Here is a 54478-nt window from a genome sequence, read left to right as displayed (position 1 = left end):
TCGACGCTGCGTCTCGGCATCGAGAAGTCGCGCAACCTGATGACCGTGCGCCTCGCCAACGACCTGGGCATGAATGTGGTGGCCGAATATGCGGAGCGTTTCGGCGTCTATGACAAGATGCAGCCAGTGCTTTCGATGTCGCTGGGCTCCGGTGAAACCACGGTTCTGCGTATGGTCTCCGCCTATTCGGTGCTCGCCAATGGCGGCAAGCAGATCAAGCCGACACTGATCGACCGCATCCAGGACCGTTACGGCAAGACGATCTTCAAGCATGAGGAAAGCGTCTGCCAGGCCTGCAATGCCGACGATTGGACCGAACAGGACGAGCCCGAAGTGGTCGACAACCGCGAACAGGTGCTCGATCCGATGACGGCCTACCAGATCACCTCGATGATGCAGGGCGTCATCCTGCGCGGCACGGCGGCTGGCAAGATAAAGATCGAGAGCGATGTCGCCGGCAAGACCGGCACGACCAACGACGAAAAGGACACCTGGTTCGTCGGCTATACGCCGAATCTCGTGGCTGGCCTCTATATCGGCTTCGACGATCCCAAGCCGCTTGGCCGGGGCTCCACCGGCGGCTCGCTGGCAGCGCCTTTGTTCAACGAGTTCATGCAGGCAGCGCTGAAAGAGCAGAAGCCGGAGAAGTTCATCTTGCCGGAGGGCATGAAGCTGATCTCCGTCAATCGCCAGACAGGCATGCAGGCCCTCGATGGCGAGGGTGGCACGATCATGGAAGCCTTCAAGCCCGGCACCGGCCCGGCCGACGTCTTCTCGGTGATCGGCGGCGAGGAATTCGCCACGCCAGAGGAAATCCTCAATTCCTCGCAACAGGCCAAGGAAGCGGTCGAAGGCGGCCAGGGCGGGCTGTTCTGACGGCTTGACTTTGAAAGTGGCGATCACAACTATAAAGGTCACGCTTGTCATCGGGACGGGGTTCGAATGGAAATATTTTCCGACAGATCTGCGCTTGAGGCGATATGCAAACGCCATGGAATCGTTCGGCTGTCGCTTTTTGGTTCCGTACTGAAGGGCAAGGCGACCGAAAACAGCGACGTCGATCTTCTCGTTGAATTCAGCGAAACTGCCCGGCCGACATACCTGGATATGGCCAGGATCGAAATTGAACTCTCGGTCCTGTTGGACGGCAGAAAAGTTGATTTGCGCACTGCGAATGAGTTGAGCAGATATTTCCGGAGCGATGTCCTGGCATCCGCGGAACTCCAATATGCTGCATGAAGATCGCATTCGCCTGCGCCACATGCGTGAGTCCGCGGTAGTCGCGACACACTTTCTCAAGGGGCGCTCGCGAGGCGATCTTGAAGCTGACCTGCAGTTTCAGTTCGCGCTAGTTAGAGCAATCGAGATTGTCGGCGAAGCGGCCTCCAAGATCAGCGAAGATACGCGTCGGGCCAATCCAGAGATAGAGTGGCAACTTATAATCAGCATGCGAAACCGGCTAATACATGCCTATTTCGATGTTAGCACCGACATTCTTTGGAATACGGCAACCGAGGCACTGCCGCCTTTGATCCAACAGCTAAATGCCTTGTTGGAAGAATGATGCTTGCTGAGGTGCAAACCTTTGACATCCTCTCCATCAAACATTATTGACGGGCCGAATTTTTTCAACGGAATGAATCTATGCGCAATGAAATCGTGAATGTCGTCGACGAGATCAAGCAGGCCGTAAGCCTGCTGAGGAGGCATCTTTGACTGGGATCAGGCTGTAAGGCGGCTGGACTGGTTGAACAACAAGTCTGAAGACCCCAATCTCTGGAACGATCCGCAGGAAGCGCAGAAGCTGATGCGCGAGCGCCAGCAACTCGACGACGGCATTTCCAGCGTCCGCAAATTCGAGGCGGAACTGCAGGAGAATATCGATCTCATCGAACTCGGCGAGATGGAAAGCGACCAGGAGATCATCCAGGTGGCCGAGGAATCGCTGAAGGCGATGCTCAAGGAGGCCAACCGGCGTCAGGTCGAAGCAATGCTATCCGGCGAAGCCGACAGCAACGATACCTATGTCGAAGTCCATTCCGGCGCCGGCGGCACCGAGAGCCAGGACTGGGCCAACATGCTGCTGCGCATGTACACCCGCTGGGCCGAACGGCAGGGCTACAAGGTCGAGATCCTGGAAATGCATGACGGTGAAGAAGCCGGCATCAAATCCGCGACGATCATGGTCAAGGGCCACAATGCCTATGGCTGGATGAAGACCGAGTCGGGTGTGCACCGCCTCGTGCGCATTTCGCCCTATGATTCGAACGCGCGCCGCCACACATCCTTCTCGTCGATCTGGGTCTATCCCGTCGTCGACGACTCGATCAACATCGAGATCAACGAGAGCGATTGCCGAATCGACACCTATCGTGCCTCGGGTTCGGGTGGCCAGCACATCAACACGACCGACTCCGCCGTGCGCATCACGCATATCCCGACGGGAATCGCTGTGGCCTGCCAGCAGGAGCGCTCGCAGCACAAGAACAAGGCCAAGGCCTGGGACATGCTGCGTTCGCGTCTTTATGAGGCCGAACTCGAAAAGCGCGAGGCGGCGGCAAACGCCGAGGCGGCATCGAAAACCGATATCGGTTGGGGCCACCAGATCCGCTCCTATGTCATGCAGCCCTACCAGATGGTGAAGGATCTGCGCACGGGCGTCGAAAGCTCGGCGCCATCGGATGTGTTGGATGGCGACATCAGTCCGTTCATGGAAGCAGCGCTGGCGCACCGTATCAGCGGCAAGGCCGACGCGGTGACGGACGATCTGAGCTAGTCTTGTTTTGCCGTTGATTAGGCGGTAAATTTCTTGGGTAAGGGCGCTTGTCTTTTCCGGTCGGATTGACTAACAAGCGCCGAGAATTGTTTTTCGGGTTTGCGGATTGCAGGCCCGGAAGGCAGGCGAAGGGGTATAGCTCAGTTGGTAGAGCGGCGGTCTCCAAAACCGCAGGTCGTAAGTTCGAGCCTTACTGCCCCTGCCAGTCGTTAAAATCTGTCGATGGTCGCGCGGTTGACGTGCAGCCTTTGGCAATGGGAAAAAAGCTTCGATTTGCCCTTGTGAAAAAGGGAATCGGAGTTTATGTAGGGTTTAAATCAGACACGCGGTGCGTGGAGCTGGCGTGGTCAGCTTTACGCGCCGATATGGCGTGAGCAGTCAATGGCATCCAAAACTAATCCGTTTACGTTTCTGCAGCAGGTTCGCTCAGAGACGTCGAAAGTGACTTGGCCCACGCGGCGCGAGACTATGATTTCCACCGCTATGGTTTTCATCATGGCTGGGCTGGCTGCAATATTTTTCTTTGCTGCGGATTTGGCGATGGGCTGGGCGATCAGCTTCATCCTGAACGCCGGCAACTGATAGGCGGAGACGAACATGGCGGCGCGCTGGTACATCGTCCACGCATATTCCAATTTCGAGAAGAAGGTTGCGGAATCGATCGAAGAGAAGGCTCGCCAGAAGGGCTTGAGCCATTTGTTCGAGAAGATCGTGGTTCCGACCGAGAAGGTGGTGGAAATTCGCCGCGGCCGCAAGGTCGATAGCGAGCGGAAGTTCTTCCCAGGCTATGTCATGGTCCGCGCGACGCTGACCGACGAGGCCTATCACCTGATCAAGAATACGCCCAAGGTCACGGGTTTCCTCGGTTCCGACTCCAAGCCGGTGCCGATCCCGGACCACGAAGCCGACCGCATCCTCAACCAGGTGCAGGACGGCGTCGAGCATCCCAAGCCGTCGGTCTCTTTCGAGATCGGCGAGCAGGTCCGGGTTGCCGATGGGCCCTTCGCCTCGTTCAACGGCATCGTTCAGGATGTCGACGAGGAACGCTCCCGCCTCAAGGTGGAAGTTTCGATTTTCGGCCGCGCAACGCCGGTCGAGCTTGAATACGGTCAGGTCGAAAAGGTCTGATCAGGCTTGGCGGCGTTCTGCGCCGCCGAACCCCGCGTGGAAGGCGGAAGGTCTTTAGCCGGACCTTCGGAAAGCCGCACCACGCAACCGCAGCCGCCGGCGAATGCCGGCATTCGAGCCGGGTCGCCCCGGCTATTAACCGTTCCGGAACCCGCTATCGGGGGCTGGAGCTGCTAGAAAAGGCAGAGAAATGGCTAAGAAAGTAGCAGGCCAGCTCAAGCTGCAGGTCAAGGCAGGATCGGCAAACCCGTCCCCGCCTATCGGCCCCGCACTTGGTCAGCGTGGCATCAATATCATGGAATTCTGCAAGTCGTTCAACGCGGCTACGCAGGAAATGGAAAAGGGCATGCCGATTCCGGTCGTCATCACCTATTACCAGGACAAGTCCTTCACTTTTATGATGAAGCAGCCGCCGGTCAGCTACTTCCTCAAGAAGGAAGCCAAGATTACCTCGGGCTCCAAGACTCCGGGCAAGGGTTCTTCCGCTGGCAAGCTCACCAGGGCTCAGATCCAGTCGATCGCCGAAGCCAAGATGAAGGATCTCAACGCCGCCGATATCGAAGGCGCAATGGCCATGATCGAGGGCTCCGCCCGCGCCATGGGCCTGACGGTAGAGGGTTGATCGAGATGGCTAAGATTGCAAAGCGCATCCAGAAGATCCGCGAAGGCGTTGACCCCAACAAGTCCTACGCGCTTTCCGATGCGATCAAGATGGTCAAGGAACGTGCCGTCGCCAAGTTCGACGAAACGGTCGAGATCGCCATGAACCTCGGCGTTGACCCCCGCCATGCCGACCAGATGGTCCGCGGCGTCGTCAACCTGCCGAACGGCACGGGCCGTGACGTTCGCGTCGCCGTCTTCGCTCGTGGCGCCAAGGCTGATGAAGCCAAGGCGGCCGGTGCAGACATCGTCGGTGCGGAAGACCTGCTCGACATCGTCATGGGCGGCAAGATCGATTTCGATCGCTGCATCGCGACCCCCGACATGATGCCGCTCGTCGGCCGTCTCGGCAAGGTTCTCGGCCCGCGCGGCATGATGCCGAACCCGAAGGTCGGCACCGTGACCGTCGACGTTGCCGGAGCCGTCAAGGCTTCCAAGGGCGGCGCCGTCGAGTTCCGCGTTGAAAAGGCTGGTATCGTGCATGCCGGCATCGGCAAGGCATCGTTTGCCCCGGACGCACTTGAAGCCAACATCAAGGCATTCGCAGACGCCGTCGTGCGTGCGAAGCCGGCTGGCGCCAAGGGCAACTACCTCAAGAAGATCGCGATCTCCTCGACCCAGGGTCCTGGCGTCAAGATCGATCCGGCCACGATTTCGGCCTGATGTGAAGTTTATCGGGGGCCTCCTGACGGAGGCTTCCGTTCATGGTTTCCCGGAGTAACGCCCGGGAAAAGGCGGGGCAACCCGTCATTCCTGTCCGAGATTGCAGGTGGTTATACCTTAATCACTTAGCCTGCATGAGACGGGTAAGTTCCGGTTTCCGCGGATGAATATCCGCAAAGAACGGTTCGAACCTTGGATGCCTTGTGTTTTCACCTCGGTGAGGCGCGAGGGGGCAGGATCCTCAAGCGTCGCTTGGGATCATATCCCGTGCGGCAAAAGGCAACCCGGCAGGGTCCGCGCAGTTATTGCGGTCCTGCTAACTGGAGTGAGACAGTGGATAGAGCGGAAAAACGCGAATTCGTCTCCGAACTGAACGAGGTCTTCAAGGCTTCCGGCTCAGTCGTCGTGGCGAGCTATTCCGGCGTCACGGTCGCGCAGATGAACGATCTTCGTTCAAAGATGCGCGCATCCGGCGGCACCGTTAAAGTCGCGAAGAACCGCCTGGCCAAGATCGCTCTTCAGGGCACGGAGTCCGAAAAGATCAACAATCTTTTCAAGGGTCAGACGCTTATTTGCTATAGCAATGACCCGATTGTGGCTCCCAAGATCGCCTCTGAATTCGCCAAGACCAACGACAAGTTGGTCATCATTGGCGGAGCCATGGGCTCAACAGGTCTTGATGCCGAAGGCGTAAAAGCGCTTGCGACCCTTCCGTCGCTTGATGAACTGCGCGCGAAGCTGGTGGGTATGATTCAGACCCCCGCGACCCGCATCGCAGGTATTCTTCAGGCACCGGCAGGTCAGCTTGCTCGCGTGTTCGCAGCATATGCCGAGAAGAGCGAAGAAGCCGCATAAGGCGGTACTTCGCTGTCAGACTAACAAAACTCAAGTTCGAACCTATATAAGGAAGTAAGAAAATGGCTGATCTCGCAAAGATCGTTGAAGACCTCTCCAAGCTGACCGTCCTGGAAGCCGCTGAGCTTTCCAAGATGCTCGAAGAAGCATGGGGCGTTTCCGCCGCTGCTCCGGTCGCTGCTGCTGCCGTTGGCGGTGGTGCTGCTCCGGCTGCCGCTGTTGAAGAAAAGACCGAGTTCGACGTCATCCTGATGGAAGCCGGCGCGAACAAGATCAACGTGATCAAGGAAGTTCGTGCGATCACCGCCCTCGGCCTCAAGGAAGCCAAGGACCTGGTCGACGGCGCTCCGAAGCCGGTCAAGGAAGCTGTGTCGAAGGCTGAAGCCGAAGACATCAAGAAGAAGCTTGAAGCTGCTGGCGCCAAGGTCGAGCTCAAGTAATTCTCTACGATTACGGGCGGCGGGAGATCGCGTTTTCGCGGTCTCCCACTGTCTGTTTCTGACGTACCGGTTACCCAAAAGCCTGGTGAGCAGGCTTTTGGGTAATGGGTTCTTCAAGAGGATGGTTCCGAACCAGACGAGAAGGCAATCCGGCCTGTCGCCTGCAGAGGAACGAGATTGAACGATCCATTGATAGACGGAGCCGCCTGGCCAGCGCGCTGCGTCCGTTGCAGGCCCGGATGCATTTGATAAGGAGCGACGATGGCTCAGACCATTTCCTTTAACGGTCGTAGGCGCGTACGCAAGTTTTTTGGTAAAATCCCCGAAGTCGCAGAGATGCCGAACCTCATCGAGGTTCAGAAGGCGTCCTACGATCAGTTCCTCATGGTCCTGGAGCCTGAAGGCGGCCGCCCGGACGAGGGACTGAACGCGGTCTTCAAGTCCGTTTTCCCGATCACCGATTTTTCGGGTGCGGCGATGCTCGAATTCGTGTCCTACGAATTCGAACCGCCGAAGTTCGACGTCGACGAGTGCCGTCAGCGCGACCTGACCTATGCAGCGCCGCTCAAGGTGACGCTGCGCCTCATCGTGTTCGATATCGACGAGGATACCGGCTCCAAGTCCATCAAGGACATCAAGGAGCAGAGCGTTTACATGGGCGACATGCCGCTCATGACCAACAATGGTACGTTCATCGTCAACGGTACCGAGCGCGTCATCGTCTCCCAGATGCACCGTTCGCCGGGCGTGTTCTTCGACCATGACAAGGGCAAGAGCCATTCCTCGGGCAAGCTGCTGTTTGCTGCCCGCGTGATCCCGTATCGCGGTTCCTGGCTCGACATCGAGTTCGACGCCAAGGACATCGTCTATGCGCGTATCGACCGTCGCCGCAAAATCCCCGTGTCGTCGCTTCTGATGGCGCTCGGCATGGACGGCGAAGACATTCTGTCGACCTTCTACACCAAGTCCTACTATCAGCGGGACGGCAAGGGATGGCGCGTGCCGTTCCAGCCCGAGACGCTCAAGGGCCAGAAGGTTCTCTCCGATCTGATCGACGCCGATAGCGGCGAAGTGGTCGTCGAGTCCGGCAAGAAGCTGACCCCGCGCCTGCTCAAGACGCTCTCCGAAAAGGGTCTCAAGGCGCTCCGCGCGTCCGACGACGACCTCTATGGCAACTATCTGGCGGAAGACATCGTCAATCCCTCGACCGGCGAGATCTATCTCGAAGCCGGCGACGAGATCGACGAGAAGACGCTGCCCGTGATCATGGATGCCGGTTTCGACGAGATCCCGGTGCTCGATATCGACCATATCAATGTCGGTGCCTATATCCGCAACACGATCAACGTGGACAAGAACGAGAACCGTCAGGACGCTCTGTTCGACATCTACCGCGTGATGCGTCCAGGTGAGCCGCCGACAATGGAATCGGCTGAGGCGATGTTCAATTCGCTGTTCTTCGACGCCGAGCGCTACGACCTTTCGGCCGTGGGTCGCGTCAAGATGAACATGCGTCTCGACCTCGACGTTGCCGACACCGTGCGTGTTCTGCGCAAGGACGACATCCTGGCCGTGGTCCGGATGCTGGTCGACCTGCGCGACGGCAAGGGCGAAATCGACGACATCGACAACCTCGGCAACCGCCGTGTGCGTTCGGTCGGCGAACTGATGGAAAACCAGTATCGCCTCGGCCTGCTCCGCATGGAGCGTGCCATCAAGGAACGCATGTCGTCGATCGAAATCGACACCGTGATGCCGCAGGACCTGATCAACGCGAAGCCGGCTGCTGCTGCGGTTCGCGAATTCTTCGGTTCCTCGCAGCTGTCGCAGTTCATGGACCAGGTCAACCCGCTCTCGGAAATCACCCACAAGCGTCGTCTTTCGGCTCTTGGACCGGGTGGTCTGACCCGCGAGCGCGCCGGCTTCGAAGTTCGCGACGTGCATCCGACCCACTATGGCCGTATCTGCCCGATCGAAACTCCGGAAGGCCCGAATATCGGCCTGATCAACTCGCTGGCTACCTTCGCACGCGTCAACAAGTACGGCTTCATCGAAAGCCCGTACCGCAAGATCGTCGACGGCAAGCTCACGAGCGAAGTGATCTACCTCTCGGCAATGGAAGAGGCGAAGTACTACATCGCCCAGGCCAACTCGGTCATGAACGACGATGCGTCGTTTGCGGAAGAGTTCGTCGTCTGCCGTCATGCCGGCGACGTCATGCTTGCCCCGCGCGACAACGTGAACCTCATGGACGTCTCGCCGAAGCAGGTTGTTTCGGTGGCGGCGGCGCTCATTCCGTTCCTTGAGAACGACGACGCCAACCGCGCGCTCATGGGTTCGAACATGCAGCGTCAGGCCGTGCCGCTTCTCCGCGCCGAGGCACCGTTCGTCGGTACCGGCATGGAACCGGTCGTGGCTCGCGACTCCGGTGCTGCCATCGGCGCCCGTCGCGGCGGCGTGGTCGACCAGGTCGATGCGACGCGTATCGTTATCCGTGCGACGGAAGACCTCGATCCGGGCAAGTCCGGCGTCGATATCTACCGCCTCCAGAAGTACCAGCGTTCCAACCAGAACACCTGCATCAACCAGCGTCCGCTGGTCACCGTCGGTGACATCCTGAACAAGGGCGACATCATTGCCGACGGCCCGTCGACCGATCTTGGCGATCTGGCGCTCGGCCGCAACGCGCTCGTCGCGTTCATGCCCTGGAACGGCTACAACTACGAAGACTCGATCCTGCTCTCCGAGCGCATCGTGTCGGACGACGTGTTCACCTCCATCCACATCGAGGAATTCGAAGTGATGGCGCGCGACACGAAGCTTGGTCCGGAAGAAATCACCCGCGACATTCCGAACGTTTCGGAAGAAGCGCTGAAGAACCTCGACGAAGCCGGTATCGTCTATATCGGTGCCGAAGTTCAGCCGGGCGATATCCTGGTCGGCAAGATCACGCCGAAGGGCGAAAGCCCGATGACGCCGGAGGAAAAGCTCCTCCGCGCCATCTTCGGCGAGAAGGCTTCCGACGTTCGCGACACGTCCATGCGGATGCCCCCGGGCACTTATGGCACGGTCGTCGAAGTGCGCGTCTTCAATCGCCACGGCGTTGAGAAGGACGAGCGCGCGATGGCTATCGAGCGCGAGGAAATCGAGCGTCTCGCCAAGGACCGTGACGACGAACAGGCGATCCTCGACCGTAACGTCTACGGCCGCCTGATCGACATGCTCAAGGGCCATGTGGCGATTGCCGGTCCGAAGGGCTTCAAGAAGGGCACCGAGCTCAGCCAGTCCGTCATCAGCGAATACCCCCGCTCGCAGTGGTGGATGTTTGCCGTCGAGGACGAGAAGGTTCAGGGCGAGCTTGAATCGCTCCGCGGCCAGTACGACGAGTCCAAGTCGCTGCTTGAACAGCGCTTCATGGACAAGGTCGAGAAGGTCCAGCGCGGCGATGAAATGCCCCCGGGCGTCATGAAGATGGTCAAGGTCTTCGTTGCTGTGAAGCGCAAGATCCAGCCGGGCGACAAGATGGCCGGCCGTCATGGCAACAAGGGTGTGGTTTCGCGCATCGTTCCAGTCGAAGACATGCCGTTCCTCGCGGACGGTACTTCGGTCGACGTCGTGCTCAATCCGCTCGGTGTGCCGTCGCGCATGAATGTCGGCCAGATCCTGGAAACCCATCTGGGTTGGGCTTGCGCCGGCATGGGCCGCAAGATCGGTGAGATGATCGAGGCCTACAAGGCTTCGGGCGATATCAAGCCGCTCAAGATGACCATGACCGACCTGATGGGCTCCGGCCCGAAGGCCGAACGGGTCTCCGAGTTCGACGACGAGTCGGTGGTTCGCCTTGCCGAACAGTCCAAGCGTGGCGTTTCGATCGCGACGCCGGTCTTCGATGGTGCGCATGAGGCAGACATCAACACGATGCTGACCCAGGCGGGCCTCTCCGAAACCGGTCAGTCGACGCTCTATGATGGTCGTACCGGCGAGGAGTTCGACCGCAAGGTGACCGTGGGCTATATCTACATGCTCAAGCTCAACCACCTTGTCGATGACAAGATCCACGCCCGTTCGATCGGTCCGTACTCGCTCGTTACCCAGCAGCCGCTGGGCGGCAAGGCACAGTTCGGCGGACAGCGCTTCGGCGAAATGGAAGTCTGGGCACTCGAAGCATATGGCGCGGCGTACACGCTCCAGGAAATGCTGACGGTGAAGTCGGACGACGTCGCCGGCCGTACCAAGGTCTACGAGGCGATTGTCCGTGGCGACGATACGTTCGAAGCCGGTATTCCGGAAAGCTTCAACGTTCTGGTCAAGGAAATGCGCTCGCTGGGCCTGTCGGTCGAACTCGAGAACACTGTCATCGACGAAGTGCCGGCCGAACTGCCGGACGCTGCCGAGTAAAAGCACCACATAGCCCGCGCGTTGCCAAAGCGCGCGGGTACCCCACCGGTTCCTTAGGCTGACCGGGCGACGGGAATGAGCCGCGATCGCGGCAAGATGATTTTCAGGCGGCCGGTCAGCCCAAGTGACCGACATCCGCCGAATTTAGGGTATGGCGCCCCAAGGAGACAGGCATGAACCAAGAGGTCATGAATCTTTTCAACCCCCAGGCCCCGGCACAGGTCTTTGATTCCATCCGGATCTCGATCGCTTCGCCAGAGAAGATTCTTTCCTGGTCGTACGGCGAGATCAAGAAGCCGGAGACCATCAACTACCGCACGTTCAAGCCCGAGCGTGACGGTCTTTTCTGCGCGCGCATTTTCGGACCGATCAAGGACTACGAGTGCCTGTGCGGCAAGTACAAGCGCATGAAGTACAAGGGCATCATCTGCGAAAAGTGCGGCGTCGAAGTCACGCTGTCGCGCGTTCGCCGCGAGCGCATGGGCCATATCGAGCTCGCCGCTCCCGTTGCCCATATCTGGTTCCTGAAGTCGCTGCCGAGCCGCATCTCCACGCTGCTCGACATGACGCTGAAGGATATCGAACGCGTCCTCTATTTCGAAAACTACATCGTCACCGAGCCGGGCCTTACCGCGCTCAAGGAAAACCAGCTGCTCTCGGAAGAAGAGTACATGCTGGCCGTTGACGAGTATGGCGAAGACCAGTTCACCGCGATGATCGGCGCCGAAGCCGTGTTCGAGATGCTGGCTGCGCTCGAACTCGAGAAGATCGCGGGCGAACTGCGCACCGAGCTTGCCGACACCACGTCGGATCTCAAGCAGAAGAAGCTGATGAAGCGCCTCAAGATCGTCGAGAGCTTCATCGAGTCCGGCAACAAGCCGGAATGGATGATCATGAAGGTCGTTCCGGTGATTCCGCCGGACCTGCGTCCGCTCGTGCCGCTCGATGGCGGCCGTTTCGCGACGTCGGATCTCAACGATCTCTATCGCCGCGTGATCAACCGTAACAACCGCCTGAAGCGCCTGATCGAACTGCGCGCCCCGGGCATCATCATCCGCAACGAAAAGCGCATGCTGCAGGAGGCTGTGGACGCGCTGTTCGACAACGGCCGTCGTGGCCGCGTCATCACCGGCGCCAACAAGCGTCCGCTGAAGTCGCTCTCCGACATGCTCAAGGGCAAGCAGGGCCGGTTCCGTCAGAACCTGCTCGGCAAGCGCGTCGACTATTCCGGCCGTTCGGTCATCGTGACCGGTCCGGAACTCAAGCTGCACCAGTGCGGCCTGCCGAAGAAGATGGCGCTCGAACTGTTCAAGCCCTTCATCTATGCCCGTCTTGACGCCAAGGGTTTCTCCTCGACCGTCAAGCAGGCCAAGAAGCTGGTCGAAAAGGAAAAGCCTGAAGTCTGGGATATCCTCGACGAGGTCATCCGCGAGCACCCGGTTCTGCTCAACCGCGCGCCGACGCTGCACCGCCTGGGCATTCAGGCCTTCGAACCGATCCTGGTCGAAGGCAAGGCCATCCAGCTGCATCCGCTCGTCTGCACCGCCTTCAACGCCGACTTCGACGGCGACCAGATGGCCGTTCACGTGCCGCTGTCGCTCGAAGCCCAGCTTGAAGCCCGCGTGCTGATGATGTCGACCAACAACATCCTGCATCCGGCGAACGGCGCACCGATCATCGTGCCGTCGCAGGACATGGTGCTGGGTCTCTACTATCTCTCGATCGTGGCCGAGAACGAGCCGGGCCAGGGCATGGTCTTCTCCGACATGGGCGAGCTGCAGCATGCACTCGAAACCAAGTCGGTGACGCTCCACACCAAGATCAAGGGCCGTTACAAGAGCGTCGATGCCGAAGGCAAGCCGACCTCGAAGATCTATGAGACCACACCAGGTCGCATGATCGTCGGCGAACTTCTGCCGAAGAACCCGATGGTGCCCTTCGACGTCTGCAACCAGGAACTGACCAAGAAGAACATCTCCAAGATGATCGACACGGTCTACCGCCATTGCGGCCAGAAGGACACGGTCATTTTCTGCGACCGCATCATGCAGCTCGGCTTTGCCCATGCCTGCCGCGCCGGCATTTCGTTCGGCAAGGACGACATGGTCATTCCGGATGCCAAGTACACGATCGTCGACGAGACCGAAAATCTGGTCAAGGAATACGAGCAGCAGTACAATGACGGCCTGATCACTCAGGGCGAAAAGTACAACAAGGTCGTTGACGCATGGGGCAAGGCTACCGAAAAGGTCGCCGACCACATGATGCAGCGTCTGAAGGCTGTCGAATTCACCGCTGACGGTCGCCAGAAGCAGATGAACTCGATCTATATGATGAGCCATTCGGGCGCCCGTGGTTCACCGAAGCAGATGTCCCAGCTCGGCGGCATGCGCGGCCTGATGGCCAAGCCTGACGGCTCGATCATCGAGACGCCGATCACGTCGAACTTCAAGGAAGGCCTGACCGTCAACGAGTACTTCAACTCGACCCACGGTGCCCGCAAGGGCCTCGCGGACACTGCCTTGAAGACCGCCAACTCCGGTTACCTGACACGTCGTCTCGTTGACGTCGCGCAGGATTGCATCGTCACGCATGTCGATTGCGGCACCGAGACCGGCCTCACCATGACGGCGATCATCGACGCCGGCCAGGTCGTGGCTTCGATCGGTACCCGTATCCTCGGCCGCACGGCGCTCGACGATATCGACAACCCGGTCACCGGCGAGCGTATCGTCAATGCCGGCATCATGATCGACGAAGCCAATGTCGTGGATATCGAAAAGGCTGGCATCCAGTCGGTTCGCATCCGTTCGGCGCTGACCTGCGAAATCCGCACCGGTGTCTGCGGCGTCTGCTACGGTCGTGACCTTGCACGCGGAACGCCCGTCAACATGGGCGAAGCCGTCGGCGTCATCGCGGCTCAGTCGATCGGCGAGCCGGGCACGCAGCTCACCATGCGCACGTTCCACCTTGGTGGTACGGCAACGGTGGTCGACCAGTCGTTCCTGGAAGCATCGTATGAAGGCACGGTCACCATCAAGAACCGCAACATGCTGCGGAACTCGGATGGCAACCTTGTCGCGATGGGCCGCAACATGGCGATCCAGCTTCTCGACGAGCGTGGCGTGGAGCGTTCCTCGCAGCGCGTCGCTTACGGTTCGAAGATCCTGGTCGATGACGGCGACAAGGTTCGTCGCGGTCAGCGTCTGGCTGAGTGGGATCCGTACACCCGTCCGGTCCTGACGGAAGTCTCCGGCCGCGTCGAGTTCGAAGATGTCGTCGATGGTATTTCGGTCACGGAAACCACCGACGAGTCCACCGGCATCACCAAGCGCCAGGTCATCGACTGGCGTTCGACCCCGCGCGGTACGGACCTGAAGCCTGCCATCGTCATCAAGGACGATGCCGGCAACATCCTCAAGCTCGCTCGTGGCGGTGATGCTCGCTACTTCCTGTCGGTCGAGGCCATTCTTTCGGTCGAGCCGGGCACGAAGGCTTCCCAGGGTGACGTGCTTGCACGTTCGCCGATGGAAAGCGCGAAGACGAAGGACATCACCGGCGGTCTGCCGCGCGTTGCCGAACTCTTCGAAGCCCGTCGTCCGAAGGACCATGCGATCATTGCCGAAATCGACGGCACGATCCGCCTGGGCCGCGACTACAAGAACAAGCGCCGCGTCATCATCGAGCCGGCGGAAGACGGCATCGATCCAGTCGAATACCTGATCCCGAAGGGCAAGCCCTTCCACCTTCAGGAAGGCGACTATATCGAAAAGGGTGACTACATCCTCGACGGCAACCCGGCACCGCACGACATCCTGGCGATCAAGGGCGTGGAGGCACTCGCTTCCTACCTCGTCAACGAAATCCAGGAAGTCTACCGTCTGCAGGGTGTGTTGATCAACGACAAGCACATCGAGGTGATCGTTCGCCAGATGCTGCAGAAGGTCGAGATCACCGAACAGGGCGATACCGGCTATATCACGGGCGACAATGTCGACCGGATCGAGCTGGAAGAAGTGAACGAACGCCTGATCGAGGAAGGCAAGAAGCCTGCCTATGGCGAGCCGGTTCTGCTCGGCATCACCAAGGCATCGCTGCAGACGCCGTCGTTCATCTCGGCCGCTTCGTTCCAGGAGACCACCAAGGTTCTCACGGAAGCTGCGATCGCCGGCAAGCGCGACACCCTGCAAGGCCTGAAGGAGAACGTCATCGTCGGTCGTCTGATCCCGGCTGGTACCGGTGGTACCATGACCCAGATCCGCCGTATCGCTTCGGCGCGCGACGAGATGATCCTCGAAGAGCGCAAGCGCGGTTCGGGTGCCAGCGACGCGACGCCGATGCTGCAGGACCTTGCCTCGGGCGAACAGGTTCCGGCCGGCGAGTAATCGCAAGCACTTGATAAATAACGAAGCCGCCGGGGCGACCCGGCGGCTTTTTTTGTTTACAAGAGCGTATTAATTTTTGCCTTCTTCTCGATCATTCGTGATCTCCGAAGTTGTCTGCCGTGCTCTATATTAGTTTTGCTTGACGTTCTCCAAGGATAGGTACACCTTGGCGCCCGTTGATACTTCATATTGGGAGAATGAAGTCATGGCAGTGTTTACATATGGGGCCGATCTGCCCTCCTTTGCGGTCGTGCACGAACTGTATGATCTCGATAGTCTGGAACTCGTTGACGGGGACGGCACTCAAGCGACCTTCGAAGACGAGAACGGCTATCAGATCGTCCTGACCGGCACGCTGTTTACATACGGTTCCGGCATTATGACGGGAGGCACGGTCACCGGGCTCAACTTGCTCGACGATGTCGGCGGCGATTTGCTCAGCGTGACCGGCACCAACCTCGACGTTCTGGATTTGATCGCAGAGTTTGCTGGAGAGCCGGACCTGTGGCAGTTCCTGAAACTGCTCTCGAGCGGCGACGATGTGCATCATGGCAACGACAACGGAACGGTGATCATGATCGCCGATGACCATGGAGACGACGAGGTCTTCTGCGGCGACGGCGGCTCCTATGTTACCGGCACAGAGGGCAATGACACGCTGCACGGTGGCGCGGACTGGGATACGCTCAGCTACGAAGAGACATACTGGTGGCAAGATGCGCGCTTCGGCATCGTTCTGAATGCGGCGAAAGGAACCGTGACCGACAGTTGGCGGGACAAGGACACCTTTTCGGGCTTTGAAGAGTATGGCGGATCCATTTTCAATGACCGCATGACGGGCAGCAAGCGTGACGAGGCCTTCAAGGGCCTTGATGGCCGCGACACGATCGACGGCGGCAAGGGGCAGGACCAGGTTCGCTATCACGACGACCACAGGTACGATGGCGAGGACGGGATCAACGCCAATCTCACCAAAGGCTTCGTCATCGATGGTTTCGGCAAGAGGGATAATGTTTCCAATATCGAAGGTGTTCTCGGAACCAACCAGGACGACAAGTTTGTCGGTTCGGCGGCTAGGAACTTCTTCACGGGCCTCGACGGCGTCGACAGCTATGACGGCGGCAAGGGTTTTGGAGACATCGCGCGGTTCTTTTACTGGAATGACATCGGCCAAGGCGGCATCATCGTCGATATGACCCTTGCGACGGGTCAGGTCATCAATGACGGCTTCGGCAATACCGAAACCATGAAGCGTATCGAGGGGATTGACGGGTCGCAGTTCGACGACGAGATCAAACTCGGCAAGGCCAATGGTTGGATCTATGCTGACGAGGGTGACGATCGCCTGGAGGCGGGCACAGGCCAACAGTGGTTCTCGGGCGGTGACGGCGAAGATATTTTCGTATTCGCGGCGCTGAATACCCTCGGCAACAAGGACACCCGTGACGAGATCGACGACTTCGATCAGGGCCAAGGGGATCAGATCGACCTTTCTGGCATCGACGGACTCTTCTTCGGCGGCGAGGGAGCGTTCAGCGGTGAAGAAGGCGAGATTCGCTATACCATCGCTGACGAGAAGACGATCATCGCCATCGACACCGATGGAAACGGCAAGGCCAACTACCAGATTCAGGTCAACAGGGCAGTAGAATTCGAGGAGGGGGACTTTATCCTCTCGCTCTGAGGTCTTGCACGGATGGCGCCATGATCCGGCGCCGTCCCTCGATATTCATGACGATGCCGGACTGTCTTCCGGGTATTGTTCTCTGTTGGGAAGCGCGGGAAGCCAGATCTCCCGGCGCTTACCCCAGATTTCGTAAGTCGGCACAAGGTCAGTCGGGGCCATGTCGAGGCTGCCGATCCGCAGTTCCGCTTCCCCGTCGGTCAGGTTGAACAGCCGTGATCCGCAGGCGAAGCAAAAGCTGCGGCCTTCATAGGTCGAGAAGTCGCCGGTGGATGAAAATGCCCCGCGCGGCCATGCGGCAAAGCTGACGAAGGCCGAACCGCTCTCGCGACGGCAATCGCTGCAATGACATAGTCCCACGCGCAATGGTTCGCCGCGTACTTCATAATGCACGCGGCCGCAAAGGCATTGTCCGGTGCGGATTGTCATGCTGCGCCTCCATCGATCGAGCGTTAACGCTCGGGGAGGGCATTCGATCCCCGGATAAGCAGGATCACCCGAAGCGGATGATCGCGACTTCGCCCTCGAGCGCGCCCTGATAGGCCGAGGCATGCGGTTCTTCGTCGGGAGCGCCCATCAGCGTGCCGATCTGGTCGAGGTCGGCTTCGGCGAAGCCTTCCTCGGTCAGCGCGTTGAGCGCCTCGCGCACCGCAGTGTCGTCATCCGGAGCGCGGAGCATGACATGGATATCCACGCCCTCGTTATCGTCCTCGGCATAGGCCTTGCCGATGATGATGAAGACGAATCCGCCTTTCGGCATGTTGTCGTTGACGGGATCTTCCATGATGGCGACCTTCTGCGAGACGCTGGCGATTCTGGTGATGAATGCCACAAAGGGCACATTGTTCGATTCGGTGACGGGAATCACCTGTGCCGGGGTCGCGAAAATGCAGGTCTGTCTTGCAGCCATGGTATTCCGGGCGGCGATGGCGTATAGAATATGGCATATTTTCCTTCGCAGATGCAATAAGAGAGAGACTGGGTTGCGCTGAAGGGCTATTGGGCAGCGCCGGATCGGCCATTTGCAGGCACTTGGCGGAAAAAACTCCTTGAAGGTCTTGACGAGGGTAGGTGAAACCTTTAGTACCCGCGCCATCAGAGCCGATGTGGGGCTGGCTGTTTCGGGATGACTCGTCCTGAACTTCGTCCCAAACAAGGTTCAACAAAGCACGTTGATACGAGATTGCTGCACGCATGATGCTCCCGCAAGCGGGAGAATCCTCTGCTTTTTCGGGTCATCTGCCTTTTGGCGGATCGATCCGGTTTTTGCGCATGAATGCTGAGTGCTTTGCCGGTGACGGCAGCAAGTGTGCCCCGAAAGGGTATGGAAAACAGAATTAAAGGGATGGTTACATGCCTACCGTAAACCAGCTGATCCGCAAGCCACGTCAGGCACAGGTCAAGCGCAACAAGGTTCCCGCACTGCAGGAAAACCCGCAGAAGCGTGGCGTATGCACCCGCGTTTATACGACGACCCCGAAGAAGCCGAACTCGGCGCTTCGTAAGGTTGCCAAGATCCGCCTGGTCAATGGCTTCGAAGTCATCGGCTACATTCCGGGTGAAGGTCATAACCTCCAGGAACACTCCGTGGTCATGATCCGCGGCGGCCGCGTCAAGGACTTGCCGGGCGTTCGCTACCACATCATCCGCGGCGTTCTCGATACCCAGGGTGTCAAGAACCGCAAGCAGCGCCGTTCCAAGTACGGTGCGAAGCGTCCGAAGTAATTCGGTTCACTGAATTCGGGTGCTGCGCGAGGTTCTCCGCGTGGTGAGCATCCTTAGAGATCAAGAGACGAGATAAAATGTCCAGACGTCATAAAGCAGAAAAGCGCGAGATCAATCCGGACCCGAAGTTCGGCGATCTGATCGTCACCAAGTTCATGAACGCCATCATGTATGACGGCAAGAAGTCGGTTGCCGAAACCATCGTCTACGGTGCGTTCGATGCCGCCCAGGCGAAGGCGAAGGCAGAGCCGATCGGCCTCTTCCACACCGCGCTCGACAACATCGCGCCGCATGTCGAAGTCCGCTCGCGCCGCGTTGGTGGTGCGACCTACCAGGTTCCCGTCGATGTTCGTCCGGAGCGCCGTCAGGCTCTCGCGATCCGCTGGCTCATCATTGCTGCCCGCAAGCGCAACGAAACCACCATGGTTGAGCGTCTCTGCGGAGAAATCCTCGACGCTTCCAACAACCGTGGTTCGGCTGTCAAGAAGCGCGAAGATACGCACAAGATGGCTGAAGCCAACCGCGCGTTCTCGCATTATCGCTGGTAATCTCGAAAGAAAGGCAAGCTCCGATGGCTCGCGAATATAAGATCGAAGACTACCGCAATTTCGGTATCATGGCGCATATCGACGCCGGCAAGACCACGACGACCGAGCGCGTACTCTATTACACCGGCAAGTCCCACAAGATCGGCGAAGTCCATGACGGCGCCGCTACGATGGACTGGATGGAGCAGGAGCAGGAACGCGGCATCACGATCACGTCTGCTGCGACCACGACCTACTGGAAGGGCCGTGACGGCAAGACCCGCCGCTTCAACATCATCGACACCCCAGGACACGTCGACTTCACCATCGAAGTCGAGCGTTCGCTGCGCGTTCTCGACGGCGCCATCGCGCTCCTCGACGCCAATGCCGGTGTTGAGCCGCAGACGGAAACCGTCTGGCGCCAGGCCGACAAGTACAATGTCCCGCGGATGATCTTCTGCAACAAGATGGACAAGACCGGCGCCGATTTCTATCGCTCGGTCGAGATGATCAAGTCCCGCCTCGGCGCCACCGCCGTCGTTTGCCAGCTGCCGATCGGCGCTGAAACGGAATTCAAGGGCGTCGTCGACCTGATCGAAATGAACGCTCTCGTCTGGCGCGATGAGCAGCTCGGCGCGCAGTGGGATGTCGTCGAAATTCCTGACGACCTCAAGGATGCCGCCGTCGAATGGCGCGAAAAGATGATCGAGCAGATCGTCGAAATCGATGAAGCTGCCACCGAAGCCTATCTCGAAGGCAACATGCCCGACAACGACCAGATCCGCGCGCTCATCCGTCGCGGCACGATCGACGTCAAGTTCTTCCCGATGTTCTGCGGCTCCGCCTTCAAGAACAAGGGCGTTCAGCCGCTGCTCGACGCCGTCGTCGACTTCCTGCCGTCGCCGATGGATATCCCGGCGATCAAGGGCATCGACTTCAAGACCGAGCTGGAAATCGAGCGTCATGCCGATGACAGCGAGCCGCTCTCGATGCTGGCCTTCAAGATCATGAACGACCCGTTCGTCGGTTCGCTCACTTTCTGCCGCATCTATTCGGGCAAGCTCGAAAAGGGCACCTCGGTTCTCAACACGGTCAAGGACAAGCGCGAGCGCGTCGGCCGCATGCTGCAGATGCACTCGAATTCGCGTGAAGACATCGAAGAAGCCTTCTCGGGCGACATCGTCGCTCTCGCCGGTCTCAAGGATGCCACCACCGGTGACACGCTCTGCGATCCGCTGAAGCCCGTTATTCTCGAGCGCATGGAATTCCCCGAGCCGGTCATCCAGATCGCGATCGAGCCGAAGTCCAAGGGCGACCAGGAAAAGATGGGCCTCGCGCTCAACCGCCTGGCTGCCGAAGATCCTTCGTTCCGCGTCAAGACCGACGAGGAATCCGGCCAGACGATCATCGCAGGCATGGGTGAACTTCACCTCGACATCCTCGTCGACCGCATGCGTCGCGAGTTCAAGGTCGAAGCCACCGTCGGCGAACCTCAGGTTGCCTATCGCGAAACGATCACGCGAGAGCATACCGAAGACTACACCCACAAGAAGCAGTCCGGCGGTACGGGCCAGTTCGCCCGCGTCAAGCTTGTATTCAAGCCGAATCCCGATGGCGACGACTTCAAGTTCGAGTCCAAGATTGTCGGTGGTGCGGTGCCGAAGGAATATATCCCGGGCGTTGAAAAGGGTATCGCAAGCGTTCTGACCTCCGGTCCGCTCGCAGGCTTCCCGATGCTCGGTGTCATGGCGACACTGATCGACGGCGCCTACCATGATGTCGACTCGTCGGTTCTGGCATTCGAAATCGCGTCTCGCGCCTGCTTCCGTGAAGCAGCCAAGAAGGCCGGTGCCCAGCTGCTCGAGCCGATCATGAAGGTCGAAGTCGTGACGCCTGAGGATTATGTCGGTGACTGCATCGGCGACCTCAATGCCCGTCGCGGCCAGATCCAGGGCCAGGAAGCCCGTGGCGTTTCGGTCGTTCTCAATGCGTTTGTGCCGCTGGCCAACATGTTCAAGTATGTGGACAAGTTGCGCTCGATGTCGCAGGGCCGTGCACAGTACACGATGTCCTTCGATCACTACGCGCCGGTCCCGTCGAACGTCGCCCAGGAAATCCAGGCAAAGTATTCCGGTCAGCGTTGATCGGAATACAAACCGTCAGATTGAGTTTACGGCCGACAGGCCAAGGAATGGAGAGCCGAAATGGCAAAGAGCAAATTCGAGCGGAACAAGCCGCATGTGAACATTGGCACGATTGGTCACGTTGACCATGGCAAGACGTCTCTGACGGCTGCGATCACCAAGTATTTCGGTGAATACAAGGCTTACGACCAGATCGACGCCGCGCCGGAGGAGAAGGCCCGTGGCATCACGATCTCGACCGCTCACGTCGAATACGAGACGCCGGCCCGCCACTATGCCCATGTCGACTGCCCCGGCCACGCCGACTATGTCAAGAACATGATCACCGGTGCGGCGCAGATGGACGGCGCGATCCTGGTTTGCTCGGCCGCCGACGGCCCGATGCCGCAGACCCGCGAGCACATCCTGCTCGCCCGTCAGGTCGGCGTTCCGGCGATCGTCGTGTTCCTCAACAAGGTCGACCAGGTCGATGACGCCGAGCTTCTCGAACTCGTCGAACTGGAAGTGCGCGAACTTCTGTCGTCCTACGACTTCCCGGGCGACGAAATCCCGATCGTCAAGGGCTCGGCTCTGGCCGCTCTTGAAGATTCCGACAAGAAGATCGGCGAAGATTCGATCCGCGAACTGATGGCCGCCGTCGACGCCTACATCCCGACGCCTGAGCGTCCGATCAACCTGCCGTTCCTGCTGCCGATCGAAGACGTGTTCTCGATCTCGGGCCGTGGTACGGTTGTGACCGGCCGCGTCGAGCGTGGCATCGTCAAGGTTGGCGAGGAAGTCGAGATCGTCGGCATCCGTCCGACCACCAAGACCACGGTGACCGGCGTTGAAATGTTCCGCAAGCTGCTCGACCAGGGCCAGGCCGGCGACAACATCGGCGCGCTGATCCGCGGCGTCACCCGTGACGGCGTCGAGCGTGGCCAGATTCTGTGCAAGCCGGGTTCGGTCAAGCCGCACAAGAAGTTCATGGCTGAAGCCTACATCCTGACCAAGGAAGAAGGCGGCCGTCATACGCCGTTCTTCACCAACTACCGTCCGCAGTTCTATTTCCGCACGACGGACGTGACGGGTATCGTCACGCTGCCGGAAGGCACCGAGATGGTCATGCCCGGCGACAATGTGACGGTTTCGGTCGAGCTGATCGTTCCGATCGCGATGGAAGAAAAGCTCCGCTTCGCGATCCGCGAAGGCGGCCGCACCGTCGGCGCCGGTATCGTCGCATCCATCGTCGAGTAATCGGTGGGTTGAACATCAAGGGCAGGGGCCTCGTGCCCCGCCCGGTTGTTTGAAAACAAGAACAAAGAAATGTCCGCAAGGACATGACCAGCAAGGACTAGTCGAATGAACGGCCAGAATATCCGCATCCGCCTGAAGGCGTTTGATCACCGGATCCTCGATGCCTCGACGCGCGAAATCGTTTCGACGGCCAAGCGCACCGGTGCGCAGGTCCGCGGCCCGATACCGCTGCCGACCCGTATCGAGCGTTTCACCGTCAACCGCTCGCCGCATGTGGACAAGAAGAGCCGCGAACAGTTCGAGATGCGCACCCATAAGCGCTTGCTCGACATCGTCGATCCGACCCCGCAGACGGTCGATGCTCTGATGAAGCTCGATCTTGCCGCCGGCGTCGACGTCGAAATCAAGCTCTGAGACTTCAGGGTCTGGATCTGGCGCAAGCCAAATAACAAGGAAGGTACGTGGCTCCAAGGTCGTCAAGACCCAAGCCAACGGCTTCTAAAACGGGAAACCGGAAGACCGTGATGGTCCAACGGAATCCTTAAACAAGAGGCATGAGGGAGCTTTGCTCCATCAGGAACTCTCAAGAGGACGAACCAATGCGTTCAGGTGTAATTGCACAGAAAGTGGGAATGACCCGCATCTATACAGATGCAGGCGAGCATGTTCCCGTGACGGTTTTGCGCATGGAAAGCTGCCAGGTGGTAGCTCAGCGCACTGAAGAGAAGAACGGCTACACTGCTGTTCAGCTCGGCGCCGGCGTTGCCAAGGTCAAGAATGTCTCGAAGGCTTCGCGCGGTACCTTCGCGCTTGCCCAGGTCGAGCCCAAGGCCAAGCTTGCCGAATTCCGTGTTTCCGCCGACAACATGCTCGATGTCGGAACCGAGATTGCCGCCAGCCACTTCATCGCGGGCCAGCTGGTCGATGTGACCGGCACCTCGATCGGTAAGGGTTTTGCTGGTGCCATGAAGCGCCACAACTTCGCTGGTCTTCGTGCAACGCACGGCGTGTCGGTGTCGCACCGTTCGCATGGTTCCACGGGTAACCGTCAGGATCCGGGCAAGGTCTTCAAGAACAAGAAGATGGCCGGCCATATGGGCCAGACGCGCGTGACCACGCAGAACCTCGAAATCGTCTCCACCGACGACGATCGCGGTCTGATCCTGGTTCGCGGCGCGGTCCCGGGCTCGAAGGGCTCCTGGATCATCGTTCGTGACGCCATCAAGGCGGGTATCCCGGCTGACGCTCCGCGTCCGGCTGGCGTCCGCGCAGCCAAGTAAGGGAGACCGCCAAGATGGATCTCAATGTAAGAACACTTGATGGCAAGGATGCCGGCAAGGTCTCCGTCTCGGACCAGATCTTCGGTCTCGATCCGCGCGAAGACATCATCGCCCGCATGATCCGCTATCAGCTCGCCAAGAAGCAGCAGGGTTCGCACCAGACCAAGACCCGCGCCGAAATCTCGCGCACCGGCAAGAAGATGTACAAGCAGAAGGGTACGGGCCGCGCTCGTCACCATTCCGCTCGCGCACCTCAGTTCCGCGGCGGTGGTCGTGCCCATGGTCCGGTTGTCCGCAGCCACGCCCATGACCTGCCGAAGAAGATCCGCGCTCTCGCACTTCGCCATGCCCTCTCGGCAAAGCTGAAGTCGGAAGATGTGATCATCATCGACAACCTGGTGGCGACCGAAGCCAAGACCAAGATCCTGGTCGGCGCTTTCGAAGGCCTCGGCCTGACCAACGCGCTCTTCATCGGCGGTGCCGAACTGGACGCGAACTTCAAGCTCGCTGCCCAGAACATCCCCAACATCGACGTACTGCCGGTTCAGGGCATCAACGTCTACGACATCCTGCGCCGCAAGAAGCTCGTGCTTTCCAAGGCTGCCGTTGAAGCTCTGGAGGAGCGGTTCAAATGACTGATCTTCGCCACTATGATGTGATCCGCACCCCGGCTATCACCGAAAAGTCCACCTTCGTTTCTGAATTCAACCAGGTTGTTTTCAACGTTGCCAAGGACGCTTCGAAGCCGGAAATCAAGGCAGCTGTCGAAGCCCTCTTCGGCGTCAAGGTCAAGGCCGTGAACACGCTCGTCCGCAAGGGCAAGACCAAGCGCTTCAAGGCCACGATCGGCAAGCAGCAGGACGTCAAGAAGGCCGTCGTCACCCTGGTCGAAGGCCAGACGCTCGACGTGACCACCGGTCTCTGAGGATAGAACAATGGCATTGAAAACATTCAACCCGGTTACGCCGAGCCTGCGCCAGCTGGTCATCGTCGACCGCTCCGGCCTGCACAAGGGCAAGCCCGTCAAGTCCTTGACGGAAGGTCTGTCCTCCAAGGGCGGACGCAACAATCAGGGCCGCGTCACCGCCCGCTACCAGGGCGGTGGTCACAAGAAGTCCTACCGCATGGTGGACTTCAAGCGCCGCAAGTTCGACATCGAAGCGACTGTTGTGCATCTGGAATACGATCCGAACCGGACCGCATTCATCGCGCTCATCAAGTACGACGACGGCGAGCTCAGCTACATCCTGGCTCCGCAGCGCCTTGCTGCCGGCGACAAGGTGATCGCTTCCGACAAGGGCACCGACGTGAAGCCCGGCAACACCATGCCGCTTCAGTTCATCCCGGTCGGCTCGATCATCCACAATGTCGAGATGAAGCCGGGCAAGGGTGGTCAGATGGCCCGTTCGGCCGGCACCTATGTCCAGCTGGTCGGTCGTGACCAGGGCATGGCGATCCTGCGCCTCACCTCCGGTGAACAGCGCCTCGTGCCGGGCTCCTGCCTTGCAACGATCGGTGCGGTTTCGAATGCCGACCACATCAACACCAATGATGGCAAGGCCGGTCGTTCGATCTGGAAGGGCAAGCGTCCGCATGTTCGCGGTGTCGCGATGAACCCGGTCGACCATCCGCACGGCGGTGGTGAAGGCCGCACCTCCGGTGGTCGCCATCCGGTGACCCCATGGGGCAAGCCCACCAAGGGCAAGCGCACCCGGTCTAACAAGCAGACCAACAAGTTCATCATGCGCTCGCGGCATCAGCGTTAATTGAGAGGAAGTCAAAATGGCTCGTTCAGTATGGAAAGGACCGTTTGTCGACGGATATCTTCTCAAGAAGGCTGAGAAGGTACGCGCAGGCGGCCGCAATGAAGTGATCAAGATGTGGAGCCGTCGCTCCACCATTCTTCCGCAGTTCGTCGGTCTCACGTTCGGCGTCTACAACGGCAACAAGCATGTTCCCGTGTCGGTCTCGGAAGAAATGGTCGGACACAAGTTCGGCGAATTCTCCCCGACCCGGACCTATTACGGTCACGGCGCGGACAAGAAGGCAAAGAGGAAGTAATCATGGGCAAGGCTAAGACAGAACGCCGGCTCAAGGACAACGAGGCGCAGGCAATTGCGCGCACGATCCGCGTGAGCCCCCAGAAGCTCAACCTGGTTGCAGCGATGATCCGCGGCAAGAAGGTCGAGCGCGCGCTCGCCGAGCTGGAATTCTCCCGCAAGCGTATCGCCGGTACCGTCCGCAAGACGCTCGAATCGGCAATCGCGAACGCCGAGAACAACCATGACCTCGACGTCGACGCACTCGTCGTCGCCGAGGCCTATGTCGGCAAGTCGATCGTCATGAAGCGTTTCCACGCTCGCGGTCGTGGCCGTGCATCGCGTGTTGAAAAGCCGTTCTCGCACCTTACGATCGTCGTTCGTGAAGTTGCCGAAAAAGGGGAGGCCGCATAATGGGTCAGAAAATCAATCCAATCGGTTTTCGCCTCGGCATCAACCGTACATGGGACAGCCGCTGGTTCGCCGACAACGCCGAATACGGCCAGCTCCTGCATGAAGACATCGCCATCCGCAAGATGCTGATGGACGAGCTCAAGCAGGCCGGCATCGCCAAGGTGGTCATCGAGCGTCCGCACAAGAAGTGCCGCGTCACGATCCACTCGGCTCGTCCGGGTCTGATCATCGGCAAGAAGGGCGCCGACATCGAGAAGCTTCGCAAGAAGGTTTCGGAGATGACGAAGTCCGAGACGCATCTCAACATCGTTGAAGTGCGCAAGCCGGAAATCGACTCGACGCTCGTTGCCCAGGGCATTGCCCAGCAGCTCGAACGCCGCGTTGCCTTCCGTCGCGCCATGAAGCGCGCCGTTCAGTCCGCCATGCGTCTGGGTGCCGAAGGCATCAAGATCACCTGTGGCGGCCGTCTCGGCGGTGCTGAAATCGCACGTACGGAATGGTATCGCGAAGGCCGCGTTCCGCTTCATACATTGCGCGCCGACATCGACTTCGGCGTGGCTGAAGCACACACCGCTTTCGGCGTGTGCGGCATCAAGGTCTGGATCTTCAAGGGCGAAATCCTCGAACACGATCCGATGGCCTCCGAGCGCCGTGCGATCGAAGGTGACAACCAGGGCGGCAACACCAACCGTCGCCGTGAAAACGCCTGATAGCGCGACACGCAGACTTCGGAGAATTAAGAAATGTTGCAGCCAAAGAAAACGAAGTTCCGCAAGCAGTTCAAGGGCCGCATCCATGGTGTTGCCAAGGGTGGTTTTGACCTGACTTTCGGTGAATATGGGCTCAAGGCCCAGGAACCCAACCGGGTTAACGCCCGCGAGATCGAAGCGGCTCGCCGCGCGATCACCCGTCACATGAAGCGCGCCGGCCGCGTCTGGATCCGCGTGTTCCCGGACGTTCCGGTCACCAAGAAGCCGACCGAAGTCCGCATGGGCAAGGGTAAGGGTTCGGTGGAATACTGGGCATGCAAGGTCAAGCCCGGCCGCGTCATGTTCGAGATCGACGGTGTGAGCGAAGAACTCGCGCGTGAAGCCCTTCGTCTCGGCTCGGCCAAGCTTTCGGTCAAGACGCGCTTCATCCAGCGCATTGCCGAATAAGGAGTGATTGACATGAAAGCCGCCGACGTTCGCGCATTGAGCGAAGACCAGATGAAGGACGAGCTCGCCAAGCTCAAGAAGGAGCAGTTCAACCTGCGCTTCCAGAAGGCGACCGGCCAGCTGGAGAAGACCGCACGTTTCGACGAGATTCGTAAGGACATTGCCCGCATTAAAACCGTCGCCCGCCAGAAGGCGGCCGGCACCAAGGCTTGAAGGATATAAGAAATGCCGAAACGCATTCTGCAGGGCACTGTCGTCAGCGACAAGAATGACAAGACCGTCGTGGTCCGCGTCGAACGTCGCTTCGCCCATCCCTTGCTTCAGAAGACGGTCCGCCGTTCCAAGAAGTACAAGGCACATGACGAACTGAATGCCGTGAAGACCGGCGATGTCGTTTCCATCGAGGAATGCGCGCCGATCTCCAAGGACAAGCGTTGGAAGGTTGTGAGCACTCACAGCTAAGATCTGGCGCTATCCCTGGCAAGAGCTGCTCGCCCGGAAAATTATCCGGGCGTGAACTCTTTTTTGGGGGTAGGGCTTGATTTTGGGCGAGTTTTGTATAAGACGCGCCCATTCCTTTGAAAATTGGACTGACAAGCCGGACCAGGGGTCAGGGCGTTCAGACGCTCTGTCCAACCAGCCGGTGATAACAAGAAGGCGACCTGACATGATTCAGATGCAAACAAACCTCGACGTTGCCGATAATTCCGGCGCGCGTCGTGTCATGTGCATCAAGGTGCTGGGCGGCTCCAAGCGTAAATACGCGTCGATCGGCGATGTCATCGTCGTTTCGATCAAGGAAGCCATCCCGCGCGGCCGTGTGAAGAAGGGCGACGTGATGAAGGCCGTGGTGGTTCGCACCGCCAAGGACATCCGCCGGCCGGACGGAAGCGTCATCCGCTTCGACAGCAACGCAGCCGTTCTCATCGACAACAAGAAAGAGCCGATCGGCACCCGTATCTTCGGACCGGTTCCGCGCGAACTTCGCGCCAAGAACCACATGAAGATCATCTCGCTGGCTCCAGAAGTTTTGTAATCGAGAGGAACGACTGAGATGCAAAAGATTCGCAAAGGCGACAAGGTCGTCATTCTTACTGGCAAGGACAAGGGCCGTTCGGGCGAAGTCCTCCAGGTCATACCCAAGGAAGACCGTGCGGTCGTCCGTGGCATCAATCTGGTGAAGCGCCATCAGCGCCAGTCCGCTTCGCAGGAAGCCGGCATCATCACCAAGGAAGCCCCGATCCACCTGTCCAATCTGGCGATCGCCGACCCCAAGGACGGCAAGCCGACCCGCGTCGGTTTCAAGATCGACGGCGACAAGAAGGTTCGCGTGGCAAAGCGTTCGGGAGCGACGATCGATGGCTAAGGATAGTTACGAGCCGCGGCTCAAGAAGGAATACAACGAGCGCATCCGTCAGGCGATGCAGGAGGCTTTCTCCTACTCAAACGTCATGATGATCCCGCGCGTCGACAAGATCGTGATCAACATGGGCGTGGGCGAGGCGACTGCCGACTCCAAGAAGCCTACCGTTGCCGCAGCCGACCTTGCTGCGATTGCCGGCCAGAAGCCTGTTATCACCAAGGCACGCAATTCCATCGCTGGCTTCAAGGTCCGCGAGTTTATGCCGATCGGCGCGAAGGTTACCCTGCGCGGCATCCGCATGTATGAATTCATGGACCGTCTGATCAACATCGCGCTTCCGCGCGTTCGAGACTTCCGCGGCCTGAATCCGAAGAGCTTTGACGGCCGTGGCAATTTCGCCATGGGTGTCAAGGAGCACATCGTGTTCCCGGAAATCAACTACGACAAGGTTGATCAGATGTGGGGCATGGACATTATCGTTTGCACGACGGCCAAGACCGACGACGAAGCGCGGACTCTTCTGAAAGAGTTCAACTTCCCGTTCCGTGCCTGACCGTAACGACGAGCGTAGAAAAGGAACTATCAAATGGCGAAAACGAGCGCAGTTGAGAAAAACAAGCGCCGCCGTGCATTGGTTGCCCAGCAGGCTAACAAGCGTGCCAAGCTCAAGGCAATCATCCAGAGCCGCGATCTTCCGATCGAAGACCGGTTCAAGGCTACTCTGAAACTGGCTGAAATGCCGCGCAATGGCTCAAAGACCCGCATTCGCAATCGTTGCGAAATCACCGGCCGTCCGCGTGCATATTACCGGAAGCTCAAAATGTCGCGTATCGCTCTGCGCCAACTCGGCAATTTTGGACAGATCCCCGGCATTGTGAAGTCAAGCTGGTAAGGAGAGCAACTCATGTCCATGACTGATCCATTGGGTGATATGCTCACCCGCATCCGCAACGGTGTCGCCCGCCGCAAGTCGTCTGTTTCGACTCCGGCTTCGAACCTGCGTGCCCGCGTCCTCGACGTGCTGCAGTCCGAAGGCTACATCCGCGGTTATTCGAAGGTCGATTTCGAGAACGGCAAGTCCGAGCTCAACATCGAGCTGAAATACTACGAAGGCGCTCCGGTGATCCGCAAGATCGACCGCGTGTCCAAGCCGGGCCGCCGGGTCTATGTCTCGGTCAAGTCCATTCCGCAGGTCGCGAACGGTCTCGGCATCACTATCCTTTCGACTCCGAAGGGTGTGATGGCCGATCACCAGGCTCGCGAACAGAACGTTGGTGGCGAACTGCTTTGCTCGATCTTCTGATCTAGCAAAGTCGGTTTCGCATAGCGAACAGACAGGAAGAAATATGTCTCGTATCGGTAAAAAGCCCGTTCAGGTTCCTGCCGGCGTGACGGCGTCCATCACTGGACAGACCGTGACCATGAAGGGTCCCAAGGGCGAACTCAAGTATGTCGTCAACGACGAAGTGCTCATCAAGCTCGAAGACAACACCGTCGCCGTAACTCCGGCGAACGACTCCAAGGACGCCCGCGCAAAGTGGGGCATGTCCCGCACCATGATCGAGAATCTCGCGAAGGGTGTGAAGGATGGTTTCGAGAAGAAGCTGGAAATCAACGGCGTCGGTTATCGCGCCGCGATGAACGGCAAGAACCTGCAGCTCCAGCTCGGCTTCTCGCACGATGTGGTCTACCAGCCGCCGGAAGGCATCAGCATTGTCTGCCCGAAGCCGACCGAAATCACGGTTACCGGCATCGACAAGCAGGTCGTCGGCCAGGTGGCAGCGGAAATCCGCGAATATCGCGGCCCCGAGCCCTACAAGGGCAAGGGTGTGAAATACGCCGGTGAGCGTATTATCCGCAAGGAAGGCAAGAAGAAGTAAGGAAGCGGAAAAATGGCTAGCACAAAAGAATCCCAGGTGCGCCGCGCGAGCCGCGTCCGCCGTCAGATCAAGTCGGTCGCCAATGGCCGTCCGCGTCTGAGCGTTCATCGTTCTTCCAAGAACATCTACGCCCAGATCATCGATGACGTTGCGGGCAAGACCCTTGCTTCGGCTTCCACCCTCGATGGTGACCTCAAGAGCCTGAAGACCGGCGCCGACACCGCAGCAGCTGCCGCCGTTGGCAAGCTGGTTGCAGAACGTGCCGTCAAGGCCGGCGTGAAGGAAGTGGTCTTCGACCGCGGCGCCTTCATCTATCACGGCCGCGTCAAGGCGCTCGCCGATGCAGCCCGCGAAGGCGGTCTGAGCTTCTGATTTGTCGGCCCGGAGCGATCCGGGCCTTCACTCCCCCGAGGCGGGAAGCCTCACTCACCGGACCCTGATGCCCCTGAGCGGAGCGTCCCGGGTCTATTTTGTATGCCGATTGCACCCGGAAAAGAAAAAGGAAAAGGACAATGGCACAAGAAAAGAGGCGGGATGACCGCCAGAACCGCGAAGAGCGCGACAGCGAGTTTGTCGACAAGCTCGTCGCGATCAACCGCGTCGCGAAGGTCGTCAAGGGCGGCCGTCGTTTCGGCTTCGCAGCGCTCGTCGTCGTCGGCGACCAGAAGGGCCGCGTCGGCTTCGGCCATGGCAAGGCTCGTGAAGTGCCGGAAGCGATCCGCAAGGCGACTGAAGCCGCCAAGCGCGACCTGATCTTCGTACCGCTGCGCGATGGCCGTACGCTGCATCATGACGTCAATGGTCGTCATGGCGCCGGCAAGGTTCTGCTTCGCTCGGCCCAGGCCGGTACCGGTATCATCGCCGGTGGCCCGATGCGCGCCGTCTTCGAAACACTCGGCGTCCATGACGTCGTTGCCAAGTCGACCGGTTCGTCCAATCCGTACAACATGGTTCGCGCGACGTTCGACGCTCTCAAGAACCAGGTTCACCCGAAGGACATCGCAGCTCAGCGCGGCATCAAGTATGCAACGCTTCAGACGCGCCGCTCCCAGGCGACCGGCGGCGCAGTTGCCGCTGTCGAAGAATAAGGAGACGGACCATGGCCAAGAAGGCAGAAACCAAGAAGACCACCGTCACCGTTGAGCAGATCGGTTCGCCGATTCGCCGTCCGGCCCGCCAGGAACAGACCCTGATCGGCCTCGGCCTCAACAAGATGCACCGCGTCCGTACGCTCGAAGACACGCCGTCCGTGCGTGGCATGATCGCCAAGGTCAGCCACCTGGTTCGCGTCGTCGACGACAAGTGAGCCGGGAGAGACGATCATGAAACTGAATGAAATCACCGACAACGAAGGCGCGCTCAAGCGCCGCAAGCGCGTGGGCCGCGGTATCGGCTCGGGCACCGGCAAGACCGGCGGTCGCGGCGTGAAGGGTCAGAAGGCCCGTTCCGGCGTTGCCATCAACGGTTTTGAAGGCGGCCAGATGCCAATCTACCGCCGCCTGCCGAAGCGTGGCTTCAATAACATCTTCAAGTCCGACTTCGTCGTCGTATCGCTCGGCCGTATTCAGGCCGCGATCGATGCCAAGAAGCTCGACGGCAAGAAGACTGTTGACGCGGCTGCCCTCAAGGCTGCCGGCGTGATCCGTCGCGAAAAGGACGGCATCCGCATCATGTCCGATGGCGAGATCAAGGCCAAGGTCGCGATCGAAGCCATGGGCGCTTCGAAGGCTGCTGTCGAGAAAATCGAGAAGGCCGGCGGCTCCGTAAAGCTGCTGGCACCGGTTGCCGAAGCCGCTTCCGAATAAGCTGACAAATTGACGCCCGGTGCTTCACACCGGGCGTTTTCTCTCCTATATGAGAGCCTCACATCCGGCAGCCCGCGCACTTCTGCGGCGGCTGGCGGAGAATGCGAAACCTGATTGTGAGGCCGGCGAATTTTCCTTGCTGCCCGCTTTTGGTTTTCTTGACAATTCAGACCTGCCACTCCGGATGACGCCGATCTCCGTCCCGGTTTCGGTTTTGCGGAGAAATTCATGGCTTCTGCAGCGGAACAACTAGCTTCCAACCTGAGCTTTTCGACCTTTTCAAAGGCTGAGGACCTCAAGAAGCGTCTTCTGTTCACCCTTGGCGCGCTTCTCGTCTATCGCCTCGGTACCTATATTCCGCTTCCCGGCATCGATCCGGCCGCATTCGCCAACGCGTTCAAGACGCAGTCCAGCGGCATTCTCGGCATCTTCAACATGTTCTCCGGCGGTGCCGTCGAGCGCATGGCGATCTTCGCGCTCGGAATCATGCCTTATATCTCCGCTTCGATCATCGTCCAGCTGATGACCTCGGTCGTTCCGGCGCTCGAGCAGCTCAAGAAAGAGGGCGAGCAGGGCCGCAAGATGATCAACCAGTACACCCGCTACGGCACGGTGATCCTGGGTGCGCTGCAGGCCTATGGCATAGCGGTTTCGATGGAATCGGGGCAGGGGATCGTCATGGATCCCGGCTGGTTCTTCCGCATTTCGACCGTGGTGACGCTTTTGGGCGGCACGATGTTCCTGATGTGGCTCGGCGAGCAGATCACCTCGCGCGGCATCGGCAACGGCATTTCGCTGATCATCTTCGCAGGCATCGTCGCGGCACTTCCGAGCGCTCTTGCCGGCACTCTCGAACTGGGCCGCACCGGTGCGCTTTCGACGGCCATCATCGTCGTGGTGATCCTCGTTGCCATTGCGGCAATTGCAATGATCGTGTTCTTCGAGCGTGCCCAACGACGGCTCCTGATCCAGTATCCGAAACGGCAGGTCGGTAACCGGATGTTCCAGGGCGATACGTCGCATCTGCCGCTGAAGCTCAACACTTCAGGCGTCATCCCGGCCATCTTCGCATCGTCGCTGCTGCTTCTGCCCGCTACCTTGGCTGGCTTCTCCGGCAGCCAGGGGACGCTGCCGGATTGGGCGACCGCGATCGTGGCGGCCCTCGGCCATGGCCAGCCGCTCTACATGCTGGCCTATGCGGGCCTGATCGGCTTCTTCGCCTTCTTCTACACGGCGATCGTCTTCAATCCGAAGGACACCGCCGATAACCTCAAGAAGCAGGGCGGCTTCATCCCTGGCATCCGTCCGGGCGAGCGGACTGCGGAATATATCGACTACGTGCTGACCCGCATCACGGTGGTCGGCGCTCTCTACCTGATTTTCGTCTGCATCCTGCCGGAGATCCTGATTGCCCAGACCGGTGTGCCGTTCTACCTTGGTGGCACGTCGCTTTTGATTGTTGTCAGCGTCACCCTTGATACTGTAGCACAGATCCAGGGACATCTGATCGCCACGCAATATGAGGGGCTCATCAAGAAGTCGAAACTCCGGGGAGGTAAGAGGGGATAATGCGGTTAATCTTGTTGGGGCCGCCGGGCGCGGGGAAGGGCACCCAGGCCCAGCGGATCGTGGAGAAGCATGGCATTCCGCAACTTTCGACTGGTGACATGCTGCGTGCAGCGGTGACCGCCGGCACTGATGTCGGCAAGCGTGCCAAGGCGGTGATGGATGCCGGCAATCTCGTATCCGACGAGATCGTCAATGCCATCGTCTCCGAGCGAATCGACCAGCCAGATTGCAAGGACGGCTTTATCCTCGACGGTTACCCGCGTACCCTCGTCCAGGCCGATGCCGTCGAAGCGATGCTCGCCACCAAAGGCACCAAGCTCGACGTCGTGATCGAGCTCGAAGTTGATGACCGCATTCTCGTGGATCGCATTTCCGGCCGCTATACCTGCGCCAATTGCGGCGCCGGCTATCATGACCGGTCGCACAAGCCGAAGGTCGATGGTGTCTGCGACAAATGCGGCTCGACCAGCTTCAAGCGCCGCGCCGACGACAATGCCGAGACGGTGGCGACGCGGCTGCAGGACTATTATAAGAAGACTTCGCCCTTGATCGGCTACTATCACGCCAAGGGTCTCCTGAAATCGGTTGACGGCATGGCCGATATGGATGAAGTAACCGCATCGATCGAGGCGATTCTCGCCAAGGTCTGAAACCGAAGAATCTTTTAGCGGCGTGTTGCTTTTTCCAGGCGATTCCGCTATTGACGCGCCAACTCGCGAAATACTCGTCGATCGGCGCGGCTTTCCCTTTGAGAATCGGGAAGTCCGGTACGGTCGTTTTTGACGTGAAAGCGAACCGCTGTTTTAAAACTTGTGACTGGCAAAACCAGTCGCGCAACGAAGAAAAGCCGATTGCCGGATGGCAACCGGATTGTGAAGGAGAACAGGCGTGGCCCGTATAGCTGGCGTCAACATCCCGACTCAGAAGCGTGTTGTCATCGCTCTGACTTATATCCACGGGATCGGTCCGAAATTCGCTCAGGAAATCGTCGAGAAGGTCGGCATCCCGGCTGAACGCCGCGTGCATCAGCTCACCGATGCCGAAGTTCTTGCTGTCCGCGAAGCCATCGACCGCGACTATCAGGTGGAAGGCGATCTTCGCCGCGAAACCTCGATGAATATCAAGCGTCTGATGGACCTCGGTTGCTACCGCGGCCTGCGTCATCGCCGCTCGCTGCCCGTTCGCGGCCAGCGCACGCACACCAATGCCCGCACCCGCAAGGGTCCGGCAAAGGCGATTGCCGGCAAGAAGAAGTAATTTCGTCAATAGACGGAAGACGAAAGAGGCTGGTGCTTCCGCACGAGCCTCTTTTGCCAGTTTCAGAGGCCTCGGCCTCTGATCGCATGCGGTCCCTCCCGAGGGACCGGGACGACAGGGCAGGGACGTCAATCCTTTCCCGGTGTAGCCGCTGGCATTACGGCGGTGAAGAGATCAATGAAAGGAAAGCATATGGCCAAGGAAGCCGCACGCGTCCGCCGTCGCGAACGCAAGAATATTTCGTCGGGTGTCGCTCACGTCAACTCGACCTTCAACAACACGATGATCACCATCACGGATGCGCAGGGCAATGCGATTGCCTGGTCGTCGGCTGGCGCCAAGGGCTTCAAGGGCTCGCGCAAGTCGACTCCGTTCGCTGCGCAGATGGCAGCTGAAGACTGCGCCAAGAAGGCTCAGGAACACGGCATGAAGTCGCTGGAAGTGGAAGTCTGCGGTCCGGGCTCGGGTCGTGAATCCGCTCTTCGCGCGCTCCAGGCTGCCGGTTTCATGATCACCTCGATCCGCGATGTGACCCCGATCCCGCACAATGGCTGCCGCCCGCGCAAGAAGCGCCGCGTCTGATCATATCCGCGCCGCCGGCCCCGGCCGGCGTCCTCGATGTCGATTGCCACGATTGGATGGTGGCACGAATGGAAGGTAACTACACATGATTCAGAAGAACTGGCAGGAACTCATCAAGCCGAACAAGGTCGAGTTTTCGTCTTCGAGCCGCATAAAGGCTGTCCTTGTTGCAGAGCCGCTCGAGCGTGGATTTGGCCTCACCCTCGGCAATGCGCTCCGCCGTATCCTGCTCTCCTCGCTCCGCGGTGCGGCTGTGACGGCAGTGCAGATCGACGGCGTGCTGCACGAATTCTCCTCCATCCCCGGCGTTCGGGAAGATGTGACGGACATCGTGCTCAACATCAAGGAAATCGCCATCAAGATGGATGGCGACGATCCCAAGCGCATGGTCGTGCGCAAGCAGGGTCCGGGTCAGGTGACCGCAGGCGACATTCAGACCGTCGGCGACATCGAGATACTCAACCCGAACCACGTGATCTGCACGCTCGACGAGGGCGCCGAGATCCGCATGGAATTCACCGTTGCCAATGGCAAGGGCTACGTTCCCGCGGACCGCAATCGCTCCGAAGACGCGCCGATCGGCCTCATCCCGGTCGACAGCCTGTTCTCGCCGGTCAAGAAAGTGTCCTACAAGGTGGAAAACACCCGTGAAGGCCAGGTTCTCGACTACGACAAGCTGACCATGACCATCGAGACCGACGGTTCCGTCACGGGCGAAGATGCCGTTGCTTTCGCCGCCCGCATTCTTCAGGACCAGCTGTCTGTGTTTGTCAACTTCGACGAGCCGCAGAAGGAAGCCGAAGAGGAAGCCATCACCGAGCTCGCCTTCAACCCGGCGCTGCTCAAGAAGGTGGACGAACTCGAGCTTTCCGTGCGTTCGGCCAACTGCCTCAAGAACGACAACATCGTCTATATCGGCGACCTCATTCAGAAGACCGAAGCCGAAATGCTTCGCACTCCGAATTTCGGCCGCAAGTCGCTCAACGAGATCAAGGAAGTTCTCGCGTCCATGGGCCTCCATCTTGGTATGGAAGTTCCCGCCTGGCCGCCCGAGAACATCGAAGAACTCGCCAAGCGCTACGAAGATCAATACTGAAAACAGTAAAGGCAGGACACTGCCTTTCCCCGTCAAACAGCAGATTTGATCTGCATGTGCCAGGAAACGGCAGGCCCAACAAAAACTAGGGTAACCTGCGATTAAAGGAGAATAGCAATGCGCCATGGTATGGTCGGCCGCAAGCTCAACAGAACCGCAAGCCATCGCAAGGCGATGTTTGCAAATATGGCAGCCTCGCTCATCGAGCATGAGCAGATTGTCACCACCTTGCCGAAGGCAAAGGAAATCCGTCCGATCGTCGAAAAGCTCGTGACGCTCGGCAAGAAGGGTAGCCTTCACGCCCGCCGCCAGGCGATCTCGCAGATCGGCTCTGCCGAACTGGTCGCCAAGCTGTTTTCGGCAATCGCACCGCGCTATGTCAACCGCAATGGCGGCTACATCCGCATCATGAAGGCTGGCTTCCGCCACGGCGACAACGCCCCGCTCGCGGTCGTCGAATTCGTCGATCGCGACGTCTCGGCCAAGGGTGCCGCTGACCACGCGCGCGTCGAAGCCGAGAAGGCCGCCGAAGCGGCCTGATCCATCAGGATCGAATGAATCGAAGGAGCCGGGCGACGAGCCCGGCTTTTTTGCGTTGGGCGATAGGTTCAACCGCTTTTGGTTGGGCGGAGGCGTTGCCAAGCATCAAGCTGAGATAATTCCTCGTTCGTGAGCACCGTTTCGGAATGCGCCAGGTCACGCAAGGCTTTGATAGACGTGTAGTTGGAATCACTTCCAAGCAGTTCAATGTCCCTGGATTGCCGGCCAAGCTCACGTTGGACAATTACGTCCGATAGAATGGTGTCCTCAGAAAGAAGATCTTCAGGGAGGAAATCGAGTTTCGCGATCGTGATTTGGTCGGTTATTTCATACGCGCGTCGGCCTGCCCATGCTGCCTCCTGGGCGCTATGGGTAAGAACAAAGCGGATTGCATAGGCCAAGGATGAAACTGCATCTTCAACGAGGGCGACGCGAAGCCATTGATCCGAAGTTTCCGGGGCGAACATATCCATGACTTCTTCAAGCAGCGCATCCCAGCCAGTATTGTCGAGCTCGTCGGATAGGATTAGTTCCCAAAGTTGAGCCGTGATCTCGCGATATCTGCTCGGTGATGCCAGCCCCAAGGCACTTGCGCAATGTTCGTAGTTTATGGTTTGCCGCGTCGTCACTGCGGCAGCGAAGGCCGCCGCCTTCATGATCGGAAGGCCCGCAAGTGCTTGCGTCCGTGCCGTTTCGTCATAGCGATGGATCAACGTGAGGCCTGCTTGTGCTGTGACAACGGGTTTACCTCAAGTTAGAATAGATTGCTTTGAAAGTCACAAGGTCGTTCATGATCAAAACACAGCGCCTGCTCCTCCGCGAACACCGCATCGACGACTTTGCTGCCTATATCCCGCTCTGGACCCAGCGTCTGCCGGGTTCCGATGGCGGCTACCGGTTTCCGCCGCTCAGGGATGAGGACGTTTGGGCGCGGTTGCTGCGCTGGATCGGTCACCGGCATGTCTTCGGCTTTGGGCCTTTCCTGGCTTTCGACCTGGCATCTGGCAGGCTTTGCGGCGAGGTCGGCTTCGGTCACTTCCATCGTGGCAATGGCCCCACGTTCGACGGTGTGCCGGAGACGATGTGGACTTTGCATCCTGATTTTCACGGCAGGGGATTGGCGGGCGAGGCGGCAATGGCCGCGATCGAATGGTTTGACCGGCATTACCCATCGCCACGCACCGTCTGCATGATCGAGCCGGACAATACGGCGTCGCTCAAGCTGGCCGAGCGGTTCGGCTTTCGCGAGTTCGGACGCGGTAAATACAAAGGCAGCCTGAACATCTTCCTCGAGAGGATGCGCTAAATGAACCGGGCTCATACGCCGGGCGAGAGATCGGTAGTGTCGATATCGGCAGCTTGCCGTTTGAACCTCTCGTTGATCGCTCCATCACGCCTCAGCGATTCGTGGAGCTCGAATTCGAAAGCGAATGCCCGTCGCAGCACCGCCTTGGTGTCATTCGTCAGCGAGAGCGGCATTTCCGGCGAGACATTGGCGAGCTTCGCGTCGATCGGCTTGCCCGTGCGGTCAATGATCAACTGATAGAGATCCGAGAGATTCTCGTATGGATAGAGCCGGTCGACGCCGATTGCGTTCATGCCCGACAACGAGACCCAGGACGGGGTCTTGATACGCGCATGCACTGGTTGCTCGCCAACAGGCCTGCAGACATCACGCACGAACTGGTCGAAGGTCATGCCGCCGGTATAATTCACCGAGCGTGGATTATCAGGCTTCTTGAGCTCGTCGCGGGTACGATAGCGATACCAGCTGCCAAGCCAGTCGAGCGGTTCCCGCATCACTGAAATGACCTCATAATCCGATCGCTTCATGCGGGTATGCGCCTCGATCATCGGCGCCATATATGCCATGAAACCGCGATAGGACATGTGCTTGAGTTCGGGCGGCTTGCTGATCGAAATCGACGAGCGCGGCGTCAGAGCGTTTTCGAGGGCCGTCGTGCCGGTCTTGGGCTGGCTGAGGATCACCAGTCCCGCCCGATTGAGGAAGAGCATATGACATATTCCGTTGTGGGAAACGAAGGCGCCGCATTCGGCGCCCTCGCTTGGATCGATCAGTAAACCACCACGCCACGGACGCTCTCGCCCGAATGCATCAGCTCGAAACCCTTGTTGATGTCTTCGAGCGGCATGGTGTGGGTGATCATCGGGTCGATCTGGATCTTGCCGTCCATATACCAGTCGACGATCTTCGGCACGTCGGTGCGGCCGCGCGCACCGCCGAAAGCAGTGCCCATCCAGGTGCGGCCGGTGACCAGCTGGAAGGGACGGGTGGAGATTTCCTGGCCGGCGCCGGCGACGCCGATGACGACCGACTTGCCCCAGCCGCGATGCGACGCTTCGAGCGCCTGCCGCATGACCTTGGTATTGCCGGTGCAATCGAACGTATAGTCGGCGCCGCCGATCTGGTCGGCACCGCGTTTTGTCATGTTGACGAGATGGGGAACCATGTCGCCATCGACGTCCTTGGGATTGACAAAGTGAGTCATTCCAAAGCGTTCGCCCCAGGCCTTCTTGTCATTGTTGATGTCGACGCCGATGATCATGTCGGCGCCTGCGAGCTTGAGGCCCTGGATGACGTTGAGGCCAATGCCGCCAAGACCGAAGACGATCGCCGTGGCGCCCATCTCGACCTTGGCCGTGTTGATGACAGCGCCGATGCCCGTCGTCACACCGCAGCCGATGTAGCAGATCTTGTCGAAGGGGGCGTCCTCACGCACCTTGGCGACCGCGATCTCGGGTAGCACGGTAAAGTTGGCGAAGGTCGAGCAGCCCATATAATGGTGGATCTTGTCCTTGCCGATCGAGAAGCGGCTGGTGCCGTCGGGCATCAGGCCCTGGCCCTGCGTGGCGCGGATGGCGGTGCAGAGATTGGTCTTGCGGCTGAGGCAGGAGGGGCAGGAGCGGCATTCCGGCGTGTAGAGCGGGATGACATGGTCGCCCTTCTTGACGGATGTCACGCCCGGGCCGACATCGACCACGATGCCCGCGCCTTCATGGCCGAGAATGGCCGGGAACAGGCCCTCGGGATCCGCGCCAGAAAGCGTGAAATCGTCGGTGTGGCAGATGCCGGTCGCCTTGACCTCGATCAGCACTTCGCCGGCCCTCGGGCCCTCGAGCTGCACGGTCATGATTTCAAGTGGCTTGCCGGCCTGCGTGGCCACGGCTGCACGAACGTCCATGGTGGTTCTCCCTGAATTCGTTATCTCGAATCTTCAAATCACAATGATCCATGACCACGCAAGAGAGCAAATCAATTTGATATCCGGCTGCGCATGCCCGCCGGTCGTGACTATGATTGCGTCATCGCATCCAGCGCGCTGCGGAATTTCGATACCGCAGCGGAGACAAGCTCGGCATTGTCGCGTGCCTCCGAGCCATCCGGAAGGAGTTTGCCGTCTTCGAGACCGACGCGCGTTGAGAAACGCCGCTCGGCCGCGAGATCAACGAATGGCCAGACAGTGGTGTCAAATCCATGCAGGAGGGTGGGCCAGTGGATGCCGGCGCGCGTAAGGACGGCCTCGATCCCCTCGGCGATGGCCAAGCCGCTGTTCCAATCCTGCTCGTCTATTTCGATCAGGATGCGGAACGACCGTCCGGCATTCGGCAATGTCACGAAACGCTCGGCATCGGCCACCGTGGCGAGGCCCGCCTCGACGCCGACGCCGATCTCGTCCAGAAGCGTGATGATATCAGGGGCATCGGCTTCGGAAAGGTTCACGGATGCGTAGTCCGGCAACTGCGTCCACTCCCGGATCAGATCACGTGTCCGTTGGATATCGTTCTCGATCCAGGCGCCCGTGGAAACGCCGATCAGAGTGCCGGGGCAGGCGGCGCGGACAAGGGGAATCGTCTCGTTGATGGCGGCAAGCGTTTCGCGGCCGTTCGAGCGCGGATGGACATGGAGTTCCGCAGCACCGGCTGCAATGCAGACCTTGGCATCGGCCACCATTGTTACTGCCGTCAGCGGCAGGCGAGGATGGTATTCGGCCGGGCGAGGGCCATTGATACAGGCTTGGACGATCATCTGGTCATGCTCCCGAAGAGTTGGCATTCAAAACGATCGCATGGAGTGTCGTCCGAAAGCGTCAGCAAATCAACGGGCTGCCGCCAGATCCGCAAGATGTGATTCATCTTTCTGCGGGATCGGTTCAGGGAGTTCGTGCCGAATATTTGTTGTCTCTCGGGTGCGCCGCTGCGATGGATCGCCTATCATCCGGATCTCCCGCCGCAACGAATCGCTCCCATGCCCGCCCATCCACCGACCGAACAGAACGGCCTTTTCAAAGGCCTGGCGATCATGGCTTTCGCCATGATGATCCTGCCCTGCATGGATGGGATCGCCAAATATCTCTCGACCTTCCAGGCCATGTCGCCGGGGCAGGTAACGTTCTACCGCTTCTTCTTCCAGCTTGTGCTCACGGTGCCGCTGCTGCTTACCGTGGCGGGATCAGGCGCCTTCCGGGCCAAGCGGCCGTGGATGAACCTCATGCGCGGCGCGCTGCATGCTGCGGCGACCTTGCTCTTCTTCACCGCGATCAAATATATGCCGCTGGCGGATGTCTTCGCGATCTATTTCGTCGAGCCGTTCATGCTGACGGCCATGTCGGCGGCCTTTCTCGGCGAGAAGGTGGGCTGGCGACGCTGGGTGGCGATTCTCATCGGCTTCGGCGGCGCGATGATCATCATCCAGCCGAGCTTCGAGATATTCGGGGTTATGTCGCTGCTGCCTGTGCTCTGCGCCTTCCTCTTCGCGCTCTATCTCTTCATGAACCGGGCGATCGGCGAGGCCGATCCACCGCTGACCATGCAGACGATTTCTGGCCTGGGCGGCACGATCTTCATGGCTGTTGTGCTGCTGATCGGTGACGGGCTGGGGAATGCCGATTTTCAGATGGCTCTGCCGGATTCAGGCTTCAGTCTCATGCTGCTGATCGTGCTCGGCGCGCTGTCCGGCTACGGCCACCTTCTGGTGCTTCGGGCGTTCCGGCTGGCGCCGGTGTCGATCCTGGCGCCGTTCCAGTATTTCGAGATCATCTCGGCGACGATCTTGGGCTTCACGCTGTTCGGCGAGTTCCCGACGCCATCGAAATGGCTGGGTGTCGCCATCATCGTCGGCTCCGGCCTCTACATCATCTGGCGCGAGCGGCGGGTGCAGAAGGAAGCGGCCGGCGTGCCTTAGCTCATGCGCTCTTGGCAGGCGCCGGATCGAGCGGCAGTTCGACAGTGAAACAGGCACCGCCATCGTCGAGCGCACTGTACCAAGCGCGGCCACGGTGAAGCCGGGCGATTTCGGCGACCAGCGCCAGGCCCAGGCCCCAGCCGCCAGCGGATTCGCTGCGGCCCTCGGGCCGATAGAAGGGTTCGAACACGCGTGCCTCTTCCTCGGGCCTTATGCCATCGCCCTTGTCGCAGACGGCGATCGTCGCCAGCCCCTTGTTCGACGAGAGATGGATGGTGACCGGCGGCTTGCCGTGGCGGGCCGCGTTCTGCAGCAGATTGCGGATCATGCGGCGCAGCAACCGTTCGTTGCCCGGGATGGTGAGGGACCCGCCCTCGATCTCGGCATTGACGGTGGCGGCCTCTTCGGCTGCGAGCGGCAGCAGGTCCACCAACTGGCCGAGATCCATCTTCTGGTCACTGTCGATACGGCTCTTGAGAAGGATTTCATCAACCAGTTCATCGAGTTCGGCGAGATTGCAGACAATTTCCTTGCGTAGCTCATCGCTAGGCGAGGCCTCGAACATTTCCGTCGCCATGCGCAGGCGCGCAAGCGGCGAGCGAAGCTCGTGGCTGGCATTGGCGAGCAGGCTCTTCTGTGAATTGATCACGCCCTCGACCCGGTCGGCGGCGCGATTGAAGCTCTTCGCCACCTGGGCGATCTCGTCACGGCCGCAGACCTCGACACGGCTCGACAGCGCGCCGTCGCCCCAGTGCTCGACGCCCCGGCGCAATTGCTCCAGACGTCGCGTAAGATAGCGGACAGCGGGCAGTGACGCGACGCCGATGGCGAGCGCCACGATCAGGATCGCGGTGAGGAAATGCCACCGTGACTTGTCGAAGCCGCGGTCCATAAACACTCGCACATGGCTTCCGTCGGGCAGATCGGCTTCGAATTCCTTACGATGGCGGTTGCGCTCGTCGAGGAAAATGGTCGCGCCCTCGCGCGTGGCCATGGCGCCGGCGCCCTGGATGAAACGCTCGTCCTTGTCGAACAGGCCGACATCGGCGTCGAGGCCCTTGGCGAGCCTTTCCAGCATCTCCTGCCGCTCAGCCCTTGTCATGTCGGCGCTGAGCATGGCGCTGGCAAAACGGTCGAGCTTGCCGGAGAAGCCATGGTCCTCGTCGCCGAAATCGCCCATCATCGCATAGGTTCCAAGCGACAGAACGACGAGCAGCAGGCCGCAGAGAACCGTGAGATACATCTTGATATAGAGACGGCTGCGGATCATCGGTCGGATTCGTCCTGGTTGCGGGCGAAGATATAGCCCGATCCACGCAGCGTGATGATGCGGCGCGGATGCTTGGGGTCGGTCTCGATGGCCGCCCGGATGCGGGAGATATGCACATCGATCGAACGGTCGAAGGCCTCGAGTTCCTCGCCCTTGGTTAGTTCCATCAGCCGTTCACGCGACAGCACGCGGCCGGCATTCTCGGCCATGTTGACGAGCAGCGCGAACTGGTAGCCGGTCATGGGGCGTTCATTGCCGTCGAGCCGTACGCAACGCTGGCCACGGTCGATCTCCAGCCGACCGAAACGCAATATGTCCATCGGCGCGATCGACGACGAGCCTTGCGTACGCCGCAGGATGGCTTTCAGCCGCGCCGCCAGTTCGCGCGGACTGAAAGGTTTGGCCAGATAATCGTCCGCGCCGAGCTCCAATCCCACTATACGATCCGTTTCCTCACCCTTCGCAGTCAGCATGAGGATCGGGAGACCGGAGCCGGCGCGGATGCGGCGGCAGATTTCGAACCCGTCGTGATCGGGGAGCATCACGTCGAGGATCACAGCGTCAGGCGCCTTTCGAGCAATTTCCTGGAGGCCGGAATTGCCTGTGGCCGCGCTGCGGGTCGTAAAACCTGCCGATCGCAGATAGTCGGAAAGCATGGCGGCGAGACGTGTGTCATCGTCGATAATCAGCACTTCCGCCGCCATGCTTTCTCCCATCAACCTTTACCAGCGGCCGTGAGGGCCGAATTCCTTCATTTCCTCGACCAGCTTCATGCGCTGTTCGGGGGTAAGGATTTCTGCCGCATCGGCAACCGCTTTGGCAATGGTTTTCGACCGTTCTTCGAACTGAGCCATCTGTTTGGCGCGCAGAGCCTCGATCGCAGTCCGGTCGATGGTGGGAGCTTCAATAAGCTTGATGATTTCGTCTCGCATGGCCATCCGTGTCTCCCTGTCCGGGCGAACCTCGTCCACGGTCGACGTGACGAGCGCCTTGAGTTTCGATTTCTGGTCGTCCGATGCGCCGGCATCGGTCAGCATCTGGTCAAGCCGGTATTCCATGTAGCCGCGCATGAACTTGTGGCGTCCGCCCCAATCGTCGTTGTTGGCGAAGGCATATGCGCCGGCACCCGCGATCGTGACGACGGCCACGCCGCCGATGATCAGCTTGCGACCCCAGCCGGGCTTTTCAGGGGGGAGAATCTCGATTTCCGGCCCAATGTTGTTCTCGGTCATCAGACTGTCCTTTCCGTGGTTCGTCGTTTCCGATGACTGCAAGATAGCCGCTGTCTGTTTCCCTCGGTTGTCGCTGGTGTAAAGTAATGTAAAGCCCGAAAGCGCATTCCTCACGTCTCCGAAAGTGCGCACAGGCTTTTGATTTTCTTGAATTTAATCATCGTGGGGAGAATTGCCGGACGGGTTCTCTTTTTTGTTGGACCCGGACTGCAAATTCGTCTAGCACGAAGTCGGCGAGAGAAATCGGCCGGAAAGAGAAACAGCTCATGTAAGCAAGCCATCACGGGAATTTCCTGCATCAAACGCGGGTTTTCGTTGGCAAGGTACTTCAGGATCAAAAGGGGCTTGGCTATGTCGCAAGATAGCTCGGACGAAATCGAACACGCCCCTGAACCTGAAGAAAAGGTTGAGCTCTCCGATATCTATACGGAAGACGGTTCGGTCCGTGGTGACTTCCTCACCATGGTGGGCGCGGCTATTGCCGACCGCGACGTCATCTGGCTGCGCCGCAATGTCGGCAGCCTGCATATTTCCGAACTGGGCGACGTGCTCGAGGCGATCCTGCCCGACCAGCGTAACGCGCTGGTCCATTTGCTGGGCGACGACTTCGACTTTGCGGCACTGACCGAGGTCGACGAGGCAATCCGCCTCGAGATCGTTGAAAATATTCCGAACGAAGCGATCGCAGCGGGTATCACCGATCTCGATTCGGACGATGCCGTCTACATTCTCGAAGACCTCGACGACGAGGATCGGGAAGAGATTCTCGCTCAGCTGCCGTTCACCGAACGTGTACGGCTGCGCCGCTCGCTCGATTATCCCGAAAGCTCCGCCGGGCGCCGCATGCGCTCGGAATTCGTCGCGGTGCCGCCGTTCTGGACGATCGGCCAGTGCATCGACTACATGCGCGAAGAGCAGGACCTGCCCGACAGCTTTACCGAAATCTTCGTCATCGACCCGACCTTCAAGCTGATGGGCGTCGTCGACCTCGACAGCATCCTGCGCACCAAGCGCGCGGTGAAGGTCGAGGACATCATGCGCGAGACCAATCATCCGATTCCCGCCGAGATGGACCAGGAAGAGGCAGCACAGCTTTTCGAGCAATATGACCTTCTGTCCGCAGCGGTGGTGGACGAGAACGACCGTCTCGTCGGCGTGCTGACGATCGACGATGTCGTCGACGTCATCCATGAGGAGGCGGACGAGGATATCAAGCGCCTTGCCGGCGTCGGCGACGAGGAACTGTCGGACAATGTGGTCTCGACGGTGCGGTCGCGTTTCCTGTGGCTGTTCATCAATTTCGGGACGGCGTTCCTGTCATCGACGGTGATCGGGCTCTTCGATGCGACGATCGAGGAAATGGTGGCGCTGGCCGTGCTGATGCCGATCGTCGCCTCGATGGGCGGCAATGCCGGCACACAGACCATGACCGTGACTGTGCGCGCGCTCGCGACGCGTGATCTCGATATCTACAATTCTGGCCGCATCATCAGACGCGAACTCGGCGTCGGCGCCACCAACGGGCTGATTTTCGCCTGCCTGGTCGGAACGGTCGCGTCATTCATGTATCACGACTACCACCTCGGGCTGGTGATCGGGATCGCGCTCTTCGTCAATTTCATGATGGCGGCGCTTGCCGGCAACCTGGTTCCGCTGCTTCTCAATCGGTTCGGAGCGGATCCCGCCGTGGCGTCCTCAGTATTCGTCACGATGATGACCGACATGACCGGCTTCTTCGGATTTCTCGGCCTGGCGACACTGTGGTTCGCCCTGCGGTAACGGCAGAAAATTGACTTTTACGTAAGAACCTGTAGCTTGCGGATCCTGCCTGCATTTCGAACGGAGTCCTCCGTGACCAAGCTCTACAGCATTACCGAAATGACGCGCGAGTTCGATATTTCGACGCGTACGCTCCGGTTCTACGAGGACGAAGGGCTGATCCATCCGGAACGCCGGGGGCGCACGCGGCTCTACCGCACCGCCGACCGGCATCTGATCGCGCAGGTCCTGCGCGGGCGGCGGATCGGCTTCACGATCGCTGAGATCAGGGAGATCATCCAGGTCTACAATGAACCACCCGGCGAAGCCGGTCAGTTGAAGCTCTTGATCAGGAAGGTCGAGGAAAAGCGCGACGGGCTCAGGCAGCGACGCAAGGATATCGACGAGACGATCGGCGAACTCGACAATATCGAGGAATCCTGCCTCAATCGGCTGGCTGAAATCGGCGTCAGTACCTGATCAGATCCAGGCGCGGGTGCGGCGGCGATATTTTTCGAATTCGAAACCGAAGCGCGCCAGCAGGTGTTTCTCCTCGCGGCGGATGATCCAGGCATGCGTAATGCCGGCGGTGACGATGGCAGCCGCGATGAGCCAGGCATTGCCGGTGACCATGCCCGCGCCGAGCGTCGCCAGCGTATAGGCGAGATAGACAGGATTGCGCGTGAAACGGTAAGGGCCCGACGTCACCAGCCGTGTGGCGGCGCTTGAGGACAGCATTGCCGTGCCGCATTTATAGAGCTTGCGGAAGCCCGAAAAGCCGAGCCAGACCGACACGGCGAGGAATACGCTGCCAATGGCGAGGAACGTCAGATACCAGCCGTCGAGCAGCTCAAGAGGGAATAGGCGATCAAGGCCGACCGCGATCAGTATCGCGGCGATATAGACGAACGGGGTCCACGGAAAACTGAGCGGCCTCACGCGATATGCATTCATAAGTCTTATTCCAACCTGAACGTCGCCGCTCATTCCGAGCGTGCGGTGCATTCGATTCTCAACGTGTCGATGCGCTCACTATCAGCGGGCGAAATTGCGCCAGACTGGAAGGCGGTGAACAGGTTCTGCTTTTGCAGTTCATCCAGCGCACAGCCACAGAAACGCGTGCAGAACTGCGCATCGAGCGTCGCCCTGCAATCGGCCTCACATTTTCCCACAAATCCTGCCGCCGGATCGGGCGGGTAGATCAGCGAGAAACCGAAGAGCATCGAAATCAGGATTGGCTGGTGCACGAGATAAAAGACGAGACTGTGGCGGCCCAGGAAGCTGAATGCGGTTCGGAGCCGGTTTTCATCGCTGTCCCCAGAAGCATATTGTCGCAGCAGGCTCTGGACGCGGTCGAGGCGGGAAGCGGCCATGCCCAGCAGGAACGGGCAGATCCAGGGCAGGAGCGGCACGTAGTCGAAGCTCGTCCGTGTCTTCGTCGAAAGCCCGAGCCACCAGAACCAGGGATCGTTGAAGGCGTCCGATTTGAGATAGAGCGGCGCGACAAAGGCGAGAGCCGCGGCCAACACCGCGAAGATTGGATTCACGCGCAGAAAAATCAGGCCGACAAGGCTGAACAGGGCGATCGCATGCAGGATGCCGAAGAAGATCAAACCCTGAGGAATGGCGAAATAGCTCGCCACGGTGACGAGCACTGCAGCGGCGATGATCTTGCCGAATCGTATCCAGAAGACATTCCAGCGAATGCCGTTGCGATGAGCGAGGACGAGCGAGAAGCCGGCAAGAAACAGGAAGGTCGAGGCGATCACGCGGGCATAGATCCTCGGCCATCCCACGGAGGGATAGCCGGGTTCGAGATAGCCGAAATCGCTGAGATCCCAGAGGAAATGATAGCTCGCCATGGCGATCAAAGCTGCGCCACGCAGGATATCCAGCCATGCGATTCGTTTGCCGGTCGGGGCCTTCTCGGGGGATGCGGTTTCCGTCATCGGGGGCTCCGCAGCGAATGCGGCATCACAATTCCATGTCCTTGAGGATCGCCCGGCGCGCTTCCGAGAAGAACTGGCGGCGGATGAGAACGAAGAAAACGAACACGGTCATTGCCATAAAGACATAGGCGTTCACAAACCAGCCGAGATAGCCGATCGACAGGAAAATCGCCCTGAGGCCGGCGTTGAAATGCTTGGCGGCGATTATGTTGAGCGCAATGACGCGCTCGGCTGCCTTTGCCGCGCGTTCGGGCTCCTTCATGGTCTCCGCATGCATCGGCAAGCCGCCGAACAGGATGGAGCAGTAGTTGAACAGACGGTAGGACCAGCCGAACTTGAAGAACGCATAGGCGAAGATGATCGCGAGACCGCCGACCTTCAGCTCGAACCCCTGGCGTCCACCCTGCAGCATGATCGGCAGATCCCGGAACAGGGCCTCGACCTGATCCGTGGCGCCGAGAAGCGCGAAGCAGCCGCCGAGTGCGAAGAGTGATGCCGAGGCGAAGAAGCCTGTGCCGTTCTGCAATCCCGCCATGATCTGGGTATCGATCATCTTCAGGTCGCGGCCGAGCGAATTCTGGATCCAGCGGGCACGGTGGATCGCCATGGCGCGCGTGATGCTCATGTGGGATGATTGCCGCTCGACGCTGGTCAGCCAGTTGAAGCCGCCCCAGGTGGCGATAAAGAAGACCAAAGCGAAATAGTCGAGATGCGTCATGGCTCTACTGATAAGGGGATTCGTGCCTATATTGATAGCAGCATCCTGATATGTCGCGAGCGTAGCAGCGTGTGGCGGAAAGTCCATCGCGCGCAAGCTCGCGAATTGCCATAAGATGGTCTGTGGAATTAACCCGAGGCGGCAAGGCGGTCATTCATGTTTCTATCCGTGTTCGATGTGTTCAAGATCGGCATCGGTCCGTCGAGTTCCCACACGATGGGACCGATGACGGCGGCGAACGCCTTTCTAGCACTGATCCTGTCGCCGGACTGGCCGCGTCCCTCAGGGGCGAAGGTGGCCGCGATCAAGGCAAGCCTGCACGGATCGCTCGCCTATACAGGCATTGGGCATGGTTCGGACCGGGCGGTGATTCTCGGACTGACCGGCCAGAATGCCGAAAGCGTCGATCCGGATCAGATGGACACACTTGTCGCGGAAGTCGAGCGCACGGGCAAGATCAACCCGCCGGGACATCCGGCCTACGATTTCCGGCCGAAGGATGATCTGGTCCTCGACAAGAAGAACCCGCTGCCGGGCCACGCCAACGGCATGACGTTTTCGGCCTTCGACGGGGCAGGGCGGCTTTTGCTCAAGCAGGTCTACTACTCGATCGGCGGCGGCTTCGTGGTCACCGATGTCGAGCTGGAAAAAGCACGCAGCGCCAAGAAGCCTGACAGCGTCAAGGTGCCATACCCCTTCGCGTCGGCAAAGCAGATGCTTGAGATGGCAAACCGCTCCGGTCTGTCGATTGCCCAGATGAAGCGCGCCAACGAGGAAGTCTCGATGAGCCGTGACGATCTCGACGCGAAGCTCGACAAGATCTGGGACGCGATGACCAATTGTATCGATCGCGGTCTGGCGGTCGATGGCATCATGCCGGGCGGGCTCAAGGTGCGCCGACGTGCGCGCCAGATCCATGACAAGCTGCAGGAGGAATGGCGCTCCAACAAGATCAACCCTTTGCTCGCCAACGATTGGCTCTCGGTTTATGCCATGGCGGTCAACGAGGAGAATGCCGGCGGTGGCCGGATCGTCACGGCACCGACCAATGGTGCGGCCGGCGTCATTCCCGCCACGATCCGCTACTACCAGCATTTCCATGAGGATTGGGATCAGGATGGCATCCGCGACTACCTGCTGACGGCCGCTGCGATCGGCGGCATCATCAAGCACAATGCCTCGATCTCCGGCGCCGAGGTCGGCTGTCAGGGGGAGGTGGGTTCGGCTGCCGCGATGGCGGCCGCCGGTCTCGCCGCCGTCATGGGTGCCACGCCCGAGCAGATCGAGAACGCCGCCGAGATCGCGCTCGAACACCATCTCGGCATGACCTGCGATCCGATTGCCGGGCTGGTACAGGTGCCGTGTATCGAGCGCAACGCACTTGGTGCGGTCAAGGCGGTCACTGCCGCGTCACTGGCACTGAAGGGCGATGGCCAGCATTTCGTGCCGCTCGACGCCTGCATCGAGACGATGCGCCAGACCGGCAACGACATGAACGAGAAATACAAGGAAACCTCGACCGGCGGCCTCGCCGTCAACGTGGTAGAGTGTTGATATCCGTGGCGTCCGTGTTGACGATTGCGGCGACTTGGCGGAGAAGAGGGCATGGCACTTCATCTCATCAAGCTCTGCGTCGGCTGTGAGTCGATCGATGATCTCAGGGAGTGGGTGACGGAGCGGTCGCTCATCGCCATCGCCTCCGGTCATCAGCCGCACTCCTCGCACACGACGCGCATGACACCCAAGCGGGTGGCCGATCTTCTCGACGGCGGATCGCTCTATTGGGTGATCAAGGGCCAGCTTTGCGCGCGCCAGCCGCTGCTCGATCTCGTAGAGTTTACAGATGTCGACGGCATCGGCCGGTGCAAGCTTGTCCTCGGACCTCAGGTCATCGAGACCATGCCGCAGCCGAAGCGGCCGTTCCAGGGCTGGCGGTATCTTGAGACGAAGGATGCGCCGCGCGATCTCTTCGAGGCGGGACAATCCGAGAAGGACATGCCGGCCGAGCTGAAGCGCGAGCTTGCCGAACTCGGCCTGCTCTGATCAGCGAAGCCTGAGCCGGATCGGGTGAGCGCCGTTCGGCGTCTTTACGTGCAGGTGGAGGCTGACTTCCGGCTGGCCGGCACGCCAGGCGCGTGCCCCATGGCCGAGCAGCATGGCAACGAGATCGCGGGTCTTGGAATGGGAGCGGTTGAGCCCCATGCCCGCCAGCTTCATCGCCGCCTCGTGCAGCGGATGAAGCCCGATCGACTTGCCGGCTTTGCCTGAAGTCTTGGACTTGAACTCGGATACGTTGCCGTTCTGTGCCATGGGTTGCCTCGTACGCAATACAAATCGAGGTTTTGAGCCAGGAGGCGAGCCTCCCGTATTCCTAACGCGACGGGATCACCGTCATGGAAAGCCGCGGGATACCCTCCTGCGGCTCTCCGAATTCGTTTTACTGCAGGCTTGCCCAGCAGCTGACGCCCTTGCGCTTCAGCACCTTGCAGGCGCGGACCGCTTCATCCTGATCGGAGAAGCCACCGAAGCGAGCGCGGAAGAGCTGTTCTTCGCCCTTGACGAAGGCGACGGTAAAGGGAGTGGCGGAACGCAATACCTTGCCGCCCTTGTCCTGCGCTTTTTGCAGGAGATTCATGGCCTGGTCCTTTTCAGGTGCCGCGCCGACCTGGATCACCCAGCCCGAGATATCGGATTTGGTGGAGGCGGTGGTCACCTGATCGACCTTCTGCTCTTCGCGGACCGGCGCCTCGGCTTCGGCGACATCTTCGCCAACAGGCTCTTCCGGGAGAACGACCTTCGCAGCACGATTGGACTTGGTGATCTTGACCGTCTTGGTGCGGATCACCGGCACGAGAGTGTCGTCAGCCGAGGCAACTTCCTCTTCGGCCTGCTCGTAACGGGTGGCCGGCACCGGACCGTTGTGCGGAAGATCAAGCGCACGGGTCGCGACTTCGACTTCGGTGTCCTGCTCGGGTTCGGCATAGGCGGTTTCGACGACTGCGGGCTGCTCGGCCTTGGCGATGAAGTCGTTCATCTTGCCCTTGCGCGATGCCTTTGGCAGATAGGTCTCAACCAGCTTGCGCATCTTGGCATCGCGTGAGCGGCCAGACTTGCCGCCGAGCACGACACCGACGATGGAGCGGCCATCAGCCTGGGCAGATGTCACCAGGTTGAAGCCTGCAGCGCGGGTGTAGCCGGTCTTGATGCCATCGACGCCACGGACGTTGCCGAGCAGGCGGTTGTGGTTGCCGATAACCTGCTTGCCGTATCTGAAGGAGCGCGTGGCGAAATAGCCGTAATATTCGGGGAAGTGCTTGCGCAGCGCGATGCCAAGGCGGGCCTGGTCGCGGGCGGTGGTCACCTGGCGCGCATCCGGAAGGCCGTTGGCATTGTGGTAGACGGTGCGGGTCATGCCGAGTTGGCGGGCCTTGGAGGTCATCAGCTTGCCGAAGCGCGGCTCGGTGCCGCCGAGGAATTCGGCGAAAGCCGTGGCGCAGTCATTGGCGGAGCGGGTCACGAGAGCGAGAATGCCCTGTTCGACGGTAAAGGTGCTGCCTTTGCGGACGCCAAGCTTGGACGGCTGCTGGGCGGCGGCATGGGCCGAGACCGGTACACGGGTATTGAGCGAGATGCGGCCCGATTCGAGAGCATCGAACACCATATAGAGCGTCATCATCTTGGTCAGCGAGGCGGGATAACGCAGGCCGTCCGGATCTTCCGAAGCCAAGATCTTGCCGGTGCGCACATCGATGACGATGCTGGCGGGGCGGGGTCCGGCGAAGGCTTCGGCAGTAAAAACAAAGCCGATCAACACGGCCAATGCAAGCGACCAAAAAGCCCTGATAAGCGGATGGTGCATGCCTTCGATCGAAGGCGATACGAACTTGAACTGTGACACAATGCTACTCTTTGTTTTTGTTTCAGTCTGCCGTCGGGAGGTCCGGCGTGATTGGAAAAAATCTACCGAGTTAGCGTTACCAATCAGTTTATGATGAATGATAAGTTGAGACATTTCTGTGCCATTGAAGGAAAAAATGCGTTTAGCGTTAATTTCGGGCGGGATGGTTCACAAAGTATTGAAATCAAATAAATTTGCCGTTCTATCGCTTGATATGCCTGGTGGCGAATTCCAGCATGGCGATATCGATCTTCTCCCATTGCGGCAGAAGATTGGAGGAGAAGCGGTAAAGCAGCGTGAGATCGCGACCGACATGGATGTCGCGCTGGCAATCGGCCGCGGTGGCATGTGCCCTCGACCTGGGCAGGATGCAGCGCACGGCATAGACGGCGCCGGTCTTTGTCGTTCCCGTCAACAGCTTCTCGTCGCCGAAGCCCGATTTCTCCGAGAGATCGTGGATCGCCAGGCCGGAAGGGCCGGAGCGTGGCTTGCCCGTGAATAGCCTTTCATAGATCGGCTCGAGCCTGCCTGACATATCGCGCGACATGACGCTTTGCGAGAAGTCGGCGAAAACCAGCGCCTCTGTATTGGCCGGATTGGAGAACGCCAGGGCATTGGTGTGCGAATAGCCTTCCATCGGTGGCCAGGACAGATAGACGCTGACTGCATCGGCGGGGCCGCTGCGACGCTGGCTTTCGAAGCGGATCACATTGGCGGGGAGCGCTATTACATCATGGCCGACGATGACATGCTGGATCTCCGTGGACGCGGTATGCCCGCCGAGGGACAGTTCGTCGCCATAGTTCTTGCCCGCGACGCTGATCAAGGCTGTCAGGGCGGCGAGGAC

65 protein-coding genes and 1 tRNA gene (2 of these 66 only partly in view) are annotated in these 54478 nt (G+C 59.6%); 51 read left to right on the top strand and 15 right to left on the bottom strand.

The features are described 5' to 3' along the window. The 14 genes from IHQ71_RS12765 to IHQ71_RS12700 form a co-directional block, all read left to right on the top strand. A protein-coding gene (locus IHQ71_RS12765) for a penicillin-binding protein 1A (RefSeq protein ID WP_258162315.1) crosses the window boundary here: on the top strand, nt 1-876 show its 3' portion. The gene continues 1578 nt to the left of window position 1, outside the view; the window shows 876 of its 2454 coding nt (coding positions 1579-2454); its start codon lies beyond the left edge, outside the window; it ends in the stop codon at nt 874-876. 66 nt (nt 877-942) lie between these two features. Then, complete coding sequence (locus IHQ71_RS12760; protein WP_258162314.1) at nt 943-1239, top strand: nucleotidyltransferase family protein; 297 nt, start codon at nt 943-945, stop codon at nt 1237-1239. Continuing rightward, nucleotides 1229-1564, top strand: a complete 336-nt coding sequence (locus IHQ71_RS12755) for a DUF86 domain-containing protein (protein WP_258162313.1) — start codon at nt 1229-1231, stop codon at nt 1562-1564. Before IHQ71_RS12760 ends, IHQ71_RS12755 begins: the two co-directional genes overlap by 11 nt. Before the next feature lie 80 nt (nt 1565-1644). After that, nucleotides 1645-2776, top strand: a protein-coding gene (gene prfB / locus IHQ71_RS12750; protein ID WP_258162312.1) for a peptide chain release factor 2 whose coding sequence is annotated in 2 segments (ribosomal slippage) — nt 1645-1713 and nt 1715-2776 — 1131 coding nt in all. Because the reading frame shifts where the segments join, the coding sequence is not laid out codon by codon here. A 129-nt stretch (nt 2777-2905) separates the two neighbouring features. Further along, nucleotides 2906-2981: transfer RNA gene (locus IHQ71_RS12745), tRNA-Trp, on the top strand. Nucleotides 2982-3157: 176 nt separating this feature from the next. Then, the gene (gene secE, locus IHQ71_RS12740) at nt 3158-3358 is read left to right on the top strand and encodes a preprotein translocase subunit SecE (protein ID WP_258162311.1); all 201 of its coding nucleotides are present in this window, start codon (nt 3158-3160) and stop codon (nt 3356-3358) included. A gap of 15 nt (nt 3359-3373) precedes the next feature. Then, nucleotides 3374-3904: a transcription termination/antitermination protein NusG gene (gene nusG, locus IHQ71_RS12735; protein WP_258162310.1), complete on the top strand. Its 531-nt coding sequence runs from the start codon at nt 3374-3376 to the stop codon at nt 3902-3904. Nucleotides 3905-4094: 190 nt separating this feature from the next. Further along, the gene (gene rplK / locus IHQ71_RS12730) at nt 4095-4526 is read left to right on the top strand and encodes a 50S ribosomal protein L11 (RefSeq protein ID WP_258162309.1); all 432 of its coding nucleotides are present in this window, start codon (nt 4095-4097) and stop codon (nt 4524-4526) included. 5 nt (nt 4527-4531) lie between these two features. Next, nucleotides 4532-5227, top strand: a complete 696-nt coding sequence (rplA, locus tag IHQ71_RS12725; RefSeq protein WP_258162308.1) for a 50S ribosomal protein L1 — start codon at nt 4532-4534, stop codon at nt 5225-5227. A 333-nt stretch (nt 5228-5560) separates the two neighbouring features. Beyond that, nucleotides 5561-6082, top strand: coding sequence for a 50S ribosomal protein L10 (gene rplJ / locus IHQ71_RS12720; protein WP_258162307.1), 522 nt, complete (start codon nt 5561-5563; stop codon nt 6080-6082). A gap of 62 nt (nt 6083-6144) precedes the next feature. After that, nucleotides 6145-6522: a 50S ribosomal protein L7/L12 gene (gene rplL / locus IHQ71_RS12715; protein ID WP_258162306.1), complete on the top strand. Its 378-nt coding sequence runs from the start codon at nt 6145-6147 to the stop codon at nt 6520-6522. A 261-nt stretch (nt 6523-6783) separates the two neighbouring features. Then, entirely contained in the window at nt 6784-10920 is a 4137-nt protein-coding gene (gene rpoB / locus IHQ71_RS12710) for a DNA-directed RNA polymerase subunit beta (protein WP_258162305.1), read from the top strand. A 173-nt stretch (nt 10921-11093) separates the two neighbouring features. After that, nucleotides 11094-15305, top strand: a complete 4212-nt coding sequence (gene rpoC / locus IHQ71_RS12705) for a DNA-directed RNA polymerase subunit beta' (RefSeq protein ID WP_258162304.1) — start codon at nt 11094-11096, stop codon at nt 15303-15305. 205 nt (nt 15306-15510) lie between these two features. Then, nucleotides 15511-16989: a hypothetical protein gene (locus IHQ71_RS12700; protein ID WP_258162303.1), complete on the top strand. Its 1479-nt coding sequence runs from the start codon at nt 15511-15513 to the stop codon at nt 16987-16989. Between the two features lie 45 nt (nt 16990-17034). Here IHQ71_RS12700 and IHQ71_RS12695 read toward each other — a convergent pair whose 3' ends face one another. Then, the gene (locus IHQ71_RS12695; RefSeq protein WP_258162302.1) at nt 17035-17418 is read right to left on the bottom strand and encodes a GFA family protein; all 384 of its coding nucleotides are present in this window, start codon (nt 17416-17418) and stop codon (nt 17035-17037) included. 64 nt (nt 17419-17482) lie between these two features. Continuing rightward, nucleotides 17483-17773, bottom strand: coding sequence for a transcriptional regulator (locus tag IHQ71_RS12690; RefSeq protein ID WP_258162827.1), 291 nt, complete (start codon nt 17771-17773; stop codon nt 17483-17485). A gap of 569 nt (nt 17774-18342) precedes the next feature. Here IHQ71_RS12690 and rpsL point away from each other — a divergent pair. From rpsL to rplQ, 31 genes are all read left to right on the top strand, one after another. Next, nucleotides 18343-18714: a 30S ribosomal protein S12 gene (rpsL, locus tag IHQ71_RS12685; RefSeq protein ID WP_137153564.1), complete on the top strand. Its 372-nt coding sequence runs from the start codon at nt 18343-18345 to the stop codon at nt 18712-18714. Nucleotides 18715-18791: 77 nt separating this feature from the next. Further along, entirely contained in the window at nt 18792-19262 is a 471-nt protein-coding gene (gene rpsG / locus IHQ71_RS12680) for a 30S ribosomal protein S7 (RefSeq protein ID WP_258162301.1), read from the top strand. 23 nt (nt 19263-19285) lie between these two features. Continuing rightward, nucleotides 19286-21385 carry an elongation factor G gene (fusA, locus tag IHQ71_RS12675; protein ID WP_258162300.1) on the top strand — a complete coding sequence of 700 codons (2100 nt, stop codon included), beginning with the start codon at nt 19286-19288 and terminating at the stop codon, nt 21383-21385. 60 nt (nt 21386-21445) lie between these two features. Beyond that, complete coding sequence (gene tuf, locus IHQ71_RS12670; RefSeq protein ID WP_258161945.1) at nt 21446-22621, top strand: elongation factor Tu; 1176 nt, start codon at nt 21446-21448, stop codon at nt 22619-22621. A 105-nt stretch (nt 22622-22726) separates the two neighbouring features. Then, nucleotides 22727-23035 carry a 30S ribosomal protein S10 gene (rpsJ, locus tag IHQ71_RS12665; protein WP_258162299.1) on the top strand — a complete coding sequence of 103 codons (309 nt, stop codon included), beginning with the start codon at nt 22727-22729 and terminating at the stop codon, nt 23033-23035. A gap of 185 nt (nt 23036-23220) precedes the next feature. Next, the gene (gene rplC, locus IHQ71_RS12660; RefSeq protein WP_258162298.1) at nt 23221-23901 is read left to right on the top strand and encodes a 50S ribosomal protein L3; all 681 of its coding nucleotides are present in this window, start codon (nt 23221-23223) and stop codon (nt 23899-23901) included. 14 nt (nt 23902-23915) lie between these two features. After that, complete coding sequence (gene rplD, locus IHQ71_RS12655; RefSeq protein WP_258162297.1) at nt 23916-24536, top strand: 50S ribosomal protein L4; 621 nt, start codon at nt 23916-23918, stop codon at nt 24534-24536. Then, nucleotides 24533-24826, top strand: coding sequence for a 50S ribosomal protein L23 (locus IHQ71_RS12650; RefSeq protein ID WP_258162296.1), 294 nt, complete (start codon nt 24533-24535; stop codon nt 24824-24826). Before rplD ends, IHQ71_RS12650 begins: the two co-directional genes overlap by 4 nt. Before the next feature lie 10 nt (nt 24827-24836). Further along, entirely contained in the window at nt 24837-25667 is an 831-nt protein-coding gene (gene rplB, locus IHQ71_RS12645) for a 50S ribosomal protein L2 (protein WP_258162295.1), read from the top strand. 16 nt (nt 25668-25683) lie between these two features. Next, the gene (rpsS, locus tag IHQ71_RS12640; protein ID WP_201663658.1) at nt 25684-25962 is read left to right on the top strand and encodes a 30S ribosomal protein S19; all 279 of its coding nucleotides are present in this window, start codon (nt 25684-25686) and stop codon (nt 25960-25962) included. Nucleotides 25963-25964: 2 nt separating this feature from the next. Continuing rightward, nucleotides 25965-26354 (top strand): 50S ribosomal protein L22, encoded by a 390-nt coding sequence (rplV, locus tag IHQ71_RS12635; RefSeq protein ID WP_258162294.1) that lies wholly within the window; start codon nt 25965-25967, stop codon nt 26352-26354. Beyond that, nucleotides 26354-27064, top strand: a complete 711-nt coding sequence (rpsC, locus tag IHQ71_RS12630) for a 30S ribosomal protein S3 (RefSeq protein WP_258162293.1) — start codon at nt 26354-26356, stop codon at nt 27062-27064. Before rplV ends, rpsC begins: the two co-directional genes overlap by 1 nt. Nucleotides 27065-27097: 33 nt before the next feature. After that, entirely contained in the window at nt 27098-27511 is a 414-nt protein-coding gene (gene rplP, locus IHQ71_RS12625) for a 50S ribosomal protein L16 (RefSeq protein WP_258162292.1), read from the top strand. A 12-nt stretch (nt 27512-27523) separates the two neighbouring features. Next, nucleotides 27524-27724: a 50S ribosomal protein L29 gene (gene rpmC / locus IHQ71_RS12620; RefSeq protein ID WP_258162291.1), complete on the top strand. Its 201-nt coding sequence runs from the start codon at nt 27524-27526 to the stop codon at nt 27722-27724. Nucleotides 27725-27736: 12 nt separating this feature from the next. Continuing rightward, nucleotides 27737-27973 carry a 30S ribosomal protein S17 gene (rpsQ, locus tag IHQ71_RS12615; protein ID WP_258162290.1) on the top strand — a complete coding sequence of 79 codons (237 nt, stop codon included), beginning with the start codon at nt 27737-27739 and terminating at the stop codon, nt 27971-27973. 205 nt (nt 27974-28178) lie between these two features. Then, the gene (gene rplN, locus IHQ71_RS12610) at nt 28179-28547 is read left to right on the top strand and encodes a 50S ribosomal protein L14 (RefSeq protein WP_201663652.1); all 369 of its coding nucleotides are present in this window, start codon (nt 28179-28181) and stop codon (nt 28545-28547) included. An 18-nt stretch (nt 28548-28565) separates the two neighbouring features. Next, complete coding sequence (rplX, locus tag IHQ71_RS12605; RefSeq protein WP_258162289.1) at nt 28566-28877, top strand: 50S ribosomal protein L24; 312 nt, start codon at nt 28566-28568, stop codon at nt 28875-28877. Beyond that, nucleotides 28870-29427 carry a 50S ribosomal protein L5 gene (rplE, locus tag IHQ71_RS12600; RefSeq protein ID WP_258162288.1) on the top strand — a complete coding sequence of 186 codons (558 nt, stop codon included), beginning with the start codon at nt 28870-28872 and terminating at the stop codon, nt 29425-29427. Before rplX ends, rplE begins: the two co-directional genes overlap by 8 nt. 33 nt (nt 29428-29460) lie before the next feature. Continuing rightward, nucleotides 29461-29766 (top strand): 30S ribosomal protein S14, encoded by a 306-nt coding sequence (gene rpsN / locus IHQ71_RS12595; protein ID WP_258162287.1) that lies wholly within the window; start codon nt 29461-29463, stop codon nt 29764-29766. 12 nt (nt 29767-29778) lie between these two features. Continuing rightward, complete coding sequence (gene rpsH, locus IHQ71_RS12590) at nt 29779-30177, top strand: 30S ribosomal protein S8 (protein ID WP_258162286.1); 399 nt, start codon at nt 29779-29781, stop codon at nt 30175-30177. A gap of 43 nt (nt 30178-30220) precedes the next feature. After that, nucleotides 30221-30754 carry a 50S ribosomal protein L6 gene (gene rplF, locus IHQ71_RS12585; RefSeq protein ID WP_258162285.1) on the top strand — a complete coding sequence of 178 codons (534 nt, stop codon included), beginning with the start codon at nt 30221-30223 and terminating at the stop codon, nt 30752-30754. 12 nt (nt 30755-30766) lie between these two features. Further along, the gene (rplR, locus tag IHQ71_RS12580) at nt 30767-31126 is read left to right on the top strand and encodes a 50S ribosomal protein L18 (protein WP_258162284.1); all 360 of its coding nucleotides are present in this window, start codon (nt 30767-30769) and stop codon (nt 31124-31126) included. A gap of 140 nt (nt 31127-31266) precedes the next feature. Next, entirely contained in the window at nt 31267-31842 is a 576-nt protein-coding gene (gene rpsE / locus IHQ71_RS12575; RefSeq protein ID WP_258162283.1) for a 30S ribosomal protein S5, read from the top strand. A gap of 11 nt (nt 31843-31853) precedes the next feature. Then, nucleotides 31854-32060, top strand: coding sequence for a 50S ribosomal protein L30 (gene rpmD / locus IHQ71_RS12570; RefSeq protein ID WP_258162282.1), 207 nt, complete (start codon nt 31854-31856; stop codon nt 32058-32060). 16 nt (nt 32061-32076) lie between these two features. Further along, nucleotides 32077-32559, top strand: a complete 483-nt coding sequence (gene rplO, locus IHQ71_RS12565) for a 50S ribosomal protein L15 (protein ID WP_258162281.1) — start codon at nt 32077-32079, stop codon at nt 32557-32559. A gap of 228 nt (nt 32560-32787) precedes the next feature. Further along, nucleotides 32788-34128 (top strand): preprotein translocase subunit SecY, encoded by a 1341-nt coding sequence (gene secY, locus IHQ71_RS12560; protein WP_258162280.1) that lies wholly within the window; start codon nt 32788-32790, stop codon nt 34126-34128. Beyond that, nucleotides 34128-34778: an adenylate kinase gene (locus IHQ71_RS12555; protein ID WP_258162279.1), complete on the top strand. Its 651-nt coding sequence runs from the start codon at nt 34128-34130 to the stop codon at nt 34776-34778. The genes secY and IHQ71_RS12555 overlap by 1 nt, the downstream gene beginning before the upstream one ends. Before the next feature lie 238 nt (nt 34779-35016). Then, nucleotides 35017-35385 (top strand): 30S ribosomal protein S13, encoded by a 369-nt coding sequence (gene rpsM / locus IHQ71_RS12550; RefSeq protein WP_258162278.1) that lies wholly within the window; start codon nt 35017-35019, stop codon nt 35383-35385. A 192-nt stretch (nt 35386-35577) separates the two neighbouring features. Then, complete coding sequence (gene rpsK, locus IHQ71_RS12545; protein ID WP_258162826.1) at nt 35578-35967, top strand: 30S ribosomal protein S11; 390 nt, start codon at nt 35578-35580, stop codon at nt 35965-35967. Between the two features lie 85 nt (nt 35968-36052). Then, a complete protein-coding gene (locus IHQ71_RS12540; protein WP_258162277.1) occupies nt 36053-37063 on the top strand; it encodes a DNA-directed RNA polymerase subunit alpha in 1011 nt (336 codons plus the stop codon). Nucleotides 37064-37180: 117 nt separating this feature from the next. Continuing rightward, the gene (gene rplQ / locus IHQ71_RS12535) at nt 37181-37603 is read left to right on the top strand and encodes a 50S ribosomal protein L17 (protein WP_258162276.1); all 423 of its coding nucleotides are present in this window, start codon (nt 37181-37183) and stop codon (nt 37601-37603) included. 68 nt (nt 37604-37671) lie between these two features. On the opposite strand, the gene IHQ71_RS12530 is transcribed toward rplQ, so the two are convergent. After that, nucleotides 37672-38316: a DUF416 family protein gene (locus IHQ71_RS12530; protein ID WP_258162275.1), complete on the bottom strand. Its 645-nt coding sequence runs from the start codon at nt 38314-38316 to the stop codon at nt 37672-37674. 77 nt (nt 38317-38393) lie between these two features. Here IHQ71_RS12530 and IHQ71_RS12525 point away from each other — a divergent pair, with 77 nt between their 5' ends. Further along, complete coding sequence (locus IHQ71_RS12525) at nt 38394-38909, top strand: GNAT family N-acetyltransferase (protein WP_258162274.1); 516 nt, start codon at nt 38394-38396, stop codon at nt 38907-38909. An 11-nt stretch (nt 38910-38920) separates the two neighbouring features. Here IHQ71_RS12525 and IHQ71_RS12520 read toward each other — a convergent pair whose 3' ends face one another. From IHQ71_RS12520 to IHQ71_RS12510, 3 genes are all read right to left on the bottom strand, one after another. Then, nucleotides 38921-39619, bottom strand: coding sequence for a hypothetical protein (locus IHQ71_RS12520; protein WP_258162273.1), 699 nt, complete (start codon nt 39617-39619; stop codon nt 38921-38923). A gap of 59 nt (nt 39620-39678) precedes the next feature. Next, nucleotides 39679-40806, bottom strand: a complete 1128-nt coding sequence (locus IHQ71_RS12515) for an S-(hydroxymethyl)glutathione dehydrogenase/class III alcohol dehydrogenase (RefSeq protein WP_258162272.1) — start codon at nt 40804-40806, stop codon at nt 39679-39681. A 110-nt stretch (nt 40807-40916) separates the two neighbouring features. After that, nucleotides 40917-41651, bottom strand: coding sequence for a 3-keto-5-aminohexanoate cleavage protein (locus tag IHQ71_RS12510; protein ID WP_258162271.1), 735 nt, complete (start codon nt 41649-41651; stop codon nt 40917-40919). A 219-nt stretch (nt 41652-41870) separates the two neighbouring features. Between IHQ71_RS12510 and IHQ71_RS12505 the strand changes: the two genes are divergently transcribed. Further along, nucleotides 41871-42806, top strand: coding sequence for a DMT family transporter (locus tag IHQ71_RS12505; RefSeq protein WP_258162270.1), 936 nt, complete (start codon nt 41871-41873; stop codon nt 42804-42806). Nucleotide 42807: 1 nt separating this feature from the next. On the opposite strand, the gene IHQ71_RS12500 is transcribed toward IHQ71_RS12505, so the two are convergent. Genes IHQ71_RS12500 through IHQ71_RS12490 form a run of 3 tightly spaced genes read right to left on the bottom strand, consistent with a single transcriptional unit; the run spans nt 42808 to nt 45308 of the window. Beyond that, on the bottom strand, nt 42808-44076 hold the full coding sequence (locus tag IHQ71_RS12500; RefSeq protein WP_258162269.1) for a HAMP domain-containing sensor histidine kinase: 1269 nt from the start codon (nt 44074-44076) through the stop codon (nt 42808-42810). Next, nucleotides 44073-44780 (bottom strand): response regulator, encoded by a 708-nt coding sequence (locus tag IHQ71_RS12495; RefSeq protein ID WP_258162268.1) that lies wholly within the window; start codon nt 44778-44780, stop codon nt 44073-44075. The genes IHQ71_RS12500 and IHQ71_RS12495 overlap by 4 nt, the downstream gene beginning before the upstream one ends. 18 nt (nt 44781-44798) lie before the next feature. After that, complete coding sequence (locus IHQ71_RS12490; protein WP_258162267.1) at nt 44799-45308, bottom strand: Spy/CpxP family protein refolding chaperone; 510 nt, start codon at nt 45306-45308, stop codon at nt 44799-44801. A gap of 351 nt (nt 45309-45659) precedes the next feature. Here IHQ71_RS12490 and mgtE point away from each other — a divergent pair, with 351 nt between their 5' ends. Both mgtE and IHQ71_RS12480 read left to right on the top strand, forming a co-directional pair. Further along, the gene (gene mgtE / locus IHQ71_RS12485; RefSeq protein WP_258162266.1) at nt 45660-47087 is read left to right on the top strand and encodes a magnesium transporter; all 1428 of its coding nucleotides are present in this window, start codon (nt 45660-45662) and stop codon (nt 47085-47087) included. A gap of 72 nt (nt 47088-47159) precedes the next feature. Next, the gene (locus IHQ71_RS12480) at nt 47160-47546 is read left to right on the top strand and encodes a MerR family DNA-binding transcriptional regulator (protein WP_258162265.1); all 387 of its coding nucleotides are present in this window, start codon (nt 47160-47162) and stop codon (nt 47544-47546) included. On the opposite strand, the gene IHQ71_RS12475 is transcribed toward IHQ71_RS12480, so the two are convergent. Genes IHQ71_RS12475 through IHQ71_RS12465 form a run of 3 tightly spaced genes read right to left on the bottom strand, consistent with a single transcriptional unit; the run spans nt 47547 to nt 49733 of the window. Next, nucleotides 47547-48020, bottom strand: coding sequence for an isoprenylcysteine carboxylmethyltransferase family protein (locus IHQ71_RS12475; protein ID WP_258162264.1), 474 nt, complete (start codon nt 48018-48020; stop codon nt 47547-47549). It abuts the gene before it with no gap. A gap of 29 nt (nt 48021-48049) precedes the next feature. Then, entirely contained in the window at nt 48050-49015 is a 966-nt protein-coding gene (locus IHQ71_RS12470; protein ID WP_258162263.1) for a heparan-alpha-glucosaminide N-acetyltransferase, read from the bottom strand. A gap of 25 nt (nt 49016-49040) precedes the next feature. Continuing rightward, entirely contained in the window at nt 49041-49733 is a 693-nt protein-coding gene (locus tag IHQ71_RS12465; RefSeq protein ID WP_258162262.1) for a DUF599 domain-containing protein, read from the bottom strand. 156 nt (nt 49734-49889) lie between these two features. Between IHQ71_RS12465 and IHQ71_RS12460 the strand changes: the two genes are divergently transcribed. Further along, entirely contained in the window at nt 49890-51287 is a 1398-nt protein-coding gene (locus tag IHQ71_RS12460; RefSeq protein ID WP_258162261.1) for an L-serine ammonia-lyase, read from the top strand. Between the two features lie 51 nt (nt 51288-51338). After that, nucleotides 51339-51776, top strand: coding sequence for a DUF1489 family protein (locus IHQ71_RS12455; protein ID WP_258162260.1), 438 nt, complete (start codon nt 51339-51341; stop codon nt 51774-51776). Here IHQ71_RS12455 and IHQ71_RS12450 read toward each other — a convergent pair whose 3' ends face one another. From IHQ71_RS12450 to IHQ71_RS12440, 3 genes are all read right to left on the bottom strand, one after another. Beyond that, nucleotides 51777-52043 (bottom strand): hypothetical protein, encoded by a 267-nt coding sequence (locus IHQ71_RS12450; protein ID WP_258162259.1) that lies wholly within the window; start codon nt 52041-52043, stop codon nt 51777-51779. It abuts the gene before it with no gap. 127 nt (nt 52044-52170) lie between these two features. Then, nucleotides 52171-53592 (bottom strand): D-alanyl-D-alanine carboxypeptidase family protein, encoded by a 1422-nt coding sequence (locus IHQ71_RS12445; protein WP_258162825.1) that lies wholly within the window; start codon nt 53590-53592, stop codon nt 52171-52173. Nucleotides 53593-53833: 241 nt separating this feature from the next. After that, nucleotides 53834-54478 carry the 3' portion of a hypothetical protein gene (locus IHQ71_RS12440; RefSeq protein WP_258162258.1) on the bottom strand. It continues 75 nt past the right edge of the window, so the window shows 645 of its 720 coding nt (coding positions 76-720); its start codon lies beyond the right edge, outside the window; its stop codon occupies nt 53834-53836.

Origin of the sequence: Rhizobium sp. TH2, assembly GCF_024707525.1 — a bacterium.
GTDB lineage: Bacteria > Pseudomonadota > Alphaproteobacteria > Rhizobiales > Rhizobiaceae > Rhizobium_E.
The sequence above is the reverse complement of the archived record's forward strand: the minus strand, read 5'-3'. Positions and strand labels throughout refer to the sequence as shown.

Excerpts from the sequence above, each read along its gene's own strand:
- rpoB (WP_258162305.1), top strand. The coding sequence starts at position 6,784 with ATGGCTCAGACCATTTCCTTTAACGGTCGTAGGCGCGTACGCAAGTTT.
- rpsQ (WP_258162290.1), top strand. The coding sequence starts at position 27,737 with ATGCCGAAACGCATTCTGCAGGGCACTGTCGTCAGCGACAAGAATGAC.
- IHQ71_RS12475 (WP_258162264.1), bottom strand. The coding sequence starts at position 48,020 with ATGAATGCATATCGCGTGAGGCCGCTCAGTTTTCCGTGGACCCCGTTC.
- IHQ71_RS12515 (WP_258162272.1), bottom strand. The coding sequence starts at position 40,806 with ATGGACGTTCGTGCAGCCGTGGCCACGCAGGCCGGCAAGCCACTTGAA.
- rpmD (WP_258162282.1), top strand. The coding sequence starts at position 31,854 with ATGGCCAAGAAGGCAGAAACCAAGAAGACCACCGTCACCGTTGAGCAG.
- rpmC (WP_258162291.1), top strand. The coding sequence starts at position 27,524 with ATGAAAGCCGCCGACGTTCGCGCATTGAGCGAAGACCAGATGAAGGAC.
- rpsS (WP_201663658.1), top strand. The coding sequence starts at position 25,684 with ATGGCTCGTTCAGTATGGAAAGGACCGTTTGTCGACGGATATCTTCTC.
- IHQ71_RS12760 (WP_258162314.1), top strand. The coding sequence starts at position 943 with ATGGAAATATTTTCCGACAGATCTGCGCTTGAGGCGATATGCAAACGC.
- IHQ71_RS12490 (WP_258162267.1), bottom strand. The coding sequence starts at position 45,308 with ATGACCGAGAACAACATTGGGCCGGAAATCGAGATTCTCCCCCCTGAA.
- IHQ71_RS12690 (WP_258162827.1), bottom strand. The coding sequence starts at position 17,773 with ATGGAAGATCCCGTCAACGACAACATGCCGAAAGGCGGATTCGTCTTC.
- rplC (WP_258162298.1), top strand. The coding sequence starts at position 23,221 with ATGCGTTCAGGTGTAATTGCACAGAAAGTGGGAATGACCCGCATCTAT.
- rpsC (WP_258162293.1), top strand. The coding sequence starts at position 26,354 with ATGGGTCAGAAAATCAATCCAATCGGTTTTCGCCTCGGCATCAACCGT.
- rplL (WP_258162306.1), top strand. The coding sequence starts at position 6,145 with ATGGCTGATCTCGCAAAGATCGTTGAAGACCTCTCCAAGCTGACCGTC.
- rpsK (WP_258162826.1), top strand. The coding sequence starts at position 35,578 with ATGGCCAAGGAAGCCGCACGCGTCCGCCGTCGCGAACGCAAGAATATT.
- tuf (WP_258161945.1), top strand. The coding sequence starts at position 21,446 with ATGGCAAAGAGCAAATTCGAGCGGAACAAGCCGCATGTGAACATTGGC.
- IHQ71_RS12470 (WP_258162263.1), bottom strand. The coding sequence starts at position 49,015 with ATGACGGAAACCGCATCCCCCGAGAAGGCCCCGACCGGCAAACGAATC.
- rplB (WP_258162295.1), top strand. The coding sequence starts at position 24,837 with ATGGCATTGAAAACATTCAACCCGGTTACGCCGAGCCTGCGCCAGCTG.
- nusG (WP_258162310.1), top strand. The coding sequence starts at position 3,374 with ATGGCGGCGCGCTGGTACATCGTCCACGCATATTCCAATTTCGAGAAG.
- rplD (WP_258162297.1), top strand. The coding sequence starts at position 23,916 with ATGGATCTCAATGTAAGAACACTTGATGGCAAGGATGCCGGCAAGGTC.
- rplE (WP_258162288.1), top strand. The coding sequence starts at position 28,870 with ATGGCTAAGGATAGTTACGAGCCGCGGCTCAAGAAGGAATACAACGAG.
- rpsH (WP_258162286.1), top strand. The coding sequence starts at position 29,779 with ATGTCCATGACTGATCCATTGGGTGATATGCTCACCCGCATCCGCAAC.
- IHQ71_RS12700 (WP_258162303.1), top strand. The coding sequence starts at position 15,511 with ATGGCAGTGTTTACATATGGGGCCGATCTGCCCTCCTTTGCGGTCGTG.
- rplR (WP_258162284.1), top strand. The coding sequence starts at position 30,767 with ATGGCTAGCACAAAAGAATCCCAGGTGCGCCGCGCGAGCCGCGTCCGC.
- rpsE (WP_258162283.1), top strand. The coding sequence starts at position 31,267 with ATGGCACAAGAAAAGAGGCGGGATGACCGCCAGAACCGCGAAGAGCGC.
- IHQ71_RS12695 (WP_258162302.1), bottom strand. The coding sequence starts at position 17,418 with ATGACAATCCGCACCGGACAATGCCTTTGCGGCCGCGTGCATTATGAA.
- rpsJ (WP_258162299.1), top strand. The coding sequence starts at position 22,727 with ATGAACGGCCAGAATATCCGCATCCGCCTGAAGGCGTTTGATCACCGG.
- IHQ71_RS12520 (WP_258162273.1), bottom strand. The coding sequence starts at position 39,619 with ATGCTCTTCCTCAATCGGGCGGGACTGGTGATCCTCAGCCAGCCCAAG.
- IHQ71_RS12555 (WP_258162279.1), top strand. The coding sequence starts at position 34,128 with ATGCGGTTAATCTTGTTGGGGCCGCCGGGCGCGGGGAAGGGCACCCAG.
- secE (WP_258162311.1), top strand. The coding sequence starts at position 3,158 with ATGGCATCCAAAACTAATCCGTTTACGTTTCTGCAGCAGGTTCGCTCA.
- secY (WP_258162280.1), top strand. The coding sequence starts at position 32,788 with ATGGCTTCTGCAGCGGAACAACTAGCTTCCAACCTGAGCTTTTCGACC.
- IHQ71_RS12450 (WP_258162259.1), bottom strand. The coding sequence starts at position 52,043 with ATGGCACAGAACGGCAACGTATCCGAGTTCAAGTCCAAGACTTCAGGC.
- rplN (WP_201663652.1), top strand. The coding sequence starts at position 28,179 with ATGATTCAGATGCAAACAAACCTCGACGTTGCCGATAATTCCGGCGCG.
- rplQ (WP_258162276.1), top strand. The coding sequence starts at position 37,181 with ATGCGCCATGGTATGGTCGGCCGCAAGCTCAACAGAACCGCAAGCCAT.
- IHQ71_RS12755 (WP_258162313.1), top strand. The coding sequence starts at position 1,229 with ATGCTGCATGAAGATCGCATTCGCCTGCGCCACATGCGTGAGTCCGCG.
- IHQ71_RS12500 (WP_258162269.1), bottom strand. The coding sequence starts at position 44,076 with ATGATCCGCAGCCGTCTCTATATCAAGATGTATCTCACGGTTCTCTGC.
- IHQ71_RS12465 (WP_258162262.1), bottom strand. The coding sequence starts at position 49,733 with ATGACGCATCTCGACTATTTCGCTTTGGTCTTCTTTATCGCCACCTGG.
- rplV (WP_258162294.1), top strand. The coding sequence starts at position 25,965 with ATGGGCAAGGCTAAGACAGAACGCCGGCTCAAGGACAACGAGGCGCAG.
- IHQ71_RS12460 (WP_258162261.1), top strand. The coding sequence starts at position 49,890 with ATGTTTCTATCCGTGTTCGATGTGTTCAAGATCGGCATCGGTCCGTCG.
- IHQ71_RS12540 (WP_258162277.1), top strand. The coding sequence starts at position 36,053 with ATGATTCAGAAGAACTGGCAGGAACTCATCAAGCCGAACAAGGTCGAG.
- IHQ71_RS12455 (WP_258162260.1), top strand. The coding sequence starts at position 51,339 with ATGGCACTTCATCTCATCAAGCTCTGCGTCGGCTGTGAGTCGATCGAT.
- rplO (WP_258162281.1), top strand. The coding sequence starts at position 32,077 with ATGAAACTGAATGAAATCACCGACAACGAAGGCGCGCTCAAGCGCCGC.
- rpsG (WP_258162301.1), top strand. The coding sequence starts at position 18,792 with ATGTCCAGACGTCATAAAGCAGAAAAGCGCGAGATCAATCCGGACCCG.
- rpsL (WP_137153564.1), top strand. The coding sequence starts at position 18,343 with ATGCCTACCGTAAACCAGCTGATCCGCAAGCCACGTCAGGCACAGGTC.
- IHQ71_RS12525 (WP_258162274.1), top strand. The coding sequence starts at position 38,394 with ATGATCAAAACACAGCGCCTGCTCCTCCGCGAACACCGCATCGACGAC.
- IHQ71_RS12510 (WP_258162271.1), bottom strand. The coding sequence starts at position 41,651 with ATGATCGTCCAAGCCTGTATCAATGGCCCTCGCCCGGCCGAATACCAT.
- IHQ71_RS12505 (WP_258162270.1), top strand. The coding sequence starts at position 41,871 with ATGCCCGCCCATCCACCGACCGAACAGAACGGCCTTTTCAAAGGCCTG.
- rplP (WP_258162292.1), top strand. The coding sequence starts at position 27,098 with ATGTTGCAGCCAAAGAAAACGAAGTTCCGCAAGCAGTTCAAGGGCCGC.
- IHQ71_RS12495 (WP_258162268.1), bottom strand. The coding sequence starts at position 44,780 with ATGGCGGCGGAAGTGCTGATTATCGACGATGACACACGTCTCGCCGCC.
- rplX (WP_258162289.1), top strand. The coding sequence starts at position 28,566 with ATGCAAAAGATTCGCAAAGGCGACAAGGTCGTCATTCTTACTGGCAAG.
- rplK (WP_258162309.1), top strand. The coding sequence starts at position 4,095 with ATGGCTAAGAAAGTAGCAGGCCAGCTCAAGCTGCAGGTCAAGGCAGGA.
- IHQ71_RS12445 (WP_258162825.1), bottom strand. The coding sequence starts at position 53,592 with ATGCACCATCCGCTTATCAGGGCTTTTTGGTCGCTTGCATTGGCCGTG.
- rpsN (WP_258162287.1), top strand. The coding sequence starts at position 29,461 with ATGGCGAAAACGAGCGCAGTTGAGAAAAACAAGCGCCGCCGTGCATTG.
- rpoC (WP_258162304.1), top strand. The coding sequence starts at position 11,094 with ATGAACCAAGAGGTCATGAATCTTTTCAACCCCCAGGCCCCGGCACAG.
- rplF (WP_258162285.1), top strand. The coding sequence starts at position 30,221 with ATGTCTCGTATCGGTAAAAAGCCCGTTCAGGTTCCTGCCGGCGTGACG.
- mgtE (WP_258162266.1), top strand. The coding sequence starts at position 45,660 with ATGTCGCAAGATAGCTCGGACGAAATCGAACACGCCCCTGAACCTGAA.
- rplA (WP_258162308.1), top strand. The coding sequence starts at position 4,532 with ATGGCTAAGATTGCAAAGCGCATCCAGAAGATCCGCGAAGGCGTTGAC.
- IHQ71_RS12650 (WP_258162296.1), top strand. The coding sequence starts at position 24,533 with ATGACTGATCTTCGCCACTATGATGTGATCCGCACCCCGGCTATCACC.
- fusA (WP_258162300.1), top strand. The coding sequence starts at position 19,286 with ATGGCTCGCGAATATAAGATCGAAGACTACCGCAATTTCGGTATCATG.